We start from the raw sequence: 56,272 nt of genomic DNA, 5'->3' as shown, positions 1-56,272 counted from the left end.
AGCTCGGGAAGCTCGTGGCGATCATCGCGCCGTCATCGACGGTGACGGGCCGCTCGGTGGCGAGGCCCATCACCAGGAAGGCCATGGCGATGCGGTGGTCGAGATGGGTCGCCACCGTGCCGCCGCCGGGCGGCGGGCTGCCGTTGCCGTGGACGACGAGGTCGTCGCCCTCGACGAGATGGGCGACGCCGTTGGCGCGAAGGCCGTCGGCGACGGCGGCGAGGCGGTCGGATTCCTTCACCCTGAGCTCGTGCAGGCCGATCATGCGGGTGGTGCCCTCCGCAAAGGCAGCGGCCACCGCAAGGACGGGATACTCGTCGATCATCGAGGGCGCGCGCTCCGGCGGCACCTCGACGCCCCTGAGGCGGCTCGCCCGCACGCGAAGGTCTGCCACGGTCTCGCCGCCCTCCTCGCGCTCGCGCAGACGCTCGATATCCGCGCCCATCTCGATCAGGGTGGTGATGAGCCCGATGCGCAACGGGTTCATCATGACGCCCTCGATGGTCACCTCGGAACCCGGCACGATCAGCGCCGCCACCAGCGGGAACGCCGCGGAGGACGGATCGGCCGGTACGACCACGTCGGTGCCGCGCAGAATCGGCTGGCCGGTGAGCGCGACCGTGCGGCCATGGCCGCCTTCGCCCGTCTTCGTCACAGCCACCTCCGCCCCGAACAAGCGCAGCATCCGCTCGGTATGGTCGCGGGTGGCCGCCGCCTCGATCACGGTGGTGATGCCCGGCGCGTTGAGTCCGGCAAAGAGCACCGCCGACTTGATCTGCGCCGAGGCCACCGGCGTCTCGTAGGTGATCGGAATCGCCTCGCGTGGGCCCCGCAGGGTCAGGGGCACGCGCCCGCCCTCCTCCTCCGACACGACTTCGCAGCCCATTCGCACCAGAGGATCGAGGATGCGCCGCATCGGGCGCTTTCGCAGGGAGGCGTCGCCGTCGAAGGTGGCGGTGACGGGCTGGCCGCCGACGACGCCCATCATCAGCCGTGAGCCCGTGCCCGCATTGCCGAAATCCAGCACCGAGGCGGGATCGCCCAACCCGCCGATGCCGACGCCGCGCACGACCCAGCGCCCCTCACCGAGGCGGTCGATGCCCGCGCCGAGGGCTCGGCAGGCCTCGGCCGTGCGCAGGACGTCGTCGCCTTCGAGGAGGCCCTCCACCCGCGTCTCGCCGATCGAGAGCAGGCCGAGGATCATCGCCCGATGCGAGATCGACTTGTCGCCAGGCGGGCGCAGGGCGCCGCGCAAAGGGGCGCCGGACGAAGCCGTCAGGGGCTGTGGTGCGGAATCATGCGACACGGAAAGCTGCTTTTTCAGTTCTGGTCGGGCCGGCCGGCACTCGCCGGGACGAGGCAGACCGGAGGCTGCAGCGCCCGTTATCATGCACATGAGGCGGCGTCATCCGGAGCGCGAGGAGCCGCCTTCGGCCGAATGGCACAAAAGCTCGCGACGGGCGGAGCGCACAGGTATTTGACAGGACACCTCCGCCCGACTAACGGACCCCCTCCCCCGACCAGCACTTCTTAGAGGTTTTCGCCCGTGGCCAGACCGGAACTCGGCATGAAGCGTCAATGCATGAGCTGCGGCGCGAAGTTCTACGACCTCGATCGCGACCCGGCGACCTGCCCGAAATGCGGGACGATCTACCAGGCCGCCGCCACGAGCCGCGTCGTTGCGCCCGCCCTCGCCGCCCGATCAGCCGCGGTTCCGGCCGACGACGACGAGGATGTCAACGCCGACAAGAACGGTCCCGAGATCGTTTCGCTCGATGAAGTCGAGGCGGCGGAGGACGACGCCGATCCGGTGGCGGACGATGCCGATGACGGCGATACGGCGGATGCCGACGACACCTTCCTCGAAGAGGAAGATACCGGCGACGACGACGTTGCCGACCTGATTGACGGCGACATCGAGAACGACGAGGAGACCTGAAAAATCGGCTCGATCGGGTGGCCGGCTCAAAAAACTTGCCCCGATCGGTATCGGGGGGCTTGAGTCGAGCAAGGCGCCCGAATATAGAACCGCCTCCGCCGGTCGCCGTCCGCGACGAACCGACGGACTTGCTGCCGGGACGACGCATCGCGCCTGTTCCGGTCGTTGAATGTGGGGCCTTAGCTCAGCTGGGAGAGCGCTTCCATGGCATGGAAGAGGTCATCGGTTCGATCCCGTTAGGCTCCACCATTCACCCTCGCGACTGTCCCTCCCTCACCATCAGAATGTTTGACGGACGTCCGAGACACGCGGCGTGACCGAGGGTCATCCGCACACCTCACACGCTTCGCTGATTGGCGTCCTGGCGGATCGGCTACTGAGCGGCCCGAGCGCCACCGCCATCCTCGAAGATTGGTGCCGCGAGCGCCGTATCGTGGCCGAACCACGCCTCCTCGCCCACCCGGTGGCGACGGCGCACAAGCCCCCGACGATCGAGCAACGCGAGCGGCTGGCCCTGGCCGAGGACGAGATCGTGCGCTACCGCCGCGTCAGGCTCGCCTGCGACGGCCTGGTCCTTTCGGAGGCCGAGAACTGGTACGTTCCCGGTCGCCTCGATCCTGCGATGAACCGTCTGCTCGATTCGAGCACCACGCCGTTCGGCCGCATCGTTCACCCGCTCGAACCGCAGCGGCGAAACCTCGCCCTCGACATCCTCTGGACGGACCAGGACGCAAGGATTCGCCCGGACACGCAGCTCTTCTCGATCAGGGCCCTGCTCAGCACCGGCCGAGGCCTGCCCTTCTGCGAGGTGATCGAGACCTATCGCGGCGCCGTCCTCGACGGCGCCGGCTGAGGCGTCAGAGCCCGACGACGCGCCGCAAGGGCGCCGGTGCGGAGGCGCCCATGGTATTGCGCGCTGTGGCCGCAGCCTGGTTGTAGAGCCCGCGGTGCTGGGCGCTCGGTGCGAGCTTGTCGGTCAGGCCGATCACCGTCTCGGCGGCTCCGAGCAGGAGGGCACCGTCCGGCGAGAGGCTGGCGCTGAGCCGTCCAAGCACGTCGCCCTTGGTCGGGGCGTCGAAATAGATCAGCACGTTGCGGCAATAGATGATGTCGAAGGTGCCGAGGGTCTCGAACGGATGCAGCAGGTTGAGGGGGCGGAAATCCACCATGCTCCGCAGGGTCTGGGAGATCCGCCATTGCTCGCCGATCTGCTCGAAATTCTTGACGAGGAGCTGCACGGGCAGGCCGCGCTGGACCTCGAAATGGCTGTAGAGCCCGGCCTTGGCCTTCTCCAGTACCTCCGTGGAGAGGTCGGTGGCGACGAGGTCGATGTTCCAGCCGGCGAGCTTGGGCGCCGCCTCCTGCAGCAGCATCGCCAGGGAATAGGGCTCCTGGCCTGTGGAGGCCGCCGCGCACCAGATCCTGAGCTTGCGCTGGGCGGCACGCCGCGCGATCGCTTCCGGAAGGAGCACGTCCTTGAACAGGTCGAAGGGCGTGCGATCGCGGAAGAAGAAGGTCTCGTTGGTGGTCATCGCCTCGACCACCGCCTTCTCCATGACGAGATCGCGACCGCCCCTGAGGGCCGAGACGAGCTGCGGCAGGCCGGCGAGGTTGAACCGGCGGCAGATCGGGCTGAGCCGGCTCTCGATGAGGTAGCGCTTCTCGGCCGTGAGGGCGAGGCCGGAGCGCGTCTTCAGATAGGCGCGCAGGAAATCGAAGTCGACGTCGGTCATGCGCCCTGTCCCATCAGAAGGTTGCGCAATGCGCCGCCGATTTCGCCGAGCGGCAGGACGGCCTGGGCGAGGCCTGCCTTGGCGATGCTGCCGGGCATGCCCCAGACCGTGCTCGTGGCCTCGTCCTGCGCCAGCACCGCGGCACCGGCCTCGGTGAGCGCCCTCGCGCCACCGGTCCCGTCCGAGCCCATGCCGGTGAGCACCACCGCGAGGGCAGCCGCGCCGTAGATCGCGGCGGCGTCGCGAAAGAGCACATCCACGGCCGGCCGGCAGAAATTGACGACGGGGCCGTCGTCGAGTCGGATCGTGATGTCGCCCCGGCTTCCGGCAAGGCCCATGTGACGGCCGCCGGGCGCCACGTAGATGCGGCCGGGCTGCAGCCGCTCGTCGGCCTTCCCCTCGGCGGAGGGAAGCCCGGTGCGGGCTCCGAGATGCTCGGCGAAGACGGCGGTGAAGACCGGCGGCATGTGCTGGACGATGAGGACCGGGAACTGGCGCAGGGTCGCGGCGCCGATCTTCTCGAGCACCTCGCCGACCGCCTTCGGACCGCCGGTGGAAGCGCCGACGAGGAGGACGCGCGGCGGCGTGGCGGTGCGCGCCTTCGGGCGCAGAATCACCGGGGCGGCGGGTCGCGGTGGTGGTGGCGGCGCGGCCGCCAGACCGCCGACGGGATGGGTCCCGGGGGCCTGCGCCGGGCGGCGCCGGGCACGGGTGCTGCCGAAGACGCGGACGCGCTCGATCAGGTCGGTGCGGAACACGTCGGAGGTGGTGACGCCGCGATTGCTCTCGGGCTTGGCGATGTAGTCGACGGCGCCGAGCGCCAGGCAGCGAAGCGAGATGTCGGCGTTGCGGGTCGTCAGGGTCGACATCATGACGACCTGGAGGCCCGGGCTCTTGGCCAGCAGCAGCGGCAGCGCCTGGGTGCCGTCGAGCTCGGGCATGTCGATGTCGAGGAGGACGACGTCGGGGTCGTGGCGCCCCATCGCCTCGACGGCGATACGGCCGTTGGCGGCGGTGGCGACCACTTCGTAGCCGGCCTCGCCGAGCCAGCGCGCCACCAGCCCGCGGACGACGGCCGAGTCGTCTGCGATCAGGACACGAATGCGGTGCCCTGCGGCGGCCGTGTGTCCATGCGGGGAGGCGGGCGACGGTGCGATGGCAGCCAGCATGAGACGATACGCCTAACTTACGCGGTACGGATGAAAGCGGCGGCCCTGCTCCGGCACCTGAGCCGGCGGACGCCGCTTCAGGCGGCGTCGGCCTGCTGGGTGAAGCCGACCTGGTCGAGCTTGGCCGTGACGATGTCGCGGTCGAACGGCTTCATGATGTACTCGTCGGCGCCCGCATGGAGCGCCCGGGCGATGGCGCCCACGTCGTTCTCGGTGGTGCAGAACAGGACCTTCGGGATATCGCCCGACGGGCTCTGGCGAAGAGCCTTCAGGAAATCGTAGCCGTCCATCTCCGGCATGTTCCAGTCGAGGAGGATGACGTCCGGCATCGCCTCGGCGCAGAGGCCGAGCGCCTTGGCGCCGTCCTCGGCTTCGGAGACCCTGAAGTTCAAGCTCTCCAGGATACGGCGCGCCACCTTCCGGATGACGGCCGAGTCGTCGACGATGAGACAGGTTTTCATCGGATGCATCCTCGCTGAGGCGGTCAGGCGGCGCCGGCGACGTGGCGCGGAGCGCCGAAAGCCAGCAGCGAGTCGACATCGAGAATCACGAGCAGGCGGCCGTCGAGGCGGTGGACGCCGAGCGCCAGGTCGCGCCAGCGCGCGTCGAGGTTTATCGGCACCGGCTCGTGCGTGCTCGCGCCGAGCTTGAGTACCTCGCCGACGCCATCGACCACGAGGGCGAAGGTCTCGCCGCCCTGTTCGAGGCCGATCGCCATCTGCTTGCCGTCGCCGACCCGGGCCGGCAGGCCGAGGCGGCGTCGCAGGCACAGGGCCGTGACGACGCGGCCTCGCAGGTTGAGCAGGCCGACGATCTCGGGCGGGGCCAGCGGCACCGGCGTCACGCCGGCGGGGATGAAGACGTCGTGGACCCGGTCGATGGCCAGACCGAACATCGTCTCGCCGACGAAGACGGTGACGAAGTCGTTGGTGGCACCGGCGTCCGTCTCCGGCTTGTTGGTGTTGGCGGCCTGCATCATGGAACTCAACTCCGAACTCGGGATGCCGGATTTCAGGCGGCGTTGGCGAGGGGGGCGGCCTCGATCTCAGACAGGGCCTGGATCAGGCCGCTGCGATCGAACTTCGCCACGAGGTCGGCGATGCCGAGGCCGCGCGCCCGCTCGATGGCCTCAGGGCCGATCGTGCCGGTCAGACCAACCACCGGTAGGGCCGCGACGCGGCCTTCCGCCTTGCGCATGGCCGCGACGAGATCGAAGCCGCTGCGGCCGGGCATTTCGAGATCGCTGACCACCAGGTCGATGCGGCTGTTGGTGATCATCATGGTCAGGGCCTCCTCGGCACTTCCCGCGGTGAGCACGATGTAGCCGGCGGCCTTGAGCACCGGGCTCAGCATGTCGCGGAAGAAGGCCGAGTCGTCGACCAGCAGCAGCGTGGAGGTCGGCTTCTGGACCTTTCCGGCACCGCGGGTCCAATCGTCGTAGGCCAGAGGCAGGAAGTGGGCGATGTTGATGATCTCGGTGGCGCGTCCGCGCAGCACTGCCGAGCCGATGAGGTCGGACCGCTCCGCCGAGATCTCGACGTCGAGGCGCTCCTCGACGATGTCGACGATCTCGTCGACGACGAGGCCCATGGCACGCTCGCCGTCCGAGAACACCACCAGCGCCTGGCTGCCCTCGGAGCGGATCTCGATCGAGGCGTCGGCCGGCACCAGCGGCATCAGGCGACCGCGGTACTGGATGAGCGGGCGACCTCCGACCCACTCGATCTTCGAAGCCTCGATCTCTTCGAGGCGGGTGACGAGGGAGAGTGGCACCGCCTTAAAGCTTCCGGCGCCGCCGCGGAACACCAGGAGCGTCGCCTTCGGATCGGTGGCGACGACCTCCTCGACTTCAGCCTCCATCGGGACGCCGCCCGACTGCGAGCCCTGGCTGACCTGCTGGGCGATGCCGTTGGGATCGACGATGAGGACGACGGCGCCGTCGCCGAGAATCGTGTTGCCGGCAAAGAGCGGCAGGTGGCGCAATTTCGAGGACATCGGCTTCACGACGATCTCTTCCGTATGGAAGACCTCGTCGACGAGGATGCCGAACCGCTGGCGGCCCACCTGGGCCACGACCACGAAGCCGGAATCGATGGTGTCCGTGGGCTGCTCCTGGCCGAGCACGCCGGTGAGGGTGACGATCGGCAGGAGCCGCTCGCGCAGGCGCAGAACCGGCGATCCGTTGATGCGCTCGACGGTCTGGGCGGTGGCCTTGTCGACGCGGACGAGTTCGAGCACCGCCACCTGCGGCACCGCGAAGCGCTGCTCGCCGGCCTTCACGATGAGGGCCGCGATGATCGCCAGGGTGAGCGGGATCTTGATGGTGAAGGTGGTGCCGCGGCCGAGCTGCGTGTTGATGTCGATGACGCCGCCGATGACGTCGATATTGGTCTTCACGACGTCCATGCCGACGCCGCGGCCGGAGACCGACGTCACGGCCTTCGCGGTGGAGAAGCCAGGATGGAAGATGAACTTCGCCACCTGGGCGTCGGTCATCCGGTCGATCTCGGCCTGGCTCGCGACGTTGCGCTCCACGGCCTTCTTGCGGATGGCGGCGAGATCGAGCCCCTTGCCGTCATCGGCGATCTCGATCGTGATGGTGCCGCCCTCGTGATAGGCGGAGAGGCGGATCGTGCCCTTCAGCGGCTTGCCGGAGGCTTTGCGGTCGGCGGCCGACTCGATGCCGTGATCGGCCGAGTTGCGCACCATGTGGGTGAGCGGATCCTTGATGACCTCGAGGACCTGGCGGTCGAGCTCGGTCTCGGCGCCGTTCATCACGAGCTCGATCTGCTTGCCGAGTTCGGAGGAGAGGTCGCGGACCACGCGCGGCAGCTTCTGCCAGGCGTTGCCGATCGGCTGCATGCGCGTCTTCATGACGCCTTCCTGCAGCTCGGCGGTGACGTGGCTGAGCCGCTGCAGCGGAACCTTGTAGGTCGAATCGTCGTGGCGACGCGCGATCTCGAGGAGCTGGTTGCGGGTCAGCACCAGCTCGGAGACCATGGTCATCAGGTGTTCGAGGGTGTCGACGTTCACGCGGATCGTCTGCACCTTGGAGACACCGCCCTCACCATCGCCGCCGGAGGCGGGCGCCTCGGCCTTCGGTGCGGGCGCCGGCATCACGGCCACAGGCGCGGGCTCTGGCTCGGGCGCCGGCTCATCGGCCGCCGCGGGCGCCATCGCCATATCCTCGGGGCCTTCGGCTTCGAGGAAGGCGCGCTCCAGATCCTCAAGCGTCACCTCGCCGGGCTTCAGCTCGCGCTGGACCGGCGGAGGCAGGACGTACTCGGCAGCCGGAGGCGCGGCAGCCGCCGCCTGGCCAATCGGGCCCGAAGCCATCTGCTCCAACGCGCCGATGAGGTCGTCGTCGCTTCCGGTCGGCTCGGAGCCCGTCTTCTCGAGGTCGCCGAGGATCGACTTGAGGCGGTCGAGGGTGACCAGGATGAGGCTGACCGCGGCGCCGGTGACCGGCATTCCATCGCGGAACTGGCCCATCAAAGTCTCGGCGGCATGCGCCAGCGCTTCGAGGCGCGGCAGGCCGAGGAACCCGCAGGTGCCCTTGATGGTGTGCACGAGCCGGAAGATGTTGCTCAGGATCGTCTTGTTGTTCGGATCCTGCTCGAACCGGACGAGTTCGGTATCCACCGTGTCGAGGTGCTCGGCACTCTCGGTGAGAAACTCACGCAGCAAGTCGTCCATGAGAGGCACTCAGTCAAAAACGCGCACGACGGTCGGTGCGGATCTGACCTTGGGCCATAATCAGTTAGTGAAGCGTTTCCGCCGGACACCAAACTGTGATCGCCTCGTTTTATTTGACATATGAGACTCGGCAGGACCGAACATCTGGATTCCTTATTCCTTCTTTCCAAGGCGGCGCGGGGCTACCAGCGCGGGTATTCGTGCTAGGGAACCCCGAAACGCGGGAGGCCAACCTCACCGAGGGGGCGGCGAAGACGAGGCGTTTCCGCAACGCCGAGGAGGAGGACCGATCCCTTGCGACCCTGGCGCGACGAACCGGGCGACCGGCGCAGCTACCACCACGGCAATCTCAAGGAAGCCCTGATCGAGGCGGCGCGCCGCTTCATCGCCGAGCGCGGCGTCGGCGGCTTTACCCTCGTCGATGCCGCGAAGCTGGTAGGCGTCACGCCGGCCGCGCTCTATCGGCACTTCCGCGGCCGTGAGGCCCTTCTTGAGGAGGTTGCCGGCCGTGGCTTCATCGATCTCGCCGAACGTCTCGCCAAGGCCCTGGGAGGTCGCGGCACGCCGCTCGAACGCTTCACCCGGATGGGTGAGGCCTACCTCGCCTTCGCCGAGGAAGAACCCGGCTACTACGCGGCGATCTTCGAGAGCCGCCGTCTGGGTCTCGGAGCCGCGGCCACGGAGGCCGAGGCAGCCGCCCGGCCGAGCCCGTTCGACCTCCTCGTCGAATCGCTCAATACGACCTTCCCCGATGGCTTCGGCGGCATCGATCCCCGCTTCATCGCCCTCGAAGTCTGGGCCTTGTCGCATGGCCTCGCCACTCTCGCGGCATCGGGCCAGCTTCCGAAGGGTGCGGGCGTTCCCGACAAGTACGAGCTCCTGCGTGCCGGCGTGCTCGCCCTCGTCCACGGCGCGGGCGGATTAAGGCCCGCCTGATCTCTTTCGAACCCCGCTCCCTCCTCCCTTGAAAAGCGTGGGACGCGTCCGCAAGTGAATGTGGTTCACATTTACATTGGAGCGTGAGCCGTGAGCTTTTCCTCGACCTCTCCCTGGGCCACCGGCAAAGCTTGCCGCAACGGTCCGTTTCCGCGTCGGTCCTTCGAGATCGGCGCCATCGTCGTCGCCTTCATCTACTGGTGGCCGCTGGCCCTCGGCTACGTCGCCTGGAAATTCGCGGGCTATCCGGCTTTCGGCGAGCTGCGCGACCTCGTGAGCCGGACCACGTCCGCGGCCGGTTCCGGCGGGCGCTCGCGCTTCGCCGCCGCCTTCGAGGCCGCCAATGTCGGCGGCAGCGGCAACTTCGCCTTCGACGCCTATCGCCGCGCCGAGATCGAGCGTCTCGTCGCCCAGCGCCGGGCGCTCGAGGAAGAGGGCCGTGCCTTCGCGGCCTTCGTCGAGGAGCTGAAGCGGGCCAAGGATCGCGAGCAGTTCGACGCCTTCATGGCCAAGCGCCGCGCAGAGACCGGTTCGAGCACCCGCGACGCCTGATCGCCTGACCCACGACGAGACCGGGGCTCCCGCCGAGAGGCGTGGAGCCCTTTTTCGTGCGTCGCCGCGGCGATGCGGCTGGTATAGGGAGGGCGTCCCGGCGCGAGGGCCGATGAGGGAGCGGGCTATGCAGGCGGATGCGACGGCGGCAGTCACGGTGGTCGGGCACCCGTTGGTCCAGCACAAGCTGACCCTGCTCCGCGACAAGGCGCGCTCGACCAAAGGCTTTCGCCAGATCCTCAACGAGATCGGCATGCTGCTCGCCTACGAGGTGACCCGCGACCTGCCGCTCGAAACGGTCGCCATCGAGACGCCGATCCAGGCGATGGAGGCACCGCAGATCGCCGGCAAGAAGCTCGTCCTCGCCCCGATCTTGAGGGCCGGCGTCGGCTTCCTCGACGGGATGCTGTCGCTGGTTCCTTCCGCCCGCGTCGCCCATGTCGGGCTCTACCGCGACCCCGAGACGCTGCAGGCCGTGGAGTACTACTTCAAGGCACCCTCCGACCTCGCCGACCGCACCGTCCTCGTCCTCGATCCGATGCTGGCCACCGCCAACTCGGCGGTCGCCGCCATCGACCTCCTCAAGGCCCGCGGTGCTCAGGATCTCCGCTTCGTCTGCCTCCTGGCCGCGCCGGAGGGCATTGCCCGGCTGCAGGCGTCCCATCCCGACGTGCCGGTCTGGACCGCCTCCATCGACAGTCACCTCAACGACCACGGCTACATCGTGCCAGGATTGGGGGATGCGGGGGATCGGATGTACGGGACGCGGTGATCCTTTCGGCATCCCTTGCCAACACCCTCTCGGCCCGCGAAGACGGCGCTCGCCTCATGGAGACCTGAGATGCTTTCCACCCTCCCCGAGACCATGCGCCAGATCCGCTTCGCAGAGGCCGGCGGCCCCGAAGTGATCGCCGTGGAGACCGTGCCGGTGCCGAGGCCCGGCCCCGGTCAGGTCCTGATCGATGTCGTCGCGGCGGGGGTGAACCGGCCCGACATCATGCAGCGCAGCGGCAACTATCCCCCGCCGAAGGGAGCCACCGAGGTGCCGGGTCTCGAGATCGCCGGCCGCATCGTGGCCCTGGGCGAGGGAGCCGACGAACTCGCTATCGGCGACGAGGTCTGCGCCCTCGTGATCAGTGGCGGATACGCGGAATTTGCCCTTGCGGAAGCCGGGCATTGCCTCCCCAAGCCAAAGCCTCTCTCCCTCGTCGAGGCGGCAGGCCTGCCGGAGACCTACTTCACTGTCTACAGCAACGTCATCGAGCGCGGGCGCCTCAAGGAGGGCGAGAGCTTCCTCGTCCATGGCGGGTCGAGCGGCATCGGTTCGACGGCGATCCAGATCGCCAAGCACCAGGGCGCCCGGGTCTTCGCCACGGCGGGCTCCGACGAGAAATGCGCGTTCTGCCGCGAGCTCGGGGCGGACGCCGCCATCAACTATCGCGAGGTCGATTTCGCCGAGGACGTGAAGCGCCTGACCGACGGCAAGGGCGTCGACGTCATCCTCGACATGGTCGGCGCGGCCTATCTCGCCAAGAACATCGCGTCGCTGGCGGTGGAAGGACGCCTCGTCCAGATCGCCTTCATGCAGGGCTACCGGGTCGAGAACCTCAACCTGACGCCGATCATGCTCAAGCGCCTCACCATCACCGGCTCGACCCTGCGCGCCCGACCCAAGGCCGACAAGACCGCCATCGCGCAGGGGCTCGCCCGCGAGGTCTGGCCGCTCCTGGAGGACGGCCGAATCCGGCCGGTCATCCACGCCACCTTCCCGCTAGAGGAAGCTCGGAAAGCGCACGAACTCATGGAAACGAGCGCCCATCTCGGCAAGATCCTGCTGGTCACCGGGCGCTGAGACCGGGAAGGCCGCTCCGCCGCATCAGGAACCCTCGTTCGGACCCCCGCGTTTCCGCCCATCGCGACGCCTGGGCGTCGCTTCGGAAACACGAGGCCCGAGCGGGCCTCGCAGGCGAGGTCGCAGATGCAAGAGAACCGGAATATCAACGGACAGGAGCGGGTACCGGAGCAGAGTGCCCGTCAGGGCAAGCGCGGCAAGCCTGTCCTCTACGTCCTGCTCGGGAGCCTCGCGCTCCTGGCAGTCGCCATCGCCAGCCTCATGACATGGCAGGGCGCGAATTCGCCCAAGGACTACTCCTCGAAGAGCCAGGACGCGTCCCGGCAGGAAGTGACGGGCTCTGTCACCGGCAGCACCAATAGTCCGGCATCGTCGAACAGCAGCAACGTGCCCGGCTCGAATCCGGCCTATCCGAGTCCCGCCCAGCCGAATGCTAACGGCGGCGCCAACCCGAAATGAACCGATAGCCCGTTCCACCCCGCGTCAGCGGGTCGGGACGGGCGTCTCGCCGCGGTAATCGTAGAAGCCGCGCTTCGACTTGCGGCCTAGCCAGCCGGCCTCGACATATTTCACGAGGAGAGGACAAGGGCGATACTTCGAATCCGCCAAGCCCTCGTAGAGGACTTGCATCACCGACAGGCAGGTATCCAGGCCGATGAAATCGGCAAGCTGGAGTGGCCCCATCGGATGGTTGGCCCCGAGCTTCATGGCCGTATCGATCGCCTCCACAGAGCCCACGCCCTCGTAGAGCGTGTAGATTGCCTCGTTGATCATCGGCAGCAGGATGCGGTTGACGATGAACGCCGGAAAATCCTCGGACATCGTCGAGGTCTTGCCGAGCTTGGCGATGAAAGCCTTGGCCGATTCGTAGGTCGGGTCTTCGGTGGCGATGCCGCGGATCAGCTCGACGAGCTGCATCACCGGTACCGGGTTCATGAAATGGATGCCGATGAAGCGCTCGGGCCGGTCGGTCGAGGCCGCGAGACGCGTGATAGAGATCGACGAGGTGTTGGTGGCGATAAGGGCGTCGGGCTTCAGCGAGCCGCAGAGGCTGCTGAAGATCTTGCGCTTCGTCGCCTCGTCTTCGGTCGCGGCCTCGATGACGAGATCGCTCGGCGCGAGCCCATCGAAATCCCGCACCGGCTTGATCCGGCCGATCGCGCCGCGGCGCTGCTCTTCGGAGATCGTCCCCTTTGAGACTTGACGCGCGAGATTGCCGTCGATCGTGGCAAGCCCGCTCTCGAGCCGCGAATTCTCGCGGTCGTTGATGATGACGTCCAGCCCTGCCATCGCGCAGACGTGAGCGATACCGCTGCCCATCTGCCCTGCACCGATGATCCCGACTGTCCTGATATCGATGCCCATCGCTGACCCGCACCCCCGAGGCGCTGCCGGCGTGGCCGGCTGACGCAAACGCTTCCGCGGCGGCGACGCTTGCCGCATCCACCACCGCGTTGCATCGATTTCTTAGCTCATTTTTACGCGCAGGTGCAGTGCAGTCGCAGCCGTCGGACCGCGACGACTGCGACCCGTTCCGACAGCCTCAGCCTTTGGCCTTGGCGATGGCGGCCTGGAAGTCGGGCACCACCTGGAACAGGTCGCCGACGAGGCCGTAATCGGCGACCTGGAAGATCGGCGCGTCCTCGTCCTTGTTGATGGCGACGATGACCTTCGAATCCTTCATGCCGGCGAGGTGCTGGATCGCGCCCGAGATGCCGACGGCCACGTAGAGGTCGGGTGCCACGACCTTGCCGGTCTGCCCGACCTGCCAGTCGTTCGGCGCGTAGCCGGCATCGACTGCAGCGCGGGAAGCGCCCACCGCAGCGCCGAGCGTGTCGGCGAGCGGCTCGATCAGTTCCTTGAACTTGTCGGCCGAGCCGAGCGAACGGCCGCCGGAGACGATGATGCGCGCCGCGGCCAGTTCCGGCCGGTCGGATTTGGCGATCTCCTCGCCCTTGAAGGTCGAACCGCCCGCCTGTGGAGCTGCGGCCTCGACGGCCTGGATCGGCGCGGCGCTGCCGCCCTCGGCGACCGCCTTGAAGGCGGCTGTGCGGACCGTGATCACCGCCTTGCCGGCCGGTGCCTCGACGGTCTGGATCGCGTTGCCGGCATAGATCGGCCGCTCGAAGGTATTCGGGGAGACGACCTTGATGATGTCGGAGAGCTGGGCGACGTCGAGGAGGGCGGCGACACGCGGCAGCACGTTCTTGCCGGTGGTGGAGGCCGCAGCCAGGATCACGTCGTAGGGTCCGGCGATCGAGGCGATCAGCGCGCCCGTCGGCTCGGCGAGGAGATGATCGTAGGTCGCGTCCTCCGAGACGAGGACGGTCTCGATGCCGTCGAGCTTGGCTGCCGCTTCCGCCGCGCTCTTCGCGCCGCTACCGAGCAGGAGGGCGTGGATCGGGCCGCCGATGTCCCGCGCAGCGGTCACGGCCTTCAGGCTGGCATCGCGGACGGCGCCGTTCTCGTGCTCAATGAGGAGGAGGATGGCCATGTGCTGTTTGAACCTCGGACAAGGGATGCCCGTACGGGCTTGGAGACGCGTCTGGGAGCGGGGCGATCAGATCACCCCGGCCTCGACCTTCAGCTTCTCGACGAGGGCTGCGGCGGATTCGACCTTGACGCCCGCCTTGCGGCCAGCGGGCTCGACGGTCTTGAGCACCTTGATCCGCGGCGTGACGTCGACGCCCAGGGCCTCGGGGGTCAGCTCCTCGAGCGGCTTCTTCTTGGCCTTCATGATGTTGGGCAAGCTCGCGTAGCGCGGCTCGTTGAGGCGCAGGTCGGTGGTGACGATAGCCGGCAGCTTGAGGCTCACCGTCTGCAGGCCGCCATCGACCTCGCGCGTCACGTCGACGCTTCCCTCGCCGAACTCGACCTTGAAGGCGAAGGTGCCCTGAGGCCAGCCGAGGAGCGCGCCGAGCATCTGCCCGGTCTGGTTGGAATCGTCGTCGATGGCCTGCTTGCCGAGGATGACGAGCTCCGGACCTTCCTTCTCGACGATCGCCTTGAGGATCTTGGCGACGCCGAGCGGTTCGGCGTTGACGTCGGTCTTCACCAGGATCGCCCGGTCGGCGCCCATGGCGAGGGCCGTGCGCAAGGTCTCCTGCGCCTGCTGCGGCCCGATCGAGACGGCGACGATTTCGGTGACCTTGCCCTTCTCCTTGAGCCGGATCGCCTCCTCGACGGCGATCTCGTCGAAGGGGTTCATCGACATCTTCACGTTGGCGAGGTCGACGCCCGAACCATCGGCCTTGACGCGGATCTTGACGTTGTAGTCGACGACCCGCTTGACGGGCACCAGAACCTTCATGGCGGTCACAATCCTCCGCGAGGGGCAGAACTTGGCGGCTTATGGCCGCTCGATCCGCGAAATTCGCCTGTAAAACGGCTCCCGGCGACGAACGCGCCAGCCGACGAGGCGGCGGACCGTAACGATGTGATTTCGCGCTTGTCAACGCGCGGTGGTGCTGCGCCGTGGGGTCGAAGTGCGGGGATCGGAAGCCGCCACCGGCCTCGGCCGCATCATGGCGCGGCATCTGGCGGACGCGCCAGGCAGCATCCCGCCTCGGCTGGCCGCCTACCGGTTCTTGCCCGGCACCCAGAGCACGTCGTTCGCGCCGTTGGCATTGGCCGTGCGGCTCGCGACGAAGAGGAAGTCCGAGAGGCGGTTGAGGTATTGCAGGGCTTCCGGGGAGACCCGCTCGCCCTCGATCGCGGCGAGCGCCACGGCCAGGCGTTCGGCACGGCGGCAGACCGTGCGGGCGAGGTGGAGGGCCGCCGCCGCCGGCGAGCCGCCCGGCAGGACGAAGGATTTCAGCGGCGACAGCTCAGCGTTGAGGATATCGATCTCGGCTTCGATGCGGGTCACCTGGGCGGCGACGATGCGCAGCGGCTCGTAGGCCGGCTTCTCGTCGCCCTCCGGCGTCGCGAGGTCGGCGCCGAGATCGAACAGGTCGTTCTGGATGCGGCCGAGCATGGCGTCGAGGGCAGGCTCCGCATGAAGCCGCACGAGGCCGATGCAGGAATTGGTCTCGTCGACGGTGCCGTAGGTCTCGACCCGCAGGTCGGCTTTGGAGCGTCGTTCCCCGTTGGCGAGCGCCGTCGAGCCCTTGTCGCCGGTGCGGGTGTAGATGCGGTTGAGGGTGACCAAAGCGTAATGTCCGGGCGTGGCGTCTAGAACGTGTAGCCGATCTTGCCGCCGTAATTCGTCAGGCCGCGATTGTTGGCGCAAAGGCCGGCATTGGACATGTGCTCGATCGTCGCCATGATGCTCCAATGCTCGTCGATGCGGAATCCGAGAGACGCGGCCTCGCGGAAGAGCGGATTGCAGCCGAGTGCGTTGAAGCCCAGGGGAGCGGCCGCCTTCGGTCCGGTATAGCCGTTATGCGCGGCACCGCCGAAGAAGCCGTCGAGGAAGACCCGGCGGTTGAAGAATTCGGGGAAGAGGTCGATCGTCCAGGTGGCGCCGATATAGGCGTAGCTGGTCCGACCGCCGGTGTTGTAGCTGCCACCCACCGTCGCCCGTGGGATGAGGGCCTGCCAGAACGGATCCTGGCTGATCAGCGGCTTGGCGAACAGGATCTCGCCATTGACGTTCGCAGTGCTGAAGCCGGGAGTTTTGCCTTCGGCGCTGCCCGGATCCTGGACCGAGCCGCCGATGCGGACCTCGGAGACGATGCTCATCGGCTGGACGGGGGGCACGTAGACCGGCTGCGGCGCCCTGCGCGAGCCGAGATCCGCCGCGCCGACGGAGGTGGCGCTGCCGCCGATCGTCAGGGCGAGGAGACCCGTGACGAGGCTTCTGGTGGTGAGGTGCATCGCGTCGCTGTCCGGTTCGTGACGGCGGACGCTATCACGGCAGCGCTTCTTCGGTTGAGGGCCCGGGGGCTGTATTCATCCGCGAACGGCCGGATAGATCCCCGGTGCGGCACCTCCGCAACAGTCCGGAAACAGATGTCGCGCTCAGGTCGAGCGCCACCACAGCACGCCCATGATCAGAACGATGGCGAAGAACTGCAGGACGACGCGCAGACGCATCAGCTTCTGGGAGACGTTGCTGCTGCCGCCGCGCAGCATGTTGGCGAGGCCGAGCAGGAGAACGACCGCCACGGCGATACAGGCGACGAGGACGAGGGTGTTGGAGGACATCGGGCAATCGTCTCGGCTTGACGGGCAACGCGGCCCATCGCTTCACATAGGTGAGCGATGGCTCGCCGTCGCCCAGGGCAGGTTAGCGCAGGAGGCCGTGCCGGCGATCCTCAGTTCCGGCGCAGCAGGCGCTCGAAGTAATCGAGCTCCTCGCGCGACCGGCTCGGGTCGCCGAGCTTGCGCCGCAGTTCCTCCAGGATTCGCCGGGTGCGCTGGACACCCGATTCGTCGGCGGTGGGCACGCGGACATTGCCGCCCGAGAGGTCGCGTCCCTTCGTCGGGCGTCCGAGGGGATCGTCGTCGCGCGATCCGGCTTGGCCCTGCTGGCTCGGCGATTTGCCGCCCTCCTGCTGGCCCTCGCCCTCGCCTTCACCCTCTGCCATCTCCTGCATCTGCTGCTGCATGCCCTCGGCGCCGCGCTTCAACCCGTCGAGAGCGCGTCCCTGCGCATCGACAGCGTCGCCCTCGCGGCCCTGGCCCAGCGCCCCTTCGGCCTCACGCATGGCCTCCTCGGCTTCGGAGAGGCCCTCCTCCCCCTGCATGCCGAGCTCTTTCATCCGGCGCTGGAGATCCTCGAGCCGCTCGCGCAGGGCCTGCTGGCGCTGGCCGGTGCCGCCCTGGCCCTTCTGGCCCTTCTGGCCCTGACCTTGACCCTGCTGCCCCTGTTCGGCCTGACCTTGGCCCTGCTGACCCTGGCCTTGTTGACCTTGGCCGCCGGGCTGCTGCTGACCCTGCTGTCCGTTGCGGGGACGCTGCTGGCCGCGCTTGGACTGGCCGTCCTTGAAGGTCTCGTCGCGCAGGCCCTGCTGCTCGCGGGCCATCTCGTCGAGCTCCTGCGCCTGCTTGTTCATCTCGCGGTTGCGGGGATCGGACTTGCCGCCCTGCTCGGCGCTCTGAAGGTTCTCGAGGATGCCGCGGAGCTGTTCGAGCAGGCGCTGGGCCTCGGCGGTGTCGCCGCGCTTCATCGCCTCCGCCATATCCTCGATCATCTTGTTGAGGTCGTCAGGCGTGACGCTCTTGGCGTTCTTGTCCTGCTGGCTGCGCTCGCCCTGCTTGCCGGGCTCCTTGCCCTGGCGCTGGGCCATCTCCTTCATGAACTTGTCGAGGGCCTGCTTGAGGTCCTCGGTGAGCTTCTTCACCTCCTCGTCGGGAGCGCCCCGCTCGATCGCCTCCTTGAGCCGGTCCTGTGCGGCGCGCAGGGACTTCTCGGCATCGGAGAGGTCGCCGTCCTCGATCTTGAGGGCCATCTCCCAGAGGAGATCGGCGACCTCGGTGAGGGCTTCGTCGGTCCGGGCCGCCTTCAGCCGGCGCGAGGCCGTGCGCAGGCCGAGGAAGATGCCGGGCTCGGGCGTGAACTGGCTCGGCGCGATCAGGAGGGCGTCGAGGGCCGTCTGAACGCGGCGGCGGCTTTCGTCCGGTGCCGTGACGAGGCGGCGGCGCTCCTCCGCGAGCGACCGCGCCAGGGGCTTCTGGAACGGCCGGGCCGGCAGGGTCATCTCGACGGACTGGCTGCGCGCCTCCTGCTCGGCCTCGTCCTTGACGACGAGGGTGAAGCGCACCCGCGCGCCCGACCACGGATTGTCGGTGAGGTCGACGAGGGTCTTGGCGTCGGCCTCCCCGGTGGCGTCGCCCGGCAGGGCGAGCGGGATGCGCGGCGGCGGCACCAGCGAGCGGCCGGGCTTCAGCGGCTCGACCACGCCCTCGGCCGAGGCGATGCCGTAATCGTCCTTGGCGCGGTAGCTCAGGTTGAAGGTGCCGCGGCCGTTGACCTCCGGCGTGCCGACGCTGCGGATGACCGGCGGCTCGTCCGGTATGGTCTCGATCACGAGCCTCTGGGAGCCGCCGCCGGTGGTCTCCACGGTGAGGTCGGCGAGGCCGCCGGTGAGCTTGAAGCGGTCCTCGCGCAGATCCGGCCTCGCATCCTTGCCGGGCAGGGCTTCGAGGCCGGAACGGGGACTCAGCCTGGCCTCGCCGAGACCTGCGATGCGGACGATCAGGGTCGAATTCACCGGCGCCCGCAGGCGCTGCTCCGGGCCGCCGAGGGCGACGACCAGGGGCGGCATCCGCGTGTAGAGGGGCGGGTCGATCCAGCCGTCGACCCTGAAATTCGGGCCGGCCACCGCCGGAGCACGCCAGTCGAAGGCGGCGCCGACGCGCTGGCGCCATTCCGATCCGGCGACGAACAGGCTCGCCGCGACCGTCACCAGCAGGGCAGCGCGCAGGGCGAAGGGGTCCCGTCGCGGCATTGCCGGACGCGGCACGGCGACACTCAGCTTCGCCACGGCGGCGGCGGCACGCTTGCGATGGAGCGCCCACAGGGCTTGTGTCGCGGGATCGCCGGTGCCGACCGCAAGCGTGTCGTCGATGGAGGAGGCCGGGCTATGCGCGAGGGCGCCGCCGCCCGAGGCGGCATCTCGGTCGATCCGCGCGAGGGCCTCGCGCCGGGTCGGCCGGCCGATCTTTGCCAGCGGAACGAGGCCTGCAACGAAGGCTGCCGCGAACAGGGCAAGGCCGATCATCCGGCCAAGGGGGCCAAGATCGAGCCAGAGGCCAAGCCATGACACGGCCAGGAAGGCGAGGAGAACGGCGAGGCCGCGCCAGAGCACGGGCCATGTCCGCTCCCACAGCGAGGCCGCCTTGGCGCGGGCAACGAGCCGATCGAGGCGGTCGCGCACGGCGTCCTGCTGAGGCTGAGCGTTCGGCAGCGTCATGTCTCCTCGGCCATCCATAAAGCGCCGCGAGACTAGCATGGTGGCCGGACCCGACCATCGGGTCAAATCCGCTCAGGCGGAGAGCCACCCCGGCAGGCGGTCGAGACCGATCAGGTCCTCGTAGGTCTGGCGCGGGCGAACGATCGCGGCGACCTTACCCCTGACCAGCACCTCGGGCACGAGCCGGCGGGTGTTGTAGGTCCCCGACATGGCGGCGCCGTAGGCACCCGCGCTCATCACCGCGACGAGGTCGCCGGCTTCGAGATCCGGCATCTCGCGTTCGAGGGCGAAATAGTCGCCGGTCTCGCAGACCGGGCCGACCATGTCGGCCACGATCCGGCGCGTGTCGGGGCCGGGCTCGATCACCGGGCGCAGGCCGTGGAACGCCTCGTAGAGGGTCGGCCGGATGAGGTCGTTCATCGCCGCGTCGACGATGACGAAGGTGCGCGCCTCCATGCGCTTCATCGCGATGACGCGGGTGACGAGGATCCCGGCATTGCCCGAGATCATGCGGCCGATCTCGAAGACCGGGCGCAAGCCCAGCGGCTGGAAATGCGGGCGCAGCATCGCCGCGAAGGCGGCGGGGTCGGGCGGCGGGGCGGTGTCGTCGCGATAGGGAATGCCGAGGCCGCCGCCGAAATCGATGTGGCGGAGACGGTGCCCCTCGGCCATGAGGTCGCGGGCGAGGCCGGCGAGGAGCTTCGCGGCTCGGTCGAAGGGGCGAAGATCGGTGATCTGACTGCCGATATGCATGTCGACGCCCACGATCGCGAGGCCGGGCAGGGAGGCGGCCTTGGCGTAGACGTCCCGCGCGCGGGCGAGCGGGATGCCGAACTTGTTCTCGGACTTGCCGGTGGAGATCTTGGCATGCGTGCCCGCATCGACGTCCGGATTGACCCGGACCGAGATGTGGGCGTTGGCGCCGAGGCTCGAGGCGACCTGCGACAGGGTCTCGAGTTCGGGCTCGCTCTCGACGTTGAAGCAGAAGATGCCGGCATCGAGGCCGGCGCGCATCTCCTCCGGCGTCTTGCCGACGCCCGAGAACACGATCCGCTGCGGGTCGATCCCCGCAGCAAGCGCCCGACGCAGTTCGCCCTCCGACACGATGTCCATGCCGGCGCCGAGCCGGCCGAGCGTCGCCAGCACCGCCTGATTGGAGTTCGCCTTCACGGCAAAGCACACGAGGGCGTCGTCGCCGGAGAAGGCCTCGGCGAAGACCTGGTAATGCCGCTCCAGAGTAGCGGTGGAGTAGCAGTAGAACGGCGTGCCGACGCGCTCGGCGAGTTCGCCGAGATCGACATCCTCGGCCTTCAGACGACCGTCGCGATAATGGAAATGGTGCATCGGACGCGTCGCGCTTGGCTCAGGGCTCCGGCCGCGTGTGACGCGGCGGGCGGGAGAAGAGAGGAGGCCGCTAGAGCAGCGGGTCGAGGACGAAGGGATCCTTGGGGATGACGTAGCCGCGCTTGGCCCCCCTGGTTGTGGTGAGCGGCGCCCCGGTCCCGCTTTGCGTCACCGCGGAGGGACTGAGCTCGTCGCCGTCTTCGACCGCGCTCGACAGAGGTCCAGCCGGCAAGGCACGCGACGAGGTCGGCCGCGGGGCGATGGCTCCATCCGGCGGCGGTTCGAGCGATCCGCGCCGGCCGCAGGCCGATGCGGCCAGGGCGACGAGGCCGAGGGCGACGAGGATCGGCAGGGAACGGGAACGAGGCGACATCGACAGGGGTCCGGCACTGAACGGCGCCACCTTAGCCGTTGGCGCGCGCCGAGGCGAGCGAGACGGCGGAGCTTCGCCCAAGCTGCGGGGCAGCCGGCTCAGCCCTTCTTGCCCTGTGTCTTCTCATAGGCGTCGATCGCCCTGCGGCAATTCTCGGTAAGCTTCGTCCAGTTGGCCTGGAAGCATTTGTCGACCGCCGGATCGTCCGGCGAGAGGTTGCCGCAATAGGTGAGGTAGTCACCGGTGCAGTATTTCTTGAGGGTTTCGTTGCCGCGCTTGGTCTGCGGGGCTCCTTGCGCCATCGCTTGCGCGGCAGGCAGCACGAATCCGGCGGCAAGGATCACGGCGAGCGATGTCAGCTTCAGGGACATGAAAGGTCGAGTCCGTCTCGAAGATAGAGGGAATGAACGACCCGATGATGCGCTCGCATGGTGGAAACAAGGCATCGGGATGGTCATCGCGTGAAGTGGAGGCCTTCTACGACGCCTTCCGAGGCGTCGGCAACGAACGAGGTGGGGATCGATTCACATGGGCCAACGCAGACTTCATGGTTGACCCGCCGCCAGAGCCGGCTTGGAGGCCGTCTGGCCGGAGGAGGGTAACGGGAAAGCGGCCACCGAGGGCAGCCGTTCGCCCCGGAGCAGGGCGTCGGCCAGGGCCGTGATGCTGGCGCGCAAGGCGGCGTTGTCGTTCACGACCTCCGCGCCTCCCTGGGCCAGGGCCTCCCGCGCTTCGCTCAGGCTGGCACGGAGGGCATCGCGCTCCGCGGCCAGGGCTTCGACCTGCGCCTGCAGATCGATGTCAGCCGACCGGACGTCCTGATCCGAAACGAGAGCCGTCCTGCGGCGGGTACGCAGGAGATCGTCGAGGAGGTCGCGGTGGGCCTCCTCCAGAACCTCCAGGGTAGCGACGCCGAGGGCGAAGTCGGACCGGGTTGCTTCGAGGTCCAGGGTCGTCCTGTCTCGCTGTCCACTGATCTCGGCGATCTCGCTCTCTTTGGCCCTCAGGGTCGTCTCGCGCTCCTCGATCGCACGCGACAGAGCGGCTGCTTCGAGGGTGCGCACGCCGATCGCCGCCATATCGGCATGCTTCTCGGCGGCGACGGCCTGCAGGCGCCGCTCCAGCCTCCGACGCTCCACCGCGAACTGGGCGCGAAGATAGTCCTTCTCCGCCGCGATCTCGACAGTGGTGAGGGGGAACAAAGCCGCCATCCGGCGACGCGCGAGCCGGGCCGCACGGGCGTTCACCGCGGGCAGGAAGAGCAGTGCGCACAGGCTCGCCAGCAGGAAGCCGAGCGCGAAGATCATGACGGTTTCAATCACGCGGCAGTGCTCGTCCCACCTGTTGCCATCCCGCACGCGGTCCCATCGCCATCATCGCTCAAGCCCGGTGGATGGGCGAACGATCCCTCGGTCAAGGGGCAAAGATGCGGCACTCCGGTCAAAACGGATTCCAGGTCGGCCGGCTGGTGAACTTCAGGTACCCGACATTGATGCCGAGGCGGGCGCCGACGCCCGTACGGATCGGAACGACCACGATGCCGTTCGAGGTCACTGCGCTCATGCCGATCCCGCCGACGACGTAGGCCGATCCGTCGACGCCTCCGAAGCGGCGATAGAGCTTGGCCACCGCGGGCAGGTTGTAGATCAGCATCATCGTCCGATCGCCGTCGCCGCCGAGATCGAAGCCGATGCTCGGCCCCTGCCAGTAGATCCGGCGCTGGCCGGCATTGCGGGTGTAGAGCGTGCCTTCGCCGTAGCGGACGCCACCGACGATGGCGCCGGACGCCTCCTGACCGAGGATGTAGCCATTGGGCTCTCCCCAGCGTCGGGTCGCCTCCTCCACTGCCTTGCCGAGGCCGCGCGAGATCGAGCCGAAGAATCGATGGCCGGAGTCGAGAATTTCCTCGGGCCGGAACGATCCGGGATCCCCTTCGGGATCGACGGGCCTGGCAAGGGCCGCGCCGGCGACGCCTGACGCGGAGAGAATGGTCGCGGCCATCAGCGCCAGCATTCTGCGGCGCTGCGGCAAAGGTCCGTCCGGAAGCCCGGTTGGGGATGTCCGTGTCTTCGACATCTGTCTCGTCATCCGCGCGGTGGACGCCGCCATGAAGCGACGTAAAGGGTCTTTTGACGGGGTCTGGTCCAGGATCGACGGCACGGAAAACCGCATCGACCGGCGATCCGATCCCTCGCCTTATTGTTCATCCATGGCCGGAACACCGCAAGATGTGGTTAACGCGGCGTCATTGCCTCGCCTTCCTCGGTAGTCTCGTCCCGGCCGCTTCGGGCTTGTCGCCCCGCCGTGCCGGAGCGGCAACGCCGCCGCCTGTCCTTGCCGATACCCTCGGCCTGCGCGGCTACGACGCCGTCAGCTACTTCCTCGACGCGGCCGCCGGTCCGCTCCCGGGACAGGCCGCCTTCGAACTGTCGTGGCAGAGGCGAGCCTGGCGTTTTGCCAGCCGTGCCAACCTCCTGGTGTTCCGCGACGACCCGGCGACCTACGCGCCGCGGCTCGCCGGACATGATCCCCTCGGCGTCGTGCAAGGCCGCATCGTCGACGCGGACCCCCTGGTCTACGCCCGCGTGATCTTCGAGGGGACGGAGCGCCTCTACCTGTTTCGGACCGCGGAGACTCGCGACCTCGCCCGGCGGACACCCTCCGTCATTGGGGAGGCCGAGGCACGCTGGCCGCGGCTGCGCGACCTCGGCGATCTGCGCCTGCCGGACTGACCGGCGGGCGTTTCAAGCCGTCCGCTGCTCAGGCCATCTGCTTGCGGGCGAAGACCGAGAGGGCAAAGGCGATCCCGGCCCCGGCGACGATCAGGCTGATCATCAGGAGGCGGCGGGGCTGCTGGGACGACTGGGCAAGAACCGGCTGGACAATGGGAGTGAAGAACTCCACCTGGCGCGCGGCGATGATCCGCGCGCGTTCATAAGCCGCCAGGACCTTGGCGTAGTATTTCTCCGCATCCTTGCGGTCGTTATCCAAGGCCTCGAACTCCGTGAGGGCACCGGCCAGCACCCGGCGCTGCTCGGGATCCTGGCTCGCGGCCTGCCGCTCGATCCGGCCGATGTTGTCGTCGAGGTCCTTGATCTGGGACTTGATGTCCTGGATGCGCCGGGATTCCGGCCCGAGGTCGCGTTGTCCGAGGGCGAGCTGAACGGCGAGGTTGACCCGCGCCGTGCGCAATTCGCCGATCACCTTGAGGTTGGCCTCGTTGGACTTTTGGGCATCGAGCACGCCCTCCCGGTTGCGCAGGCTCGCGACGGCGGTGCGGATCTTCGTCATCCGCTCCTCGGCGAGCTTGAGCTCGCGGGTGCTCTCGGCGACCGCGTCCTCGCGCGCCCTCATGCTGAGGGCGTTCACCATGCGCTCGCTCTCGTGCAGGATCGCCTGTGTCAGGGCCAGGGATTCGGCCGGATCGAACGCCGTGACGAAGAGCGAGATGATGCCGGAATTGGTCTCGATGTGGACCGCGACGCGCTTGTTCCAGTACTTGACGAACTTCTCGATCGGCTTCTCGGGGTTGAACCGCGAGAAATAGTCGATGTCGTCGCGCGAGAACATCTTGCGCAGGGGCAACGACGCCTCGATCGCCTCGATCATCGGGCGGCTCTCGAGGTAGTTGGCGACGACGAGGCTGTCCTGGATCACCATCATCCCGGTGGTGCTGCCGGAATTGGTGCCGACCTGGTCGGGATTGGCCTTGTCGACGGCGCCGAGGGCCGGGCGCAGGGCGAAGCGCGCCTCGGTGACGAACTGGTCCGAGGCCAGGAGGCCGTAATAGAGGGTCCCGAGCGCCGCCGGGATCAGGAACACGACCACGAACAGGATCGGGATCACCACGTCGCGCTTGGCGTGGGTCTGGTAGGCTCTGAGCCCCTTCTTCCGGTCGATGAAGCGCGACACGCGGGCGGTCTGCTTCAGCGCCTCCGCCACAGCGTTCGAGCGGTCCGCCGTGCTGAGCGGCTGGCCCTGCGGATTGCGGATAGTGACCGTCATGACCCCCGATGTCCCGTTCCGGTTGACCGCATTCCGGGGCCTTCCTGCCGAATTCGCCGATGATCCTAGCGGCCGGGCGCGGCAAAACCGTGGCCGGCGACGCGCAAGGTCACGCGTTCATGCGGCGGTAGACTTCGATCGCGTCGTTGATGTCCTCGTAGACGATGGCGCGGCCGTTGATGAGCACGATGCCCTGTCTGCACCAGGTGCGCAGCGTCTCCATGTCGTGCGAGACCATGATGACGTCGGCGTTCTCCCGTCTCGCCGCGAAGGCGTCCGAGCATCGGCGCTGGAACCGTGCGTCGCCGACGGCCGTGACTTCGTCGATGAGATAGCAATCGAACGGGATCGCCATGCTCATCCCGAAGGCGAGGCGCGAACTCATGCCGGAGGAGTAGGTTCTGATCGGAACGTCGAGGTAGCTGCCGAGTTCGGAGAAGTCCTCGACGAATTCGAGCACCTTCCTGGGATCCTCGCCGTAGATCCGCGCCACGAAGATGACGTTGTCGCGGCCGGTCATCGCCGGGTGGAACCCGCCTCCGAAACCGAGGGGCCAGGAGACCCGCAGGTTGCGGTGGATCCGTCCCCGCGAGGGATCCTCCGTCCCGGAGATCAGCCGCATGGTGGTGGACTTGCCGGCCCCGTTGATCCCGAGGATGCCGTAGCTGATCCCGGGCTTCAGGCTGAACGAGACTTTCTCCAGGATCGTGCGGCGGTGCCCGTCGGTCCGGTAGGTCTTGGTCACGTTCTCGAAGCGGATCACCGTCGGGCGGTCTCCAGCCGGGTTGGGTGCGGCGCGGCAAGGCGTGAGGCGATGCGCGCCGAAAGCGGCAAATCTGAGAACGGGACCGTGATGAGCGAGCGAGCGTGGCCCGGAGCGCCTTGCACGTCGCCGATGCGACCTGTACAGCACCCCACCCGACGCGCGAAAGCAGGCTCCGCTTCCCAGCGGCCGCAGCGAGATGCATCGGGTCTGGAGGGGTGGCCGAGTGGTTGAAGGCGCACGCCTGGAAAGTGTGTATACCGGAAACGGTATCGCGGGTTCGAATCCCGCTCCCTCCGCCATTCAGTCCTGACAAGCCTAGCCCGCGACAGACATCCTCGATCCGAGGATCGATGAATTCGCGTTGCGCTTTCTCGACGAGGCAACCCGCTTTGCCGCACCCCAGGCGAACTTCCATGAAAAAAGGCGGGCCCCGAAGAGCCCGCCCGAATTCCGATCCGTCAGGATCACATGCGGCGCATCATCCGGCGGCGCATCATCCGGCGCTCCATCATGCGGCGCTTCATCATGCGACGCTCCATCATGCGGCGCTCCATGCGCATCATCTGGACGGTGGTGACGGACTCGGGCGCGGTGACGCCCATGGGGATGCCGGGGGCCGCCGAGGCGGAGGTGACGAGGCTTGCGCCGCCGATGGAGGCGAGCATGGCGACGGCAAACGTCAGTTTCCTCATGAGAAGCATCCTGTTCTCTGTGTCCCGAGTGCGGCACCCGGAATGTCCTGTCCCGAATTCGCTCGGGAGAAGATTGTCGCGCGCCGGGGCGTGCGGCGGGCTCCGCTCGAACCCGCCGCCAACAACACTCAAGTCAGAGTTTCGTTTCCTCGAAAGCCCTCACCCAGTCCGCACAAATTCCGGAGCGGACGATATCGTCGAGGGTGAACTCGACGATCGGGATCGGCATCATCCGGCTTTTCACGAGGTGGATGATGGTACGCAGGCCGGAGGTCTCGCGCAGATCGGTCTGGCTGACGTCGCCGTTGATGATGACCTGGCAATCGTCGCCGATGCGGGTCAGGAACATCTTGATCTCGGCGGTCGTGGTGTTCTGGGCCTCGTCGAGGATCACGAGGCAGTTCTTGAAGGTGCGCCCGCGCATCACCTCGAAGGGGACGACCTCGATGTCGCCGGTCTTGCAGGCGATCTCGAAGGCGGCGGCCCCCATCCGCTCCTTCATGGTCTCGGTGAGGGGGGCGACCCAGGGCGCGATCTTCTCTTCCAGCGAGCCGGGGAAGAACCCGAGGGAGCGGCCCGAAGGGACGTTCGGGCGAGTGATGATGACCTTGGATATCCGCCTCTGGCGGAGCTGGTCCGCGGCGCGGGTTCCGGCGATGTAGGTCTTGCCCGTGCCGGCGGGCCCTAGGACGATGACTTGTGAGTTCGAGGCGAGGGCGTCGAGGTACTGCGCTTGCCGGTCTGTCAGTGGCTGGATCGGACTTAAGTTTCGCTCTTCCTCGAAGCGCGTTCGGTGCAGTAGTCGGGCAGGATGCTCGTCAACCAATTCAAGTCGTGTGCGCCGTCTTTTCATCGAACAACACTCCAACTGGACTTGCCAATCTGGACTTGCCAACGCTTTCGCTACGCTACGCCCTCACCCTCGATCGTCATCCCCACTCACAGACCAAACTCATCGCAGCTTGCGAGTTCCATCCACCGATGAGACGGCTGTGGATATTGGGCTGTTCTCACGATCCTCCCGCGGCGAGACGAAGAGGGGCGTGCACACACCATGCCGCGCTGCACGCGACATGCAAATGACGACAGGATTTCATTAAAGAAGCCGTAAGATCGAGAGGAATGCAAAACCCTGGATGGGTGCAGATCCATCGTGATCCTGTCCGCTCCGCCACGCCCATGAACCGCAGCGAAGGAAAGCCCCCCCGGGAGACCCAGAGGGACGCCTCACCCCGGCTGGATGAAGCTGTCGAGAACCATCTTCCGACCGGCCTTGTCGAAGTCAACCGTGAGCTTGTTCCCGTCGACTCCGGCGACGTCGCCGGGCCCGAACTTCATGTGGAAGACCCGCATTCCGATGGTGAAGGCGGAGGGGGCGCCGGTGGATTTGGCGACGAGCTCGCCCTCGATCTGACGGGGCCCGCCACGCGAAGCCGTACCGCGGCCGAACTCCTGACGTCCGGTGCCGTTCCGAGCGGTATTCTCCTGCGCCCGCTGCCAGCCCGGCGTGCCGTAGGACGAGCCGAATGGAGTCGGATTACGATCGAAGCGGGACGCACCTGCGGCAAAATGCGCGGGCGCGTCGACGACATCGACGGCATCCTCGGGCAACTCGTCGATGAAGCGGCTCGGCACCGTGGATGACCACAGCCCGTGGATGCGCCGGTTGACGGCGAAGGAGAGCTTGGCGCGCTTTCTTGCCCGCGTCAGGCCGACATGGGCGAGGCGGCGCTCCTCCTCGAGCCCGGCCCGGCCGCTCTCGTCGAGCGCCCTCTGGTTGGGAAACAGGCCGTCCTCCCAGCCGGGGAGAAACACCGTGTCGAACTCGAGCCCCTTGGCAGCGTGGAGCGTCATCAGGCTGACGCGCTCGGCTCCCTCCTGCTCGCTCGCCTCCATGACCAAGGAGACGTGTTCGAGGAAGGCTGCGAGATCCGGGAACTCCTCCATGGAGCGCACGAACTCCTTGAGGTTTTCGAGGCGCCCGGCAGCGTCGGCCGAGCGCTCCTTCTTCCACATCTCGGTATAGCCGGATTCCTCCAGGATGACCTGGGCCACCTCCGATTGCGGCTGGTTCTCCACGAGCCGCGCCCACCGTGTGAAGCTCTCCACGAGGGCGCGCAGGGTCGAGCGGGCCTTGGGCTTCAGGTCGTCGGTCTCGATCAGCCCGCGGGCGGCGAGCAGGAGCGGCACCTTTCGGGCGCGGGCATGGGCGTGGAGCACCTGCAGGGTCGCGTCGCCGAGGCCGCGCTTTGGCGTATTGAAGATGCGCTCGAAGGCGAGGTCGTCGGCCGGGTTGGCGGTGACGCGCAGGTAGGCGAGCGCATCGCGGATCTCGGCGCGCTCATAGAAGCGCGGGCCGCCGATGACGCGGTAGGGCAGACCGAGCTGGACGAAGCGGTCCTCGATCTCGCGCATCTGCGCCGAGATCCGCACCAGCACGGCGATCTCCGACAGGGGATGACCCTTGACCTGCAGGCTCTCGATCGACTCGCCGAGCTGGCGCGCCTCCTCCTCGGAATCCCAGGCGCCCGACACGGTGACCTTCTCGCCGGGCACGTCCTCGGTGTGAAGGGTCTTGCCGAGCCGGCCCTCGTTCTTGGCGATCAACCCCGAGGCCGCGGCGAGGATATGGCCGGTCGAGCGATAATTGCGCTCGAGCCTGACGACGACGGCACCGGGAAAGTCGTGCTCGAAGCGAAGGATGTTGTCGACCTCGGCGCCGCGCCAGCCATAGATCGACTGGTCGTCGTCGCCGACGCAGGCGACGTTGCGGTGGCCCTGCGCGAGCAGCCTCAGCCACAGGTACTGCGCGACGTTGGTGTCCTGATACTCGTCGACGAGGATGTAGCGGAAGCGCTGCTGATAGTTTTCCAGCACGTCCGGGTTCTCGCGCCAGAGCTTGAGACAGAGAAGCAGGAGGTCGCCGAAATCCACCGCGTTGAGGGTCGCGAGGCGCGCTTGGTAGGCGATGTAGAGCGTGCCGCCCTTGCCGAAGGCGAAGGCGCCGGCCTCGCCTGGCGGTACCTGCTCGGGCATGAGCCCTCGGTTCTTCCAGCCGTCGATGGCCGAGGACAGGGCGCGGGCCGGCCAGCGTTTCTCGTCGATGTTCTGGTCGACGATGACCTGCTTCATCAGGCGGAGCTGGTCGTCCATGCCGAGGATGGTGAAATCAGAGCGCAATCCCACCATCTCGGCGTGCCGACGCAGGATCTTGGTGCCGATGGCGTGGAAGGTACCAAGCCACGGCATGCCCTCGCCCGCCGGCCCGATCAGCGCGCCGATGCGCAGCTTCATCTCGCGGGCAGCCTTGTTGGTGAAGGTCACCGACAGGATGTCGAAGGGCCGCGCCTTGCCGGTCGCGATGAGATGGGCGATCCGGGTCGTGAGCACGCGAGTCTTGCCGGTGCCGGCACCGGCGAGCACCAGCACAGGCCCCTCCGTGGCCTCGACGGCGCGTCGCTGCTCCGGGTTGAGGCCGTCGAGATATTCGGCGCCCTGCGGCCTCAGGGAGGCCATGGCGCGGGCGGCTATGGATGTCGCGGGGTGGCTCGGAACGGGCGCGGCCGCCGCGCCGGATGGCTGTTTCATGGCCGCATCACTGGACCAAAACGCGAACGGCGTCGAGGGTGAACGAGGCTTGGACAAGTGACCTTCGGCCGCGATGACGGAACTGGCCTCTCGTCTTCGGAGTCGTCGAATCACACACCAGTTCACCGTGCCAGATCGCGAGACCACGATGCGCTTCACCCTCCTCTTCACGGCGGCCATCATCGCCGCGAGTCCCGCCCTCTCACAGCTCTCCGGCAATCCCGACCGCCTCAACAATCTCAACGAGCGGATGGACACGCAGAGCCAGATCCGGGGCATCGAACAGAGACAGCAGCTCCGGAGCGGCCAGACCGAGATACAGATGCAGCGCAACGAGATGGCTCGACCGCCGGCCGGACCGCCCGCCATCGTCCCGCCCCGGCGCTGACAGGTCGCATCGTTCAGGCGTCATGTCCCGCAGGGTTGTGCCGCCTTCCGCCCTGTCTTGATCCTGGCCATGTGCTATTCGCGCGGCACGGGGGAGCGACTGGGCGGGCCGGAGACGCGCCTGCACCGCGATCGCACGCCCTGTGCATGGCGCCGTCCTGAAAGACAGGACGGGCGACACGGGAACAGAGCTGGTGCGTGACATCCTGACCGCGGTCGCGGGCGCCGTCATCGTGATCCTCGTCGCCGCACTGGCGATTCCGCCATTCTTTCCGTGGAGCGACTATCGGGGTCTCGTGGACCGCGGCATCGCGCGCTCCCTCGGCCTTCCCGCTCGGAGCGAGGGCCGCATCGCCGTTCGCCTTCTGCCCTCGCCTCGGCTGCGCCTCGACAGACTGCATCTCGGCGAGACGGCCGACGTCGGCAAACCAGCCCTCGATCTCGCCTTCGTGAAGGCGGAGATCGGGCTGACGCCACTCCTCGGCGGCGAGTTCCGTTTCACCGAGACGCGGATGGGCCGGGCCGAGATCCGGCTTCCGGTCAGCGAGGGCGATGCGATCATGCTGCCGGCGGCAAGGACCGGCGAGGGCGGCCCGAACCTCGTCGTCGATGACGTGGCGATCCAGCAACTCGTCGTCACCACCGTCGCCGCGACCGGACGTACCGACCAGATCCGGGCCGAGGACATCCGCCTTGACGCGCCGCGACTCGCAGGTCCCTGGCGAGTGACCGGGACCCAGTCCGGTCTGCCCTTCCGTTTCTCCACCAGCGAGGCCGGAGCCGACGGCCGGATCGGCATCAAGGCCTCGGCCGGCGGCGACAGCCGGCCGCGCTTCGAGCTGGAAGCGCGAATGGGCCTCGTGCCTGTCCCGACGACGGCCGCCGGTCCCATGCGTGCCGTCGTGCCGGAGACGGAAGGGACGATGCGGGTTGTCGTCGGGCCGCCGGCACAGGCGGCCGGTCCCTACCTGCCATTCTCGCTGTCTGGCGCCTTCAAGGGACGCGGCCCGGCCGCGAGCTTCGAGACGGTCAGTGTAGAGATCGATCCCGGCGGCAAGGCCCTGCGGCTGAGCGGCAGTGGTCGTCTCGACCTGCGCGAGGGTCGCGGCGCCCTCTCCCTGGAAGCCCGGCGCCTCGACCTCGATGCCTTCCTGCTCTCGACCGAGGGACAGGCCCTGATCGGTCGAGGCCTGCCTGCGGCGACGAGCGGGCTGCCGATGCTGATGGATCTCGACGTCGCCGTCGAGAGCGTTGCACTCGGGCTCGACGACTGGTCGGACCTCGCGCTGGGCATCACCCTCGACCGGGGCGGTGGCCTCCTGCTCCGGCGGTTCCGCGCGAAGGCGCCGGGCGAAGCCTCACTCTCTGCGTCAGGATCTGTCGAAACCCAGCCGAGTCTTCGTTTCACGGGAAACCTGTCGATCGACGCGCCTTCTTCCGAGGGCTTCGGCCGCTACCTGAGAAAGTTCGGCCTCGACGGACCGGCGGTGACGGTGATGGACGGGCGGCCGGTCCAGGGCAGTGCGGACGTGTCGGCGGCGTTCCCGACCCTGTCGCTGCGCAACCTGCGCCTGGCGCTGGGCGAGGCGCGCCTCACGGGCAACGCCCGCTATATGCGTGGCGAGGCGGGAGAGCGCGGGCGCTTCGACGCGCAGATCGCCGGCCATGGCCTCGACATCGCCACGCTCCCGTCCTTCGCTCACTCTCTGTCGGGCCTGCAGGGACACGATCTCGGCCTGACTTTCCGGGCGACGGATGTCCGCTACGGGGCTCTCGGCGAACGCAGGTCCGCGGGACGAGGCGGCACCATCGCGGCCAGCATCCAGTCCGACGGACCGGCGCTTGCCATCGACACGCTGGAGGTGAGCGACCTTGCCGGAGCGAACGCGCGGCTCTCGGGCCGGATCGCGCCCGACGGCTCGGGCCGGATCGCCGGTCGAGTCTCGGCGCCCGTGGCCGCACCCCTTCTCGCTCTCCTCGACCGGGCCTGGGTGGCGGAGGCGCGGCTCCTGCCGGATTTCCTGCGTCGCGGCGCCCTCGACCTCGACCTGGCTCTGGAACGCGAGGCAGGGGCGGCTGATACCTTGAAGGCAACCGCCAAGGGTACGACGGCGGGCGGCGACCTCGACCTCGCCGTGTTGAGTCGCGCCGGACGGATCGACAGCCTCGACGCAACCCTCGCGACGGCCGAGGCCAGCCGCTGGATCGGACGTGCCGGGCCCGTCCGCCAGCCTGCGCGCCTGTCCCTCGCAGGACGGCGGGGATCAGGGGCCGGTCCGCTCAGCGTGACGCTGGATGGGACCGTCGCGGGCTTGGGGCTGGCGACGCGAAAGCCGATCCTGGTCGAACCCGGTCTCAACCCGCCGGATGCCGGCGAGATCGCCCTCACCAGCGCCGACCTCGTGCCCGTACTCGACCTCGCCTTCGGCAAGTCGTCCTCGTTGCAGGGACCGCTTCCCGCTGAACTGACGCTCGTCCTGTCGCGGGCAGGCGACGAGGCGCGGTTCGGGCTGAGCGGGCGCATCGCCGGCAATCCGGTCACTGCGGAGCTCCTGCGGGCGCCGGAGGGAGATCTCGGCGGCAGCATCGGCCTGCGGCGGTTGTCATTGCCCTGGCTCGCGGCGATGCTGGTGATTCCGCCCGATCCGCGTGCCGTGCCGAGCGCCGACGTCTCCTTGTCGAGCGCACGCTTTGCCCCGGCACCCGAGCGTCCGCCGATCGCCATCGCCTTGCGCGCAGACACCCTCGATCTTGGCCGCGGCTTCGTCGCCTCGGGAGCCGCGCTCAACCTGCGCTTCGTCGACGGGACGTTGGACCTCGATGGCATCTCCGGCCTCCTGGCCGGAGGCCGGTTGACCGGTGCCGCGAGCATCGCGCGTCAAGGCGGAGCCGCCTCGATCTCGGGCGAGGGCCGCATCGACGATGCCGACCTCGTCGCCCTCGCGGGAAGCGGGCCGATCGCCGCCAAGGTCTCGGCCGGCTTGCGCTTCGGCGCATCGGGCGAGAGCCTCGTCGGCCTCGCGAACAACCTCGGCGGCAACGGCAGCCTCACGCTGTCCGGACTGAGCCTGCCGGGGGGCGATCCCGCCGGCCTCGGGCGCGCCCTGAGCCGTGCGCTCGAAGACGACGACCCGCTGCGCGATGGACGCCTGAGGACGATGGTGTCGGAAGCCATGAGCGCCGGCCCCTTCGCCGCCAAGGGGCCGGTGACGGCGCCCATCACCCTCGTCGGGGGCATGTTGCGGGCGACGCCGCTTGCCGTCGACCTCGATGGCGGCCGCTGGGTCGGGAGCCTCGCCCTCGATCTGCGTAATGGACGGCTCGATGCCCGCGGCACCCTCACGGGCACGACGATCCCGCGCGGCTGGAATGCGGGCAAACCGAACGTCCAGTTCGGCTACGCCGGCAGCCTGACCGCGCCCGAGCGCATCGTCGATCCCGGCCCGCTGACCAGCGGACTCGCTGCCTTCGTGCTTCAGCGCGAACTCGAGAGCATTGAACTGTTCGAGGCGGATCAGAGCGAACGTCTGCGCCGCCGAGCACGGATCGAAATGGAACGGGCCAGGGCCGAGGCGATCAAGGCTGCGGCAGAGCGGATCGCGGCCGAGAAGGCAACGCAGGAGAAGGTGGCAGCGGAACGCTCGGCAATGGAAAAGGCCGCCCAAGACAGGGCCGCCGAAGCTCGGAAACAGGCCCCTCAGGAAGCGCCGCCACTAACGGCCGAACCCTGATCCATCCGGCTCGGCCCCTGACGAAGGGAGCTTACGCCTTCCCCACCGCCAAAAGCGCGAATGCGTAGATCAGGCCGACCTCCTCCAGGCGGTCGAAGCGGCCGGCGGCGCCGCCATGGCCGGCTTCCATGTTGATCCGCAGGAAGACCGGGCCGCCGCCCGTCATCGTCGCCCGGAGCCGTGCGACCCATTTGGCCGGCTCCCAATAGGTGACGCGGGGGTCGGTGAGGCCGCCGAGCGCCAGGATTGCCGGGTACTCCTTGGCCGCGACGTTCTCGTAGGGCGAGTAGCCGAGGATCGTGCGGAACGCAGTCTCGCTCTCGCGCGGGTTGCCCCATTCGGGCCATTCGGGCGGGGTCAGCGGCAGGTCGCCGTCGAGCATGGTGTTGAGGACGTCGACGAAGGGCACGTCGGCGACGATGCCGGCGAAAAGCTCGGGCGCGAGGTTGGCCACCGCCCCCATCAGCATGCCGCCGGCCGAGCCGCCATGGGCGACGATCCGGCCCTCAGCGGTGTAGCCCGCCTCGATCAGGGCGCGGCCGCAGGCGACGAAGTCCGAGAAGGTGTTCGGCTTCTTCTCGCGCTTTCCGTCCATGTACCAGCGCCAGCCCTTCTCGGTGCCGCCGCGGATATGCGCGATGGCGTAGACGAAGCCGCGGTCGACGAGGCTGAGCAGGTTGGTGCGGAAGGCGGCGGGCATCAGCGTTCCGTAGGAGCCGTAGCCGTAGAGGAGGAGCGGGGCGCTGCCGTCGAGGTGCAGGCCGCGCTTGTGCAGCAGCGAGATCGGCACTGTTTCGCCGTCCGGCGCCGTGGCGAAGAGCCGGCGGGTGACGTAGTCCTCGGGCTTGTGCCCGCTTGGCACCGTCTGGCGCTTGCGCAGCTGCCGGGCACGGGTGACGCAATCGTAGTCGTAGGTTTCGGCCGGCGTGGTCATCGACGAGTAGGTGAAGCGGATCACCGCAGTCTCGAACTCGTGGCCCGGCTGCAGCCCGAGGGAATAGGCCTCCTCGGCGAAGGCGACGGCGTGCTCGGTACCCGAGAAGTCGCGCACGATGATGCGCGGGCGCGCATTCTCGATCTCCAGCCGCACGAGGTGGCCGGCTATGAGGTGCTGGTGGCGGATCATGATGCCCGGGCGGTGCGGGATCACGTCGGCCCAGTTCTCGCGGCCCGGACTGGCGATCGGGCAGCTCGCGATCTTGAAGTCCTCGGCGCCGTCGGCGTTGGTGAGGAGGAAGAGGTAGGAGCCCCAATGCTCCACCGAATAGATCAGGAGCGGCACCCGCGGCTGCACCACGGTCAGCACCGGGTTGGCGGCGTGCCGATCGAGAAGGTGGACCTCCGAGGTCTCGTGATCGCTCGCCGTGACGGTGAGGTAGGTGCCGGACTGGGTCTCGTCGATATGGACGAAGAAGCCGGAATCGCGCTCCTCGTAGATCACGACGTCGTCGTCCTGGGGCGTGCCGAGGCGGTGGCGCATGACGCGGGCCGGGCGATGATTGTCGTCCACCGCCGTGTAGTAGAAGGCCCCGCCGTCCGCGGCCCAGACCACCTCGCCGGAGGTCGCCTCGACCCGGTCCGGAAGATCCTCGCCCGTGGAGAGGTCCCGCACCCGGACGACGTAGAGCTCCGAGCCCTTGGTGTCGGCGCTCCAGGCGAGGCGCGAGTGGTCGTCCGAATGGGCGGCGGTGGAGAGTTCGAAGAAGGCCAGTCCCGCCCCCTCCTTGTCGCCGTCGATGAGGATGGTCTCGCCCGGCTCCGGCCCGCCATCGGCCTCCTGCCCCGGCGGCACCAAGACGGTGCGGGGGCGGCGGCAGACCAGGGGATGCTGACCGCCCTCGCGGTGGCGGGTGTAATAGGCATGCGGCCCGTCGGGGGCCGGGACGCCGCTATCGTCCTCGCGGATGCGCCCCCGCATCTCGGCCACGAGGGTCTTGCGCAATGGCTCTACCGGATCGAGGGCGGCCTGCGTGAAGGCGTTCTCCGCGCTCAGGTAATCGTGGATGTCCGCCGGCAGGGCCGCGGGGTCCTTCAGGACGGCGCGCCAGTTCCCGGCCTTCAGCCAGGCATAGTCGTCGACGACCTCGACGCCGTGGACCTCGTAGCGATGCGGCCGGCGATCAGCGACGGGCGCCGCCTGGGGGACAGGGATGGAGATGCGGTGGGAGGCCATCTGACAGATCCTTGCAGGTCGACAGAACTGCGGGTCGAAAGGCTTACGAGGATAGTAGAGGAAAGCGCCTTGCGCCGGCCTCACCGGCATGTGCCGCGCGAACACGATGCGGGCAAGGCCGCAGCATCGCCGCAGGGGCCGCCTCAGGAAAAATACAAGAGTCGACTAGAGCCCACCAGATCCCGGCCATCGCGAGAGATTTAGAACAGTTACAGAGTAACGTGGCCGGGACGCATTCCGTTCGCAGTGAAGGAAAAATCACGTTCGCTCGACATCTCGGCTTCCCAAGTCGTCGCTGCGTATCCGACCTGCATTCGGCTGTCTTGCTAGGATAGGGTGAATATCATAAAGGGTGCGGACGGCGGCTAGAATTGCCGCCGACAGTCAATGACTTACCCGCTACCAGGCGTTGCCGTGGTGTCTGCTCGCGACCAGCAGGCCGAGCCCTCTTGCAGGTGGATCGGCACTTGGTTTCACACCTAATAGCTGTGCCGGAGCCGCTCTCCGCGTTGCGTCAAAGGAACTGTTCCGATCATGCAAGATATCGATACCTCGACCGATTACGTGGGACTGACGGTCGACATCGTCTCAGCCTATGTGAGCAACAATCCGGTTCCCCCGGGTGAACTGCCTAACCTCATCAACCGGATTCATACCTCGCTGCTCCAGGTCGCCGGCGGAGCGGTCGAGACGGTCTCCACGGAGCCGCAGCAGCCCGCCGTGCCGATCAAGAAGTCGGTCACGCCCGACCACATCGTCTGCCTCGAGGATGGACGGGTGTTCAAGTCGCTCAAGCGGCACCTGCGTGCCAAGTACGACATGAGTCCCGAGCAGTATCGTGCGAAATGGGGCCTTCCGCCCGACTATCCGATGGTGGCTCCGAACTACGCCAAGGCCCGTTCCGACCTCGCCAAGGCGATCGGTCTCGGCCAGACCCGCAACGGCAATTACGACGAAGCCGCTTGAGGCGTCATTCGCGTGTGCATGGGCGGGTTCTGCGGACCGCCCGTGCGCCGCGTCGTTACGCGTTCGGTTTTTTGGGCTGTCAAGACTTGCTATAGGATATTTTTCCTTTATCGTTGGTTGAACGGCAGTCGGCGCCGTGCTTCTGCGTAGCGGAACATATCATGAACGTCACCTGCAAGCCCAACTCCAGATCCGTCATCGGCCGAGGCGGAGAAGATAGCGACCTCGACCGCGATGCGGCACGGCTGCTGTCGGCACTCGGCCGCGAAGGCGCATACGCGATCGACGACCCGCTCACCGAGGACGGAATCCTGGTCCGCGGCGGCGGGAACGGCGTGTCGCTGGGGTCGGGGCGGCTCCCGCGGAACGCAGGTGATGCGCTCGTGAACAGGGATCTTGCCGAGCGCGATCATGGGCGCCGTGGTCGGTTGACGATCAGCCAAGCCGGCCTGGCACGGCTGCGGCGCGAGTCGGCTGGGGATGCCCCCCCGCATCTCGCCCAGCATCTCGATATCGTCGGCGATGCCGATCGCCGGAACGGCCCCTTGCGCGATGCATCGGAGAGCCCCCTCGCCTGGATGGCGCGGCGGCGCGACCGCGATGGCCGGCCCCTTATCGATGCGGCCTGCTTCGAGGTCGGCGAAAGGCTGCGGCGCGACCTCACCACGGCGTCGCTGATGCCGCGACTGGGAGCCGATTGGAGCGGCATCAAGGTCGATGGCGGCGGCCCGCGCGATCCTTCGGGGGCCTCCGATACCATGCTCGCTGGACGCCAGCGGGTCCGCGCCGCCCTCGAGGCCGTCGGCAGCGACCTGTCGGGACTGCTGATCGACCTCTGCGGCTTCCTCAAGGGTTTGGAGAGGATCGAGGCGGAAAGGCGCTGGCCGGCGCGCTCGGCCAAGGTGGTGGCGAAGATCGCCCTCGCACGCCTCGCCGAGCATTACGGCTTGGAGCGGGAAGCGACCGGTCCCGACCGCGCCCGCATGCGGATCTGGCGGGGATGAACGTCGCTATGCCGCCGCGAGTTGGACCACATCCCGGCGGATGCGGTCCGCCATCGCGCGCACGCCGTTGGAACGCTGCGGCGTCAGGTGCTCCGCAAGCCCGAGTTCGCTGTAGAGGGCGAAGGCGTCGGTGGCGGCAGCCTCCTTCGGAGTCTTGCCATCGAAAAGGGCGACCATGAGGGCGACGAGGCCGCGCACGATATGAGCGTCGCTATCGCCGCGAACGCTCAGGCGGGGTTCCGGGCTTGAGCTGTCGAGGCCGAGATCGAGCCAGACCTGACTGGCGCAGCCATGGACCTTGTTGACCTCGCTGTGCAGGGACTCGTCCCCAGGCGGCAGGGCACGGCCGAGTTCGATCACGTAGCGGTACCGCTCCTCCCAATCCTCTATGAAAGTGAAATTCTCGACGATGGTCTCGATCGGGGGAAGCATGGCGACGGCAAACCGGGTTTCGACGACGAGGGCACGAACTTGAGTGCGGCGCCCTGGATATAGGTCGGCTTCGCCACGAAGGCGAAGCGTGGCCCACGTCAGCCGGCAACGATCCGGGTCAAGACCTCGGGCAATTGCAATTCCAGGGGTTCGTTCGGGCTGGCGCTGCCGCGTACGGCGATCTCGGCCTGGGCCGCGTAAGCGGCGATGAGCCGAGGGCCGAGGTTCGGGACGGCACCGGCCGGAGCCGGGACGGCCTCCTGGCCGGTTCCGGTGACGATGGAGAGGCCCACCGGTGCCCCCGCCTTGGCGTCGATGCGAATCGAGATGGTGCAGGAGACGGAATCGGCCGTCGTGTCGAGGCATTCGGCGACGACTTCGGCGACGATCATGCCCAAGGCATTGGCGGTGCGGGGCTCGACGAGGGTGGTGCCGTATCCCTCGACGACGACGCTGATTCGGCCCGCCCGGCGCAATTGTCCGAGGCCTGAGGCGAGCCGGTGAAGATAATCGCGCAGATCGATCGAAGCGATGTGGGGCGCCTCATGGAGGTGCTGCTGGACCAGGGCGATCGCACGGACTCGCTGGCCCAAGGCTTCGAAGCTGCCCCGACAGGGAGCAGGTGCTGCGCGGCCATAGAGCCCGATCAGGCTGACCATCACCTGCAAGTTGTTGCGGACGCGGTGGTAGACCTCCGCCAGCAGCGCCTCCTTCTCGGCGAGGGCGGCGGCGGCGTGCTCCTCTGCATGTTTGCGGTCGGTGATGTCGAAACAGGTGCCGAGATACCCCGAGAACACACCCCCGCGATCGATCGGTCTCGCGGTATCCAGGAGCCAGCGGTAAGCCCCGTCGTGGCGGCGCAGGCGAAACTCGGCGGTGTAGGGCTGGCGTGCCCCGAAGGCGTCGGCCACCAGGGCAGCGTGGCGCTCGATGTCGTCCGGGTGGAGGCCGCGGCGCCAGCCCTCGCCGGCCTCTTCCTCAGGCCGGCGTCCGGTGAATCGCACCCAGCTCTCATTGTGGTGGATGGCAAGACCGTTGGCGTCGGAACGCCACATCATGAGCGGCACGTCGTTCGCGAAATCCTGGAAGGCATCTCCCACCAGGCTCTCAGCCACGCTCCCGGTCGCCGAGGTATCCGTGCCCATGCTACTCCCGATCCGCCCGCCCCAAGCCCCGCAAGCCCGTGGATGGCGATCAACGTATCGCATGAGGCGCCGTTCCGGACATCAGCGAATCAGGCGATCGGGGGCGGCAACACGGAATTCTTACCGGCTATGGGGGCTTTATCCGCTCTCGCGGAAGCGAGCCGCTCCTCGTTGACGAAACGGGCGCTCAATGCCCGTTCAGGAAATCCAGCGTCAACCCGTTGAAGGTGTCGGTCGCCTCCATGTGGACGAGATGGCCAATGCCGGGGAGCACCTCGGCGCGCCCGTCCGGCATCCTGGCGGCGAGCGCGCGGGCGTGGGCGGCGTTCTCGCCCATCTTGGACCTCAGTTCCGCCGGCGCGAACGGCCTGCCCGGCGCGTTGCGGTCGTTCTCGCCCATCACGAACAGGGTCGGATGGGTCACGAGCGGGATCTCGTGGACCACCGGCTGGCCCCAGATGATCTGGTAGGAATTCACGAAGGACTGGACCCAGCGCGGATACTCGCCAGACCCCTTCACCCGCTCGCGGATCTGCACGAAGGGCTCGATCGCGGAGGGCGGCAGGGAAAGGGCGTAATTGGTCATGAGTTGCCGGCGGTAGACGTCCGCCGTCACGTCGGTCTCGATCCGCAGGAGCGTCTCGTTCGAGACCGGGGGCACGAAGAAGCGGTAATCCTCGAGCCCGATCGGGGCCTCGAGGACGAGGCTGTTGATCCGGCTCGGGGCGTTGCGGGCGAGGCGGACCGCCAGCATGCCGCCCATCGAGTGGGCGACGACATCAACGCGGGCGAGGCCCAGGACATCGAGGAGCGCGACGGTGTCGGCCGCCATGACGTCGAAGCTGAAGGGCCCGACCGGCTTCGACGACTTGCCGAAGCCGAGCTGGTCGGCGGCAACGACCCGATAGCCGGCGCCGGTCAGCGCGGCGATGACCGGTTGCCAGTAGCTCGACGGGAAGTTGCGGCCGTGCAGCAGCAGCACGGTGCGGCCGTTGGCGGTGCCGGTCGGCACCACGTCCATATAGGCGAGGCGCTGGCGCTCGCCGTCCCGGCTCACCTCCAGAAACCGCACGAGGTAGGGATAGGCGAAACCCTCGATGCCGATGCCGAGCGGCGCCTCCTGCGCTTCCGAGACCGAGGGCATAGCGGCCAGAGCGAGGGCGAGGCCGAGGGCAGGCAGGCGCAGGGCAAGGCTGCACGGACGGAACAGCATCGTGAGACTCCGAAGGGGCCAGCCTTGAAGAGGACGGCCCGGCAATGAGATAGGGCACCGCGAATTGATCGTGGTTCGGCCACGGGCGGGGCGATGACGCAAGTGGCCGAGGAGCACGAAGCCGGCAAGAACGCGAACAGCGCGGGTTCGGACGGCAAAGTTGCCGATGGCCTGCCCGTTCGAGAGCGGATGCTGGCGCTGCTCGCGATCGGCCTCGCCATGACCATGGCGGTGCTCGACGGCGCCATCGTCAACGTCGCCCTGCCGGTGATGGCCAAGGATCTCGGCGTCAGCCCGGCCTCGGCGATCTTCGTGGTCAACAGCTTCCAGATCGCCGTGACGGCTTCGCTCCTCCCCTTCGCGTCGCTGGGCGACATCCTCGGCTACCGCCGGGTCTACCTGTTCGGCCTCGCCTTGTTCACCGCCGCGTCGCTCGCCTGCGCCCTCTCGCCGACCCTCGGCTGGCTCGTCGCGGCACGGATCGCCCAGGGGATCGGCGCGGCAGGGATCATGAGCGTGAACATCGCGCTCGTCCGCTTCATCTATCCGAGCAAGCTCATCGGACGCGGGGTGGGCACCGTGGCGCTCATCGTCGCGATGGCCTCTGCGGCCGGCCCCACCGTGGCTGCGGCGATCCTCTCGGTAGCGACCTGGCCCTGGCTCTTCCTCGTCAACGTTCCGGTCGGCCTCGTCGCCTTCGCGGTGGCGCTGCGGACCTTGCCGTTCACCCCGAGGAGCGGCGCGCGCTTCGACGTCGTCAGCGCGCTTCTCAACGCGGTGACCTTCGGCCTGCTCATCATCGGCATCGACGGAATCGGGCAAGCCGAGGGCCGCTGGATCGCCGTGGCGGAGATTGCCGCCGGCCTCGTCGTCGGCGCGGTCTTCGTGAGGACGCAGCTCTCCCTGCCGGCGCCGCTGCTTCCCGTCGATCTCCTGCGCATCCCCGCCTTCGCGCTGTCGATGGCGACGTCGATCGCCTCCTTCGCCGCGCAGATGATGGCCTACGTCGCCCTGCCCTTCTACTTCCAGGACGTCATGCGGCTCTCCGAGACCCAGACCGGGTTCCTGATGACGCCCTGGCCGATCGCCATCGCGATCGCGGCGCCGATCTCGGGTAGGCTCGCCGACCGCTACGCGCCCGGGCTGCTCGGCGGCGTCGGACTCGCCCTCCTCGCCATCGGCCTCGCCAGCGTCGCCCTGCTCCCGGCGAACCCCTCCGCCTTCGAGATCGGCTGGCGCCTGACCCTGTGCGGCATCGGGTTCGGCCTGTTCCAATCGCCCAACAACAAGGTGATCATCACGAGCGCGCCGCGCCATCGCAGCGGAGGTGCGAGCGGCATGCAATCGACGGCGCGCCTCACCGGCCAGTCCCTCGGCGCCGCCCTGGTCGCGGTGATTTTCGGGCTCGCCCACGAATCCGGCGGAAGCGGCGCCGCCGGCCATGGCCCGGCGATCACGACCGCGATCTGGTGCGCCTGCGCACTCGCCGCAGCGGGAGCGGCCGCGAGCGTGCTCAGGCGACAGCCCGGCGGTTGAATCGCCGTCCTCCGACATCACGTCCTCCCGCACGATCCCGCACGGCGATCAGCCAAGGATGAACCCCATGAACCTCGATCTTACAGGGCGTACCGCCCTCGTCACTGGCTCCACCGGCGGCATCGGCTACGCCATCGCCAAGGCGCTCGCACAGCTCTGCGCCACCGTGGCGGTCAACGGACGGACCACGCAGCGCTGCGCCGAGGCAGTGGCGCGCCTGAAGGAAGAGACAGGCTCCGGCGCGATCTTAGCCGCCCCGGGTGACGTCGCGGCCTGCGCGAGCGCCGAGGCCGTGGTGGCGGGGCTGCCGACGGTCGACATTCTCGTCAACAATGCCGGGATCTTCGAGCCCAAGCCGTTCTTCGACATCCCGGACGAGGATTGGCAGCGCTTCTTCGACACCAACGTGATGAGCGGCGTGCGGTTGTCGCGCGCCTACACGCCGGGCATGGTCGAAAAGGGCTGGGGACGTGTCGTCTTCATCGCCAGCGAATCCGCCATCAACATCCCGGTGGAGATGGTCCATTACGGCATGACGAAGACCGCTCAGCTCGCTGTCGCACGGGGCCTTGCCGAGACCGTCTCGGGCTCAGGGGTTACCGTCAACAGCGTTCTGCCCGGTCCGACCCTATCGGAAGGCGTCGCCGATTTCATGAAGCAGATGGCGGCGGGGACCGAAGACCCCGATCTCGACGCCATGGGCCGACAATTCGTCGCCGAGCACCGGCCGACCTCGCTCATCGGGCGGCTCGCCACCGTGGACGAGGTCGCCAGCATGGTGGCCTACATCTGCAGTCCGGCGGCGAGTGCCACCAGCGGCGCGGCCCTCAGGGTCGATGGCGGCGTGCTGCGCAACATCGCCTAACGTAGGAGTTGGGATAAGAGCGCCCGGTCCCTCGACGGGACCGGGCGATCGGCCTCAGGCCGACTTGAGGTGGGCGGCGAGGTGCTTGTTCATCTCGAACATGGTGCACTTGTCCTTGCCGAAGACTTTCTTGAGCTTGTCGTCGGCGAGGATCTCACGCTTGTTCTCGGGGTTCTGGAGGTTGTGCTTCTTGATGTATTCCCAGACCTTGCTGACGACCTCGCCGCGCGGCAGCGCCGCGGTGCCGACGATGGCGGCGAGCTCGGCGGTGGGCTTGAGCGGCTGCTGCAGGGCGTTGGGCTTCGCGCCAGCGGCCTTCGCCTTGGGTTCGGCGGCCTTCTTCGCCTTAGGCGCAGCGGCCGGCTTCTCGGCCTTCGGTGCAGTCTTCGTCGCCATGGCTTCCCTCCGGATGTGGCTTTGAGCGCCAGTCTCTCCATGGCCGTAAGGCCTCGAGGCGCATAGCTGCAACAACTAAGCGGTCATTCCGGCGTTCCAAGGGAAAATAATCGGCTCTCGCACCGCCATCCACAGATCGCGGGGCGAAAGGCGCCCTCAGGCAGACCGGAACCGCCATGCCGGCCCGCACGTCTCCTCGCCGAAGCGATGGCCTTCGAGGAGAGCGCATGCCGACCGACCTGCCGAATTCACCTCGCCCGAATCCTCCCTCGGATCAGGAACGCACCCTCCGCGCGCCCGGATCGCTCGAACTCGATCCAGCCGCGGAAGGCGTGCCGAACGACGAAACGGCCCGTCTGATCGCCTCCGACAAGGTCGAAGGCACGGCGGTCTACAATCCGGACGGGCGCCATCTCGGGACTGTGCAGAACTTCATGGTCGACAAGGTCTCCGGCCAGGTCGCCTATGCGGTCCTCGCCTTCGGTGGCTTCCTGGGCATGGGCGAGAGCCGCCATCCGCTGCCCTGGCGCTCACTCCGCTACAGCGTCGAGCTCGGCGGCTACGTCGTCGACCTCGACGAGGACACGCTCTCGGGCGCGCCGACCCATTCGCCGGGTGACGACCCGTTCGGAGATCCGGCCTATGGCGGCCGGCTCGACGATTACTACGGCGGGCGCAAGGCTCCCACCGCCTGATCCTCAGACCGTCCGGAACGTCAGAACTTGCCGCCGAGTCCCATGCCGCCGCTGGCGCCGAGCTGAGGCGCAAGGCCGCCAGAGCTCGTCCGCGCTTCCTCGGGCGAGTCGATCTCGTCGCGCCTGATGCGGCGTTCCTGGGCGGCCGTCCGGTCCGAGGCACCTGCGACGGTCTTCGGCAAAGCGATCTGCCGGGTCGGACGTGTCTGAAGCGGCACGCCGTCGGGATCGACCTCCGCCGCCTTGCCGGCGCGGTCGGGCATGGCGGTGCGCATCGAGGGCGGTGGACCGACCTCGCTCACCGGCATCACGCCGCCACCGCCATTGAGCGCCTGGCAACCGCCCGCGAGGCCTCCAGTGAGGGCTGCCAACAGCAGGGCACGGGAGGTCTTCAACGCTTTCGACATCGGCACGAACCCCAACGATACGCGAAACCGATCCTCACCATCGGATCGAAACGGAATACAGGTTGTGCTCTCTACGACGGGGTTTGGGCGAAAACCAGACGGGCTCGTCAAAGCCGCCCGCCTCTACGAGTATGATCGCCTTCGGTAACGGACACGCCGCGACAGGAGGTCGATCCGGCCGCGGCAGACATGACGGCCGTGCGCGCCGACCCCGCCCCCACCCCGACGCCCCTCTCCGGACGCCTGCCCGGTCGGAGGGCCTGCGCGCGGCCTGGATTGCGCGCGGCCTGGATGTTGCGGCCTGGATCTGGCGGCCTGGATGTTGCGGCCTGGATCTGGCGGCCTAGATCTTGCGGCCGGAGCTTGGCCCGGGCAGGAACGCATGTGCGGTCCGGACAAAAGGCCGGCGCAAGACACGTCATTCACAACTTCGCCCAGGTCCTCGCGCAATGACCCCGGCCCGCAGCCAAGCGGGAACACGCCGGTCCGGTCGCTGTTGTGCGGAGGGCCGTCGCGACGCCTGATCGAGGACCATCCGTGTTCAGAACTGTCCGGACGATCGCCGCAGCGACGATCACCGCGTGGGCTGCCACCGCCATCGCCGCCGACGAACCGCAGACGACGGGGACCGCCGCCCAGGCCCAGACGCCCGGAGAGGTTCCGGCGGCGGCGGCGCAGCCTTCGCCTCCTGCCGCGTCTCCCTCGACGACGCCGGCCGGAACGCCCGCCACGCCGGCCGGGACGCCCGCGACCGTTCTCGACACCCAGGATTACGAAGGCATCCTCGGCAAGGGCGTGCGCAATGCCGCTGGCGAGGATATGGGTCGGATCATCGACATCGTCCTCGACAAGGATGGACGGCCGCGCGCCGCCATCATCGATTTCGGCGGTTTCCTCGGCGTCGGCTCGCGCAAGATCGCCGTGGATTGGCGGGCATTGCGCTTCAACCTCGAGGGTAAGCCCGGACGTCCGGTGCTGCAGCTTACCCGCAACCAGGTTCGAGTGTCCCCCGAGTACAAGCCGGGCGATCCGATCGTGGTTCTCGGTCCGGCGAGCCCGAGCGCGCCCGCTGAGCCGGACCAGACCGCCCAGCAGCCCGCGGCGGCTCCGCCTCCTCAGGCGCCCGCCACGAAGCTCGCCCCACCTGCGGTTCCTGCTGCTCCTGCGCCCGTCACTGTTCCGGCGCCCGCCGACAAGCCACCGGAGAAGGCGCCCGATCGATGACGGCGCCGCGCTCGACTTACCGTCGCGCGGTCGCGCCGCGGGATCTGCCGCGGCCCGATCTTCGCCCGCGTCCCCTCCCCCGGCGCGCGGCGCCGGCCGACACGGCAGCGGAGACCCTCCCCGACATGACCGCGATCGAGCGCGCGAGCAGCCGGGGCCTCGACGGCTTCACCTTCTTCGTCGCCAACCTCCAGACCGGGTTCGGACCGTTTCTGGCGGTCTATTTCACCCAGGCCAAGTGGACCCAGTCGGATATCGGCTTTGCCCTGACGGTGGGCAGCCTGGTCAGCCTTCTCGGCCAGGTTCCTGGCGGCGCCTTCGTCGATGCCGTTCGCTCCCGCCGCTTCGCCGCCGGCCTCTCCGTGGTGGCGATCGCTGGAAGTGCCTTCGCGCTGGCGGCGTGGCCGAGCTTCATCATCGTCCTTCTTGCCATGGCCGTGCATTCGGCGGCCAGCTGCATCCTCACCCCCGCCATCGCCGCCATCAGCATCGGTCTCGTCGGCCATGCGCGTGCGGGCGAGCGACTGGGGCGAAACGCCAGCTTCTCGGCGCTCGGCAATGCCGTCGCCGCAGCCGTGATGGGTGCCTGCGGCTACTACATCTCGAACGATGCGGTTTTCTACTTCACCGCTGCCCTGATGCTTCCCACGCTTGTGGCGCTCTCCTTCGTTCGCCCGCCGACCCGGCCGGCCGAGACCGCGGCGCGGCGCCAGCCCGAGCGTCAGCCCGATGAGACCAGGACCAGCCTGCGCGCGCTCCTCACCAACCGGACTCTGATCTGTTTTGCCGCCTGCATGAGCCTGTTCTTCCTCGCCAACGCGGCCATGCTGCCGCTCGTGGGATCGATGCTGACCATGCGGGCAAGCGAGACCGCCACAGCTCTCATCGCGGCCTGCATCGTGGTGCCCCAGGTGGTGCTGGCGCTGACCGGGCCTGCCATCGGTCGCGCCGCCGAACGCTGGGGACGGCGCCCGCTCCTCCTGATCGGCTTCGCCGCCCTGCCGATCCGCGGCCTCCTGTTCGCCTACACGACGAGCCCCGAACTGCTGGTGGCGATCCAGGTCTTCGACGGGATCTCGGCGGCGGTGTTCGGCGTCATGGTGCCCCTGGTGGTCTCGGACGCCACACGCCACACCGGCCGGTTCAACACCGCCCTCGGGGCGGTCGGCACCGCCATGGGCATCGGCGCCGCCCTCTCGACGTCGCTCGCCGGGATCATGGCGGACAAGCTCGGCAGCCAGAGCGCCTTCCTCGGTCTCGCCATCGTCGGCTTTGCGGGTTTCGCGCTCCTCGCCCTGATCATGCCGGAGACCCGGCGCGAGCCGACCTGAGGAAACACCGCGACAGGGCGGGATAACGGCACCGAATTCGCTTGCCGCTCAACTGCCGTTCAGGTTCGCGGAATATAAAGCGATTAGCTTGACGGCGGGCTGAAACACTTCACGTCGGTTCGCGTTGCGACTCGGGGGACATGCTGGGCATGCAACCCGCGGACGAGCCGCCGGCCTTCGTCGAGGTCCGCTTGCCAGAACCCGGGATGGTCACCGCGATGGAAGACCTCTGCGTCTATGCCAACAGGCCTTTCGCTTTCGTCGGGCGCTATCTCAGGCGCCGCGCCCTGCCCCATGTGGTGATCCTGTGCGCCGTCCTCGGCGCCGTCGGGTTTTCCGTGAGCACCGATTACGCTCTCAAGGGCGTCGTCGATGCCCTGAGCAAGGGTCCCGGAGCCGGGATGATCTGGGGGGCGCTCGCGATCCTCATCGCCTTCATCGCCGCCGACAACCTGCTCTGGCGCGTGGCGAGCCTCGTCGGTTCGTTCACCTTCGTCGGCGTCACCGGCGACATCCGCCGCGACTTGTTCCGGCACATGACCGGGCACTCGCCCTCGTTCTTCGCCGACCGCCAGCCCGGTACCCTGGCCTCGCGCATCACGGCGACCTCGAACGCGATCTTCACGGTCGAGAACATGTTCGTGTTCAACGTGATGCCGCCCTGCGTCGCGGCCTTCGGCTCGATCCTCTACATCGGTACCGTCAGCCTCACCATGGCCCTGGTGCTCGCCGGGATCTTCGGTGCCGTCGTCCTCCTGATGTTCAAGATGGCGGCGGCCGGGAAGCCGCTCCATCACGACTTCGCCGCCAAGGCCGCGAGCGTCGACGGCGAGATGGTCGACCTCGTCGGCAACATGCCGCTGGTCCGCGCCTTCTCGGCGTTCAAGCGCGAGTACAAACGTTTCGACGGGACCATCGGCGTCGAGATGCGCTCGCGCCGCTCGTCGCTGCTCTACCTCGAGAAGCTGCGCATCGTTCACGCCGTCCTCACGGTCTTCGCGGTGCTCGGACTGCTCTACTGGGCGATCACCCTGTGGGAGGCCGGTCAGGCGACGAACGGCGAGGTCGTCCTCGTCTGCACCCTCGGCATCCGCATCCTCGCCGCCACCCGCGACCTCGCCGTAGCCCTCGTCGACGCGACCCAGCACACCGCCCGCCTGTCGGAGGCCCTGCACACGCTGCTGCAGCCGCACGACCTGCGCGACCACCCCGAGGCCATGCCGCTCGCCGGCACCACGGGCGCCGCCCTCACCTTCGACCACGTCGCCTTCGCGTATCCGGACGGGCGCGCCGTGTTCACCGATTTCGACCTCGCCATCGAGCCGGGCGAGCGCATCGGCCTCGTCGGCAAGTCGGGCGGCGGCAAGTCGACGATCTTCTCGCTGCTGCAGCGCTTCTATGAGGTCCAGGGCGGCCGCATCCTCATCAACGGCCAGGACATCAACCGGGTGACGCAGGACTCACTCCGCGAGGCGATCACCGTCGTGCCGCAGGACGTGTCGATGTTCCACCGGACCCTGCGCGAGAACATCCGCTACGGCCGACCCGACGCCACCGACGAGGATGTGTGGAAGGCAGCGGAAGCCGCCCATTGCACGGACTTCATCCAGGCGCTCCCCGAGGGATTCGACACCATCGTCGGCGATCGCGGCGTGAAGCTCTCGGGCGGCCAGCGCCAGCGCATCGCCATCGCGCGGGCGATCCTGAAGGACTCGCCGATCCTGCTCCTCGACGAGGCGACTTCGGCCCTCGACGCGGAATCCGAGGAGGCGATCCGCCACGCCCTCGCCAATCTGATGAAGGGTCGCACCGTCATTGCCATCGCGCACCGGCTCTCGACCCTGAAGGACTTCGACCGGATCGTCGTGCTCGAAGGCGGCCGCATCATCCAGGACGGCTCGCCGGACAAGCTCACTCATCTCGACGGGTTCTACCGCGAGCTGATGAAGAAGGAATCGATGTCCTTGGCCGCGTGAGGGCCGGCCTTGAGCACTCTCTCCTGTCCGCGGGAGGAGAGTGGCCCGCGCAGCGGGCAGCACACGTCCCTTCAAGAAAGATCGCGGTTTCCGTTCCCGCCTCGCATCCGCCAGGCACCCTCCCTCCTCAGCGCGGGAGGGTCGTGGCCGAACCTCAAACCGTCACCTGTGTCCCCACTTCGACCACCCGCCCGGTGGGGATCTGGAAGAAGTCGGTGGCGTCGTTGGCGTTCTTGGCCAGGGTGATGAAGATCCGATCCTGCCAGAGCGGCATCCCGGACTGGGCGGCCGGGCGGATCGACCGGCGTGACAGGAAGAACGAGGTCGACATGATGTCGAACTTGAAGCCCTGCTTGCGCAGCTGCGTCAGCGCGCGCGGGATGTTCGGCGTCTCCATGTAGCCGAACTTCATCACGATCTTCGAGAAATGCGGCCCGATCGATTCGATCCGGACGCGGTCGGCCTCGGCGGACCGGGGGGTGTCCACGGTCTGCACCGTGAGGATGACGTTCTTCTCGTGCAGCACCTTGTTGTGCTTGAGGTTGTGCAGGAGCGCGGCCGGAGCGATCTCGGGGTCGCTGGTGAGGAAGATCGCGGTACCGCGGACGTGGTGTGGCGGGCTCTTCTCCAGCATGGCGACGAGCTCGACGAGCGGCACGTCTGTCTTGCGGGTCTTGTTGAGCAGGATCGAGACGCCGCGCACCCAGGTCCACATCAGGACGATGAGCCCTCCCGCGAGGACGAGGGGCACGTAGCCGCCCTCGAACACCTTGAGCAGGTTCGAGAGCAGGAACAGGAACTCGACGATGATGAATGGCATGATCGCCGCGGCCGCCGCGATCGGCGACAGCTTCCAGGCCTTCCAGAGCACGACATAGGCCATGCTCGCGGTGAGCAGCATCGTCCCCGTGACCGCGATGCCGTAGGCGGAGGCGAGCGCCGAGGAGGATCGAAACAGCACCGCCAGGATCACGACGCCGAGCATCAGGAGGAGGTTCACCTGCGGAAGGAAGATCTGGCCAGAATGGGATTCCGAGGTGTGGCGGATCTCGAGCCGGGGCAGCAGACCGAGCTGGATCGCCTGGCGCGACAGCGAGAAGGCGCCGGTGATCACCGCCTGGCTCGCCGTGACCGTGGCGAGGGTCGCCAGGATCACCATCGGGATCAGGCCCCATTCGGGGACGAGCTGATAGAACGGATCCGTCGTCTCGGGCTTGGCGAGGACAAGGGCGGTCTGGCCGAGGTAATTCAAGGTCAGGCAGGGCGCGACGAGACCGAGCCAGGCCACCTGGATCGGGCGGCGCCCGAAATGGCCCAGATCCGCGAACAGGGCTTCCGCGCCCGTCACCGCCAGGAACACCGCGCCTAGTGCGACCAGGGCGCCGGTACCGTGGCCGAGAAGATAGTGCAGCGCATACCAGGGGTTGAAGGCGGCGAACACGCCCGGATTGTCGAGGATGTGAGGTAGGGCGGCAAGGCCCAGGGCCAGGAACCAGACCACCATGACCGGACCGAAGAAAGCCGCGACCTTGCTGGTGCCCCGGCTCTGCACGAGGAAGAGGGCGACGATGATCGCCACCGTGATCGGCAGGACGTAGGGCTCGAAGACGGGTGTGACGAGCTTGATCCCCTCGACCGCCGAGAGCACCGAGATCGCCGGTGTGATGATGGCGTCGCCGTAGAAGAGCGAGGCCCCGAGCAGGCCAAGGATGAAGACGATGCGCGAGCCGCCGAGCGCCTTGCGGGCGAGCGCCATCAACGAGAGGATGCCACCCTCGCCGTTGTTGTCCATGCGCAGCAGGATCACGACGTACTTGATCGTCACGATGATGAGCAGCGCCCACAGGATCAGCGAGGTCGTGCCGAGCACCTCCTCGGTGAGCAGGATCCCGTCGGCGCGGGCAGGCCCGAGGGCCTCGCGGAAGGCATAGAGCGGGCTCGTGCCGATATCGCCGTAGACGACGCCGACCGAGCCGACGACGAGAGTCCAGAACGGCGTCGGCGCGTGCTCGCGCTGCGTCTCCGCCGGATCGGCGGGGACACGGCCCGCCGGATCAGGGGGAGCGGCCGCTGCGCTCGGGGAGGCGGGTTGCGTCATGTGCTGAAATCCAGGCTTGGGCCCGCGAGAGGCGGATGCGGCGCAGGTCCACGTCTCGTACGAACGACCCCGGGCCGGCCGCTACCACGTCGGCTGGCGGGGTCGATCATGCGATGACGTGACCATGTGCCCCGCGGCGCCGGAACGGCAAGGTCGCGGATCGATGCACGGGAGGTCCTATTCGGCCGCGGTCCGTGTCCCCGAGCCGAACCGGCGCTCGATATAGTCGGTCACGACCGTCTCGAAATCCTTGGCGAGAGTCGGCCCGCGCAGGGTCATGGCCTTCTTGCCGTCGATGAAGACCGGCGCGGTGGGTGTCTCGCCGGTCCCGGGGAGCGATATGCCGATATCGGCATGCTTCGATTCGCCGGGGCCGTTGACGATGCAGCCCATCACGGCGACGTTGAGGCCTTCGACACCCGGATAGGCCTTCTTCCATTCCGGCATCGAGGCGACGATCCAGTTCTGGATATCGCGGGCGAGCTCCTGGAAGGTCGTCGAGGTCGTCCGCCCACAGCCCGGGCAGGCCGCGACGAGGGGCACGAAGGTGCGGAACCCCATCGTCTGCAGGAGCTCCTGCGCCGCCTTCACCTCCACCGTGCGGTCACCGCCGGGCTCCGGGGTGAGCGAGTAGCGGATCGTGTCGCCGATGCCTTCCTGCAGCAGCACGCCGATGGCGGCCGAGGCGGCGACGAGGCCCTTCGAGCCCATGCCCGCCTCGGTGAGGCCGAGATGGATCGCGTAGTCGGAGCGGCGCGCCACCTCGCGGTAGACGGCGATGAGGTCCTGCACCGCCGAGACCTTGGCCGAGAGGATGATCTTGTCCTTCGACAGCCCGAGCTCCACGGCGCGGTCGGCCGAGGTCAGGGCCGATTGTACCATCGCCTCGCGCATGACCGCGCGGGCATCGATGGGCCTGGGGGACCTGGCGTTCTCGTCCATCAGGTGCGTGAGGAGCGCCTCGTCGAGGGAGCCCCAGTTCGCGCCGATGCGCACGGTCTTCCCGTAGCGGATCGCCTGCTCGATGATCGTCGAGAACTGGACGTCCTTCTTCTCCTTGAAGCCGACATTGCCCGGATTGATCCGGTACTTGTCGAGCGCCTCGGCGCAGGCCGGATGATCGGAGAGGAGCTTGTGGCCGATGTAGTGGAAGTCGCCGACCAACGGCACGTGGATGCCGATGCGGTCGAGGCGCTCGCGGATCTTCGGCACCGCGGCGGCGGCCTCGTCGCGGTCGACGGTGATGCGCACGAGCTCCGAGCCGGCGCGGGCGAGTTGGGCGACCTGCGCCACCGTGCCATCGATGTCGGCGGTGTCGGTATTGGTCATCGACTGGACCACGATGGGCGCGCCGCCGCCGACCGTCACGGCGCCCTCGCCCGAGCCGACGACGACGCCGGTTGTGCGGTGCCGCGGCGCTGGGCCGGCGATTTCCGGTCCCGTCCCGACGGCGATCGAGCCGGTGGGGGCAGGGTTGGCGGCCGAAGCGTCCATGGCGAATCTCTCGGAGGCGTGACGTTGGACCTTGGGGCCGGGACCATCCGCTCCGAAGAAGGCCCCGTCGATCGGGAGACCGGCGGCCGATCAGCCTCGTGCATGAGGCGGCGACCGATCGCGCTCCGACGGTTAGCTGAGATGATCGCGGCGGTGCGTCAAGTCATGGCCGCGCCGAGAACCGGAGCATGCCAGGGCTGAGCACGGCTTGAGATTCCCCGCGACCGACCGCGGCGGCCGGTTCTTGTCCCGCGAGAAGACCCATGTCGCATCCGGAGCGCCTTGTCGAGGTTTCCCGTTCGACATCCGTTTTTGCGTGGTGACTGCAGGGCAGGGTTGCGGAACGCGAAAGGCGAGCGGATGTTATCGCTGCGCACAAAGTCCCATGTTGCATTGCAGCAAGAACAGGAGCCTGCGATGGGCGAGATTTCCCTGACGGAGCACCAATCTCTTGGCGCCGATGCCCCGATGGATCTGGTCGACGCCCTCCCGGTCACGGATCCGCCCGCTTCCGCGGCGATCGGGCTGAAGGGTCCGCGGACCGAGAAGATGGTCTCCCTGGCGCTCCAGGGTGGCGGCGCCCACGGCGCCTTCACCTGGGGCGTCCTCGACGCGCTGATCGAGGATGGGCGCCTCGGCTTCGAGGCGATGAGCGGCGCGAGCGCCGGCGCCATGAACGCGGTGGTGATGACCGACGGCTGGATCGCGGGCGGCGCCGACGGAGCGCGGGACGCCCTCGAGCGGTTCTGGCGCGAGGTCAGCCTCGACGGCGATTTCTGGCCGACCCAGCGCAGTGCCCTGAACGGGCTCCTCGGCCTGTGGAAGAACAACCCCGTGGCGGAGTTCTGGGCCCGCGCGTTCAGACCGAGCCCGTACCTCCTCAACCCGCTCAACATCAATCCACTGCGCAAGGCCCTGGCCGGGCAAGTGGATTTCGCACGGCTGCGGGAGGCTGGCACGGCCAACATCTTCGTCTCGGCGACCAATGTCTGGTCGGGCAAGCTCGCGGTCTTCCCGCGCGAGGCTCTCACGGTCGACCACCTCATGGCCTCGGCCTGCCTGCCGACGGTGTTCCAGGCCGTCGAGATCGACGGGGTACCGCATTGGGACGGTGGCTATCTCGGCAACCCGCCGCTCTATCCGCTCTATCGCGGCGCCGAGACGCGGGACATCGTGCTGATCCAGATCAACCCCGTCGAGCGACGCGAGACGCCGCGCACGCCGCAGGAGATTCAGGATAGGCTCAACGAGATCACCTTCAACGGCAACCTGCTGCGTGAGTTGCGGGCGATCGACTTCGTGGAAGGGCTGATCGACGAGGGCGTGCTCGGCCAAGGCGATTACCGGCGGCTTCTCGTTCACCGGATCGACGGGCGGGGAGCTCTCGACGAGTATCAGGCCTCCTCGCGCCTCGATGCTCGCTGGCGGGTGTTCGAGCGCCTGCGCGACCTCGGGCGGGCAGCGGCGCAGGGCTGGCTCGCCGAATGCTACGACGATATCGGCCGCCGCTGCAGCCTCGACATGGCAGCGACCTATCAATAGGGCCGCTTCTCAATATGGTTGCTTCGGGATTAGACCGGGGCTCCCGCGCGTCTTTATTTCATGACCTCCGACGCTCCTCAGCGATCTCCGGATCTCGTCGACCTGCTGGTGCCCCTCCGGCGCTACGCCAGGGCGCTGACCCGCGACACCCTGCACGCCGACGACCTCGTCCACGACGCCCTGGTGCGGGCCCTCGAAGCGCGACCGGGCCTGCGCCCGGGAACCAACCTGCGCACTTGGATGATGACGGTGCTGCACAACGTCTTCATCGACGAGCAGCGCCGCAAGCGCGTCGAGGCCCGCCACGCCGACGTACTGGTTCAGATCAGCGAGGAGCTCGCCCCGCCCGCACAAGAGGGGCATGTCCGCCTGAACCAGATACGCAGGGCCTTCATGACCCTGCCGGAGGAGCAGCGCGCTGCGCTCCACCTCGTGACGATCGAGGGGATGGCCTATGCCGACGCCGCCACGGTGCTGGACATTCCCATCGGCACCCTGATGTCGCGGCTCGGCCGCGGCAGGGCGGCACTCCGGGCCTTCGAGGCGCGCGGCGAGGCTGCGCAGGAGCCTCCCCCTGCGCCGAAGTCCTCGCGCCCCGATACGCCGCGATTGCGTCTGGTCATGCCGCCTTCCGACGAGGATGGCCGCGCGAATAAGTGGGCGGCCGGAGAGAAATGAGCCCGGCGGCGGAAAAACGGATCTGACGACACAGCGGGGCGAGACGGGCATCGCGGGCTTTCCAAGCCCGGCGCCACCATCACCCCGATCGGAAGCGAGCCCACCATGACGAACACTCCCACCACCGACCCGATCACGGATGACGAGCTGACGGCGTATGTCGACGGCGAGCTCGCCATCATGCGCCGCCTCGAGGTCGAGGCCCATCTGTCCCAGCATCCCGACGTCGCCGCGCGTGTGATGGCCGAACTCCATGACCGCGACGCCCTGCGCGAAGCCTTCGCCCGCTGCCCCGGCCCCGGTCCGGAGCGCAACCGCGAGGCCGCGCGCCAGCTCGACCGCGCCCTGGCCCTCGGCCGTGTCGCCGACAAGCTGCGCCGGGCCGCGGCGGTTGTTATCCGGCTTTCCGGATTTGAGTGTTGAAAGTAGCATCAGACGTGCTATCATCAATCCGGATTTCGGTGTGGGTTGCCGA

General features: G+C 68.0%; 51 protein-coding genes, 2 tRNA genes and 1 pseudogene (1 of these 54 cut by a window edge). 23 read left to right on the top strand and 31 right to left on the bottom strand.

Annotation, left to right across the window (positions count from 1 at the left end; translation table 11 throughout):
• Window positions 1–1,306, bottom strand: partial view of a 3-phosphoshikimate 1-carboxyvinyltransferase gene (gene aroA, locus K2Y56_RS12300; protein ID WP_292507671.1) — the 5' portion only. It extends 44 nt beyond the left edge of the window; the window shows 1,306 of its 1,350 coding nt (coding positions 1–1,306); it begins with the start codon at window positions 1,304–1,306; its stop codon lies beyond the left edge, outside the window.
• A 240-nt stretch (window positions 1,307–1,546) separates the two neighbouring features.
• On the opposite strand from aroA, the gene K2Y56_RS12295 reads away from it, so the two are divergent.
• The 3 genes from K2Y56_RS12295 to K2Y56_RS12285 all read left to right on the top strand — a co-directional run bounded on the left by K2Y56_RS12295 (window position 1,547) and on the right by K2Y56_RS12285 (window position 2,792).
• Window positions 1,547–1,939, top strand: coding sequence for a TIGR02300 family protein (locus K2Y56_RS12295; protein WP_292507670.1), 393 nt, complete (start codon window positions 1,547–1,549; stop codon window positions 1,937–1,939).
• A gap of 173 nt (window positions 1,940–2,112) precedes the next feature.
• Window positions 2,113–2,188: transfer RNA gene (locus K2Y56_RS12290), tRNA-Ala, on the top strand.
• A 64-nt stretch (window positions 2,189–2,252) separates the two neighbouring features.
• Window positions 2,253–2,792 (top strand): hypothetical protein, encoded by a 540-nt coding sequence (locus tag K2Y56_RS12285; RefSeq protein WP_292507669.1) that lies wholly within the window; start codon window positions 2,253–2,255, stop codon window positions 2,790–2,792.
• 4 nt (window positions 2,793–2,796) lie between these two features.
• On the opposite strand, the gene K2Y56_RS12280 is transcribed toward K2Y56_RS12285, so the two are convergent.
• The 5 genes from K2Y56_RS12280 to K2Y56_RS12260 all read right to left on the bottom strand — a co-directional run bounded on the left by K2Y56_RS12280 (window position 2,797) and on the right by K2Y56_RS12260 (window position 8,537).
• Window positions 2,797–3,672, bottom strand: a complete 876-nt coding sequence (locus tag K2Y56_RS12280) for a protein-glutamate O-methyltransferase CheR (RefSeq protein WP_292507668.1) — start codon at window positions 3,670–3,672, stop codon at window positions 2,797–2,799.
• A complete protein-coding gene (gene cheB / locus K2Y56_RS12275) occupies window positions 3,669–4,841 on the bottom strand; it encodes a chemotaxis-specific protein-glutamate methyltransferase CheB (RefSeq protein WP_292507667.1) in 1,173 nt (390 codons plus the stop codon). The genes K2Y56_RS12280 and cheB overlap by 4 nt, the downstream gene beginning before the upstream one ends.
• 77 nt (window positions 4,842–4,918) lie before the next feature.
• Window positions 4,919–5,302: a response regulator gene (locus K2Y56_RS12270; protein ID WP_292507666.1), complete on the bottom strand. Its 384-nt coding sequence runs from the start codon at window positions 5,300–5,302 to the stop codon at window positions 4,919–4,921.
• Between the two features lie 23 nt (window positions 5,303–5,325).
• Complete coding sequence (locus tag K2Y56_RS12265; RefSeq protein WP_292507786.1) at window positions 5,326–5,817, bottom strand: chemotaxis protein CheW; 492 nt, start codon at window positions 5,815–5,817, stop codon at window positions 5,326–5,328.
• 35 nt (window positions 5,818–5,852) lie between these two features.
• The gene (locus K2Y56_RS12260; RefSeq protein ID WP_292507665.1) at window positions 5,853–8,537 is read right to left on the bottom strand and encodes a hybrid sensor histidine kinase/response regulator; all 2,685 of its coding nucleotides are present in this window, start codon (window positions 8,535–8,537) and stop codon (window positions 5,853–5,855) included.
• A 294-nt stretch (window positions 8,538–8,831) separates the two neighbouring features.
• On the opposite strand from K2Y56_RS12260, the gene K2Y56_RS12255 reads away from it, so the two are divergent.
• The 5 genes from K2Y56_RS12255 to K2Y56_RS12235 all read left to right on the top strand — a co-directional run bounded on the left by K2Y56_RS12255 (window position 8,832) and on the right by K2Y56_RS12235 (window position 12,336).
• Complete coding sequence (locus K2Y56_RS12255; RefSeq protein WP_292507664.1) at window positions 8,832–9,473, top strand: TetR/AcrR family transcriptional regulator; 642 nt, start codon at window positions 8,832–8,834, stop codon at window positions 9,471–9,473.
• A 90-nt stretch (window positions 9,474–9,563) separates the two neighbouring features.
• Window positions 9,564–10,025, top strand: a complete 462-nt coding sequence (locus K2Y56_RS12250) for a DUF2852 domain-containing protein (RefSeq protein ID WP_292507663.1) — start codon at window positions 9,564–9,566, stop codon at window positions 10,023–10,025.
• Window positions 10,026–10,152: 127 nt separating this feature from the next.
• Window positions 10,153–10,797, top strand: a complete 645-nt coding sequence (upp, locus tag K2Y56_RS12245; protein ID WP_292507784.1) for a uracil phosphoribosyltransferase — start codon at window positions 10,153–10,155, stop codon at window positions 10,795–10,797.
• A 69-nt stretch (window positions 10,798–10,866) separates the two neighbouring features.
• Window positions 10,867–11,877 carry an NAD(P)H-quinone oxidoreductase gene (locus tag K2Y56_RS12240; RefSeq protein ID WP_292507662.1) on the top strand — a complete coding sequence of 337 codons (1,011 nt, stop codon included), beginning with the start codon at window positions 10,867–10,869 and terminating at the stop codon, window positions 11,875–11,877.
• A gap of 126 nt (window positions 11,878–12,003) precedes the next feature.
• A complete protein-coding gene (locus K2Y56_RS12235) occupies window positions 12,004–12,336 on the top strand; it encodes a hypothetical protein (RefSeq protein WP_292507661.1) in 333 nt (110 codons plus the stop codon).
• Between the two features lie 24 nt (window positions 12,337–12,360).
• Here the strand turns inward: K2Y56_RS12235 and K2Y56_RS12230 are convergent, their stop codons facing one another.
• From K2Y56_RS12230 to K2Y56_RS12175, 12 genes are all read right to left on the bottom strand, one after another.
• Window positions 12,361–13,242: a 3-hydroxybutyryl-CoA dehydrogenase gene (locus K2Y56_RS12230; RefSeq protein ID WP_292507660.1), complete on the bottom strand. Its 882-nt coding sequence runs from the start codon at window positions 13,240–13,242 to the stop codon at window positions 12,361–12,363.
• 178 nt (window positions 13,243–13,420) lie between these two features.
• Complete coding sequence (locus K2Y56_RS12225) at window positions 13,421–14,371, bottom strand: FAD-binding protein (protein WP_292507659.1); 951 nt, start codon at window positions 14,369–14,371, stop codon at window positions 13,421–13,423.
• Between the two features lie 66 nt (window positions 14,372–14,437).
• On the bottom strand, window positions 14,438–15,187 hold the full coding sequence (locus tag K2Y56_RS12220; protein ID WP_292507658.1) for an electron transfer flavoprotein subunit beta/FixA family protein: 750 nt from the start codon (window positions 15,185–15,187) through the stop codon (window positions 14,438–14,440).
• 267 nt (window positions 15,188–15,454) lie between these two features.
• The gene (locus K2Y56_RS12215) at window positions 15,455–16,027 is read right to left on the bottom strand and encodes a cob(I)yrinic acid a,c-diamide adenosyltransferase (RefSeq protein ID WP_292507657.1); all 573 of its coding nucleotides are present in this window, start codon (window positions 16,025–16,027) and stop codon (window positions 15,455–15,457) included.
• Between the two features lie 23 nt (window positions 16,028–16,050).
• Window positions 16,051–16,695, bottom strand: coding sequence for an acyloxyacyl hydrolase (locus tag K2Y56_RS12210; protein ID WP_292507656.1), 645 nt, complete (start codon window positions 16,693–16,695; stop codon window positions 16,051–16,053).
• Window positions 16,696–16,839: 144 nt separating this feature from the next.
• Window positions 16,840–17,025, bottom strand: a complete 186-nt coding sequence (locus K2Y56_RS12205; protein WP_292507655.1) for a twin transmembrane helix small protein — start codon at window positions 17,023–17,025, stop codon at window positions 16,840–16,842.
• A gap of 110 nt (window positions 17,026–17,135) precedes the next feature.
• Entirely contained in the window at window positions 17,136–19,736 is a 2,601-nt protein-coding gene (locus tag K2Y56_RS12200; RefSeq protein WP_292507654.1) for a TIGR02302 family protein, read from the bottom strand.
• A 72-nt stretch (window positions 19,737–19,808) separates the two neighbouring features.
• Complete coding sequence (lysA, locus tag K2Y56_RS12195) at window positions 19,809–21,080, bottom strand: diaminopimelate decarboxylase (protein WP_292507653.1); 1,272 nt, start codon at window positions 21,078–21,080, stop codon at window positions 19,809–19,811.
• A 70-nt stretch (window positions 21,081–21,150) separates the two neighbouring features.
• Complete coding sequence (locus tag K2Y56_RS12190) at window positions 21,151–21,453, bottom strand: hypothetical protein (protein ID WP_292507652.1); 303 nt, start codon at window positions 21,451–21,453, stop codon at window positions 21,151–21,153.
• Window positions 21,454–21,551: 98 nt separating this feature from the next.
• Complete coding sequence (locus tag K2Y56_RS12185) at window positions 21,552–21,824, bottom strand: 3',5'-cyclic-nucleotide phosphodiesterase (protein WP_292507651.1); 273 nt, start codon at window positions 21,822–21,824, stop codon at window positions 21,552–21,554.
• A 174-nt stretch (window positions 21,825–21,998) separates the two neighbouring features.
• Window positions 21,999–22,775, bottom strand: a complete 777-nt coding sequence (locus tag K2Y56_RS12180) for a hypothetical protein (protein ID WP_292507650.1) — start codon at window positions 22,773–22,775, stop codon at window positions 21,999–22,001.
• 118 nt (window positions 22,776–22,893) lie between these two features.
• Entirely contained in the window at window positions 22,894–23,466 is a 573-nt protein-coding gene (locus K2Y56_RS12175) for a DUF1134 domain-containing protein (protein ID WP_292507782.1), read from the bottom strand.
• Between the two features lie 215 nt (window positions 23,467–23,681).
• Between K2Y56_RS12175 and K2Y56_RS12170 the strand changes: the two genes are divergently transcribed.
• Window positions 23,682–24,185, top strand: a complete 504-nt coding sequence (locus K2Y56_RS12170; protein WP_292507649.1) for a hypothetical protein — start codon at window positions 23,682–23,684, stop codon at window positions 24,183–24,185.
• 28 nt (window positions 24,186–24,213) lie between these two features.
• On the opposite strand, the gene K2Y56_RS12165 is transcribed toward K2Y56_RS12170, so the two are convergent.
• Window positions 24,214–25,458: a capsule biosynthesis protein gene (locus K2Y56_RS12165; RefSeq protein ID WP_292507648.1), complete on the bottom strand. Its 1,245-nt coding sequence runs from the start codon at window positions 25,456–25,458 to the stop codon at window positions 24,214–24,216.
• A 109-nt stretch (window positions 25,459–25,567) separates the two neighbouring features.
• The gene (locus K2Y56_RS12160; RefSeq protein WP_292507647.1) at window positions 25,568–26,221 is read right to left on the bottom strand and encodes an ABC transporter ATP-binding protein; all 654 of its coding nucleotides are present in this window, start codon (window positions 26,219–26,221) and stop codon (window positions 25,568–25,570) included.
• 212 nt (window positions 26,222–26,433) lie between these two features.
• Between K2Y56_RS12160 and K2Y56_RS12155 the strand changes: the two genes are divergently transcribed.
• Window positions 26,434–26,523: transfer RNA gene (locus K2Y56_RS12155), tRNA-Ser, on the top strand.
• A gap of 165 nt (window positions 26,524–26,688) precedes the next feature.
• Here the strand turns inward: K2Y56_RS12155 and K2Y56_RS12150 are convergent.
• The 3 genes from K2Y56_RS12150 to K2Y56_RS12140 all read right to left on the bottom strand — a co-directional run bounded on the left by K2Y56_RS12150 (window position 26,689) and on the right by K2Y56_RS12140 (window position 30,504).
• Window positions 26,689–26,916 carry a hypothetical protein gene (locus K2Y56_RS12150; protein ID WP_292507646.1) on the bottom strand — a complete coding sequence of 76 codons (228 nt, stop codon included), beginning with the start codon at window positions 26,914–26,916 and terminating at the stop codon, window positions 26,689–26,691.
• A gap of 133 nt (window positions 26,917–27,049) precedes the next feature.
• Window positions 27,050–27,769 carry a PhoH family protein gene (locus K2Y56_RS12145; protein ID WP_292507645.1) on the bottom strand — a complete coding sequence of 240 codons (720 nt, stop codon included), beginning with the start codon at window positions 27,767–27,769 and terminating at the stop codon, window positions 27,050–27,052.
• 374 nt (window positions 27,770–28,143) lie between these two features.
• Complete coding sequence (locus K2Y56_RS12140) at window positions 28,144–30,504, bottom strand: ATP-dependent helicase (RefSeq protein WP_292507644.1); 2,361 nt, start codon at window positions 30,502–30,504, stop codon at window positions 28,144–28,146.
• Window positions 30,505–30,652: 148 nt separating this feature from the next.
• Between K2Y56_RS12140 and K2Y56_RS12135 the strand changes: the two genes are divergently transcribed.
• Both K2Y56_RS12135 and K2Y56_RS12130 read left to right on the top strand, forming a co-directional pair.
• Entirely contained in the window at window positions 30,653–30,892 is a 240-nt protein-coding gene (locus K2Y56_RS12135; RefSeq protein ID WP_292507643.1) for a hypothetical protein, read from the top strand.
• Window positions 30,893–31,085: 193 nt separating this feature from the next.
• Window positions 31,086–34,622, top strand: coding sequence for an AsmA family protein (locus K2Y56_RS12130; protein ID WP_292507642.1), 3,537 nt, complete (start codon window positions 31,086–31,088; stop codon window positions 34,620–34,622).
• Window positions 34,623–34,653: 31 nt separating this feature from the next.
• Here K2Y56_RS12130 and K2Y56_RS12125 read toward each other — a convergent pair whose 3' ends face one another.
• Window positions 34,654–36,795 carry a S9 family peptidase gene (locus K2Y56_RS12125; protein ID WP_292507641.1) on the bottom strand — a complete coding sequence of 714 codons (2,142 nt, stop codon included), beginning with the start codon at window positions 36,793–36,795 and terminating at the stop codon, window positions 34,654–34,656.
• 534 nt (window positions 36,796–37,329) lie between these two features.
• Here K2Y56_RS12125 and K2Y56_RS12120 point away from each other — a divergent pair.
• Window positions 37,330–37,761, top strand: a complete 432-nt coding sequence (locus K2Y56_RS12120; RefSeq protein ID WP_292507640.1) for a MucR family transcriptional regulator — start codon at window positions 37,330–37,332, stop codon at window positions 37,759–37,761.
• A gap of 161 nt (window positions 37,762–37,922) precedes the next feature.
• Entirely contained in the window at window positions 37,923–38,765 is an 843-nt protein-coding gene (locus K2Y56_RS12115) for a DUF6456 domain-containing protein (protein ID WP_292507639.1), read from the top strand.
• A gap of 6 nt (window positions 38,766–38,771) precedes the next feature.
• On the opposite strand, the gene K2Y56_RS12110 is transcribed toward K2Y56_RS12115, so the two are convergent.
• From K2Y56_RS12110 to K2Y56_RS12100, 3 genes are all read right to left on the bottom strand, one after another.
• Window positions 38,772–39,197: a SufE family protein gene (locus K2Y56_RS12110; RefSeq protein ID WP_292507638.1), complete on the bottom strand. Its 426-nt coding sequence runs from the start codon at window positions 39,195–39,197 to the stop codon at window positions 38,772–38,774.
• A gap of 98 nt (window positions 39,198–39,295) precedes the next feature.
• On the bottom strand, window positions 39,296–40,342 hold the full coding sequence (locus tag K2Y56_RS12105; protein ID WP_292507637.1) for a PAS domain S-box protein: 1,047 nt from the start codon (window positions 40,340–40,342) through the stop codon (window positions 39,296–39,298).
• Window positions 40,343–40,529: 187 nt separating this feature from the next.
• Window positions 40,530–41,555, bottom strand: a complete 1,026-nt coding sequence (locus K2Y56_RS12100; protein WP_292507636.1) for an alpha/beta fold hydrolase — start codon at window positions 41,553–41,555, stop codon at window positions 40,530–40,532.
• A 189-nt stretch (window positions 41,556–41,744) separates the two neighbouring features.
• Here K2Y56_RS12100 and K2Y56_RS12095 point away from each other — a divergent pair, with 189 nt between their 5' ends.
• Both K2Y56_RS12095 and K2Y56_RS12090 read left to right on the top strand, forming a co-directional pair.
• Complete coding sequence (locus tag K2Y56_RS12095) at window positions 41,745–43,091, top strand: MFS transporter (protein WP_292507780.1); 1,347 nt, start codon at window positions 41,745–41,747, stop codon at window positions 43,089–43,091.
• Between the two features lie 67 nt (window positions 43,092–43,158).
• Window positions 43,159–43,956 carry an SDR family oxidoreductase gene (locus tag K2Y56_RS12090; protein WP_292507635.1) on the top strand — a complete coding sequence of 266 codons (798 nt, stop codon included), beginning with the start codon at window positions 43,159–43,161 and terminating at the stop codon, window positions 43,954–43,956.
• Window positions 43,957–44,010: 54 nt separating this feature from the next.
• Here the strand turns inward: K2Y56_RS12090 and K2Y56_RS12085 are convergent, their stop codons facing one another.
• A complete protein-coding gene (locus K2Y56_RS12085; protein WP_292507634.1) occupies window positions 44,011–44,352 on the bottom strand; it encodes an SWIB/MDM2 domain-containing protein in 342 nt (113 codons plus the stop codon).
• 227 nt (window positions 44,353–44,579) lie between these two features.
• Here K2Y56_RS12085 and K2Y56_RS12080 point away from each other — a divergent pair, with 227 nt between their 5' ends.
• Window positions 44,580–45,047 (top strand): PRC-barrel domain-containing protein, encoded by a 468-nt coding sequence (locus K2Y56_RS12080; protein WP_292507633.1) that lies wholly within the window; start codon window positions 44,580–44,582, stop codon window positions 45,045–45,047.
• 20 nt (window positions 45,048–45,067) lie between these two features.
• Here the strand turns inward: K2Y56_RS12080 and K2Y56_RS12075 are convergent, their stop codons facing one another.
• Window positions 45,068–45,454 carry a hypothetical protein gene (locus tag K2Y56_RS12075; protein WP_292507632.1) on the bottom strand — a complete coding sequence of 129 codons (387 nt, stop codon included), beginning with the start codon at window positions 45,452–45,454 and terminating at the stop codon, window positions 45,068–45,070.
• A 537-nt stretch (window positions 45,455–45,991) separates the two neighbouring features.
• Between K2Y56_RS12075 and K2Y56_RS12070 the strand changes: the two genes are divergently transcribed.
• The 3 genes from K2Y56_RS12070 (at window position 45,992) to K2Y56_RS12060 (ending at window position 49,985) form a co-directional block, all read left to right on the top strand.
• On the top strand, window positions 45,992–46,678 hold the full coding sequence (locus K2Y56_RS12070) for a PRC-barrel domain-containing protein (protein ID WP_292507631.1): 687 nt from the start codon (window positions 45,992–45,994) through the stop codon (window positions 46,676–46,678).
• Window positions 46,675–48,009 carry an MFS transporter gene (locus K2Y56_RS12065; RefSeq protein WP_292507630.1) on the top strand — a complete coding sequence of 445 codons (1,335 nt, stop codon included), beginning with the start codon at window positions 46,675–46,677 and terminating at the stop codon, window positions 48,007–48,009. Before K2Y56_RS12070 ends, K2Y56_RS12065 begins: the two co-directional genes overlap by 4 nt.
• Before the next feature lie 218 nt (window positions 48,010–48,227).
• Window positions 48,228–49,985 carry an ABC transporter ATP-binding protein gene (locus tag K2Y56_RS12060; RefSeq protein WP_292507779.1) on the top strand — a complete coding sequence of 586 codons (1,758 nt, stop codon included), beginning with the start codon at window positions 48,228–48,230 and terminating at the stop codon, window positions 49,983–49,985.
• A gap of 154 nt (window positions 49,986–50,139) precedes the next feature.
• Here the strand turns inward: K2Y56_RS12060 and K2Y56_RS12055 are convergent, their stop codons facing one another.
• On the bottom strand, window positions 50,140–52,083 hold the full coding sequence (locus tag K2Y56_RS12055; RefSeq protein ID WP_292507629.1) for a potassium transporter Kup: 1,944 nt from the start codon (window positions 52,081–52,083) through the stop codon (window positions 50,140–50,142).
• A gap of 177 nt (window positions 52,084–52,260) precedes the next feature.
• A complete protein-coding gene (gene ispG / locus K2Y56_RS12050) occupies window positions 52,261–53,577 on the bottom strand; it encodes a flavodoxin-dependent (E)-4-hydroxy-3-methylbut-2-enyl-diphosphate synthase (protein WP_292507628.1) in 1,317 nt (438 codons plus the stop codon).
• Window positions 53,578–54,045: 468 nt separating this feature from the next.
• On the opposite strand from ispG, the gene K2Y56_RS12045 reads away from it, so the two are divergent.
• The 3 genes and pseudogenes from K2Y56_RS12045 to K2Y56_RS12035 all read left to right on the top strand — a co-directional run.
• Window positions 54,046–55,119, top strand: a complete 1,074-nt coding sequence (locus K2Y56_RS12045) for a patatin-like phospholipase family protein (protein WP_292507777.1) — start codon at window positions 54,046–54,048, stop codon at window positions 55,117–55,119.
• A 60-nt stretch (window positions 55,120–55,179) separates the two neighbouring features.
• Window positions 55,180–55,797, top strand: a complete 618-nt coding sequence (locus K2Y56_RS12040; protein ID WP_292507627.1) for a sigma-70 family RNA polymerase sigma factor — start codon at window positions 55,180–55,182, stop codon at window positions 55,795–55,797.
• 105 nt (window positions 55,798–55,902) lie between these two features.
• A pseudogene (locus K2Y56_RS12035) lies at window positions 55,903–56,196 on the top strand (zf-HC2 domain-containing protein); the annotation flags it as partial.
• Window positions 56,197–56,272 lie beyond the last annotated feature (76 nt).

Origin of the sequence: Methylobacterium sp. (assembly GCF_019745455.1) — a bacterium.
In the GTDB taxonomy this organism is placed as follows: domain Bacteria; phylum Pseudomonadota; class Alphaproteobacteria; order Rhizobiales; family Beijerinckiaceae; genus Methylobacterium.
This window is presented reverse-complemented; position numbering and strand designations above follow the sequence as displayed.

Coding starts and splice junctions, on each gene's coding strand:
- K2Y56_RS12280 (WP_292507668.1), bottom strand. CDS start 3,672: ATGACCGACGTCGACTTCGATTTCCTGCGCGCCTATCTGAAGACGCGC.
- cheB (WP_292507667.1), bottom strand. CDS start 4,841: ATGCTGGCTGCCATCGCACCGTCGCCCGCCTCCCCGCATGGACACACG.
- K2Y56_RS12270 (WP_292507666.1), bottom strand. CDS start 5,302: ATGAAAACCTGTCTCATCGTCGACGACTCGGCCGTCATCCGGAAGGTG.
- K2Y56_RS12265 (WP_292507786.1), bottom strand. CDS start 5,817: ATGCAGGCCGCCAACACCAACAAGCCGGAGACGGACGCCGGTGCCACC.
- K2Y56_RS12260 (WP_292507665.1), bottom strand. CDS start 8,537: ATGGACGACTTGCTGCGTGAGTTTCTCACCGAGAGTGCCGAGCACCTC.
- upp (WP_292507784.1), top strand. CDS start 10,153: ATGCAGGCGGATGCGACGGCGGCAGTCACGGTGGTCGGGCACCCGTTG.
- K2Y56_RS12240 (WP_292507662.1), top strand. CDS start 10,867: ATGCTTTCCACCCTCCCCGAGACCATGCGCCAGATCCGCTTCGCAGAG.
- K2Y56_RS12235 (WP_292507661.1), top strand. CDS start 12,004: ATGCAAGAGAACCGGAATATCAACGGACAGGAGCGGGTACCGGAGCAG.
- K2Y56_RS12230 (WP_292507660.1), bottom strand. CDS start 13,242: ATGGGCATCGATATCAGGACAGTCGGGATCATCGGTGCAGGGCAGATG.
- K2Y56_RS12225 (WP_292507659.1), bottom strand. CDS start 14,371: ATGGCCATCCTCCTCCTCATTGAGCACGAGAACGGCGCCGTCCGCGAT.
- K2Y56_RS12220 (WP_292507658.1), bottom strand. CDS start 15,187: ATGAAGGTTCTGGTGCCCGTCAAGCGGGTCGTCGACTACAACGTCAAG.
- K2Y56_RS12210 (WP_292507656.1), bottom strand. CDS start 16,695: ATGCACCTCACCACCAGAAGCCTCGTCACGGGTCTCCTCGCCCTGACG.
- K2Y56_RS12205 (WP_292507655.1), bottom strand. CDS start 17,025: ATGTCCTCCAACACCCTCGTCCTCGTCGCCTGTATCGCCGTGGCGGTC.
- K2Y56_RS12200 (WP_292507654.1), bottom strand. CDS start 19,736: ATGACGCTGCCGAACGCTCAGCCTCAGCAGGACGCCGTGCGCGACCGC.
- lysA (WP_292507653.1), bottom strand. CDS start 21,080: ATGCACCATTTCCATTATCGCGACGGTCGTCTGAAGGCCGAGGATGTC.
- K2Y56_RS12190 (WP_292507652.1), bottom strand. CDS start 21,453: ATGTCGCCTCGTTCCCGTTCCCTGCCGATCCTCGTCGCCCTCGGCCTC.
- K2Y56_RS12185 (WP_292507651.1), bottom strand. CDS start 21,824: ATGTCCCTGAAGCTGACATCGCTCGCCGTGATCCTTGCCGCCGGATTC.
- K2Y56_RS12175 (WP_292507782.1), bottom strand. CDS start 23,466: ATGCTGGCGCTGATGGCCGCGACCATTCTCTCCGCGTCAGGCGTCGCC.
- K2Y56_RS12170 (WP_292507649.1), top strand. CDS start 23,682: ATGTGGTTAACGCGGCGTCATTGCCTCGCCTTCCTCGGTAGTCTCGTC.
- K2Y56_RS12165 (WP_292507648.1), bottom strand. CDS start 25,458: ATGACGGTCACTATCCGCAATCCGCAGGGCCAGCCGCTCAGCACGGCG.
- K2Y56_RS12150 (WP_292507646.1), bottom strand. CDS start 26,916: ATGAGGAAACTGACGTTTGCCGTCGCCATGCTCGCCTCCATCGGCGGC.
- K2Y56_RS12145 (WP_292507645.1), bottom strand. CDS start 27,769: ATGAAAAGACGGCGCACACGACTTGAATTGGTTGACGAGCATCCTGCC.
- K2Y56_RS12140 (WP_292507644.1), bottom strand. CDS start 30,504: ATGAAACAGCCATCCGGCGCGGCGGCCGCGCCCGTTCCGAGCCACCCC.
- K2Y56_RS12135 (WP_292507643.1), top strand. CDS start 30,653: ATGCGCTTCACCCTCCTCTTCACGGCGGCCATCATCGCCGCGAGTCCC.
- K2Y56_RS12125 (WP_292507641.1), bottom strand. CDS start 36,795: ATGGCCTCCCACCGCATCTCCATCCCTGTCCCCCAGGCGGCGCCCGTC.
- K2Y56_RS12120 (WP_292507640.1), top strand. CDS start 37,330: ATGCAAGATATCGATACCTCGACCGATTACGTGGGACTGACGGTCGAC.
- K2Y56_RS12115 (WP_292507639.1), top strand. CDS start 37,923: ATGAACGTCACCTGCAAGCCCAACTCCAGATCCGTCATCGGCCGAGGC.
- K2Y56_RS12110 (WP_292507638.1), bottom strand. CDS start 39,197: ATGCTTCCCCCGATCGAGACCATCGTCGAGAATTTCACTTTCATAGAG.
- K2Y56_RS12105 (WP_292507637.1), bottom strand. CDS start 40,342: ATGGGCACGGATACCTCGGCGACCGGGAGCGTGGCTGAGAGCCTGGTG.
- K2Y56_RS12100 (WP_292507636.1), bottom strand. CDS start 41,555: ATGCTGTTCCGTCCGTGCAGCCTTGCCCTGCGCCTGCCTGCCCTCGGC.
- K2Y56_RS12095 (WP_292507780.1), top strand. CDS start 41,745: ATGCTGGCGCTGCTCGCGATCGGCCTCGCCATGACCATGGCGGTGCTC.
- K2Y56_RS12090 (WP_292507635.1), top strand. CDS start 43,159: ATGAACCTCGATCTTACAGGGCGTACCGCCCTCGTCACTGGCTCCACC.
- K2Y56_RS12085 (WP_292507634.1), bottom strand. CDS start 44,352: ATGGCGACGAAGACTGCACCGAAGGCCGAGAAGCCGGCCGCTGCGCCT.
- K2Y56_RS12080 (WP_292507633.1), top strand. CDS start 44,580: ATGCCGACCGACCTGCCGAATTCACCTCGCCCGAATCCTCCCTCGGAT.
- K2Y56_RS12075 (WP_292507632.1), bottom strand. CDS start 45,454: ATGTCGAAAGCGTTGAAGACCTCCCGTGCCCTGCTGTTGGCAGCCCTC.
- K2Y56_RS12065 (WP_292507630.1), top strand. CDS start 46,675: ATGACGGCGCCGCGCTCGACTTACCGTCGCGCGGTCGCGCCGCGGGAT.
- K2Y56_RS12060 (WP_292507779.1), top strand. CDS start 48,228: ATGGAAGACCTCTGCGTCTATGCCAACAGGCCTTTCGCTTTCGTCGGG.
- K2Y56_RS12055 (WP_292507629.1), bottom strand. CDS start 52,083: ATGACGCAACCCGCCTCCCCGAGCGCAGCGGCCGCTCCCCCTGATCCG.
- ispG (WP_292507628.1), bottom strand. CDS start 53,577: ATGGACGCTTCGGCCGCCAACCCTGCCCCCACCGGCTCGATCGCCGTC.
- K2Y56_RS12045 (WP_292507777.1), top strand. CDS start 54,046: ATGGATCTGGTCGACGCCCTCCCGGTCACGGATCCGCCCGCTTCCGCG.
- K2Y56_RS12040 (WP_292507627.1), top strand. CDS start 55,180: ATGACCTCCGACGCTCCTCAGCGATCTCCGGATCTCGTCGACCTGCTG.